At 71.5% G+C, this 57340-nt stretch carries 43 protein-coding genes and 5 pseudogenes (1 of these 48 cut by a window edge); 28 read left to right on the top strand and 20 right to left on the bottom strand.

What is annotated here, in order from left to right; translation table 11 throughout:
* Positions 1-532 (top strand): annotated as a pseudogene (locus tag AOQ53_RS03240) (fatty-acid--CoA ligase); the annotation flags it as partial.
* 107 nt (positions 533-639) lie between these two features.
* Positions 640-7242: a type I polyketide synthase gene (locus AOQ53_RS03245; protein WP_059414796.1), complete on the top strand. Its 6603-nt coding sequence runs from the start codon at positions 640-642 to the stop codon at positions 7240-7242.
* Between the two features lie 155 nt (positions 7243-7397).
* On the opposite strand, the gene ccrA is transcribed toward AOQ53_RS03245, so the two are convergent.
* Entirely contained in the window at positions 7398-8786 is a 1389-nt protein-coding gene (ccrA, locus tag AOQ53_RS03250; RefSeq protein WP_059414798.1) for a crotonyl-CoA carboxylase/reductase, read from the bottom strand.
* 767 nt (positions 8787-9553) lie between these two features.
* Between ccrA and AOQ53_RS03255 the strand changes: the two genes are divergently transcribed.
* The 4 genes from AOQ53_RS03255 (at position 9554) to AOQ53_RS03265 (ending at position 13187) form a co-directional block, all read left to right on the top strand.
* A complete protein-coding gene (locus AOQ53_RS03255; RefSeq protein ID WP_059414800.1) occupies positions 9554-10597 on the top strand; it encodes an alpha/beta hydrolase in 1044 nt (347 codons plus the stop codon).
* Positions 10582-11823, top strand: coding sequence for a glycosyltransferase (locus AOQ53_RS03260; protein WP_059414801.1), 1242 nt, complete (start codon positions 10582-10584; stop codon positions 11821-11823). Before AOQ53_RS03255 ends, AOQ53_RS03260 begins: the two co-directional genes overlap by 16 nt.
* A gap of 285 nt (positions 11824-12108) precedes the next feature.
* Positions 12109-12294, top strand: a complete 186-nt coding sequence (locus AOQ53_RS44410) for a hypothetical protein (RefSeq protein ID WP_167745672.1) — start codon at positions 12109-12111, stop codon at positions 12292-12294.
* Positions 12294-13187 (top strand): lectin, encoded by an 894-nt coding sequence (locus tag AOQ53_RS03265; protein WP_236711540.1) that lies wholly within the window; start codon positions 12294-12296, stop codon positions 13185-13187. Before AOQ53_RS44410 ends, AOQ53_RS03265 begins: the two co-directional genes overlap by 1 nt.
* Before the next feature lie 389 nt (positions 13188-13576).
* On the opposite strand, the gene AOQ53_RS03270 is transcribed toward AOQ53_RS03265, so the two are convergent.
* Positions 13577-14548 (bottom strand): aldo/keto reductase, encoded by a 972-nt coding sequence (locus AOQ53_RS03270; RefSeq protein ID WP_059414802.1) that lies wholly within the window; start codon positions 14546-14548, stop codon positions 13577-13579.
* A 247-nt stretch (positions 14549-14795) separates the two neighbouring features.
* Positions 14796-15565: pseudogene (locus tag AOQ53_RS42615) on the bottom strand (sensor histidine kinase); the annotation flags it as partial.
* Between AOQ53_RS42615 and AOQ53_RS45695 the strand changes: the two are divergent.
* Positions 15512-15829 (top strand): annotated as a pseudogene (locus tag AOQ53_RS45695) (S8 family serine peptidase); the annotation flags it as partial. The pseudogenes AOQ53_RS42615 and AOQ53_RS45695 overlap by 54 nt on opposite strands.
* 1553 nt (positions 15830-17382) lie before the next feature.
* Here the strand turns inward: AOQ53_RS45695 and AOQ53_RS45700 are convergent.
* On the bottom strand, positions 17383-18396 hold the full coding sequence (locus AOQ53_RS45700) for a hypothetical protein (RefSeq protein ID WP_236711541.1): 1014 nt from the start codon (positions 18394-18396) through the stop codon (positions 17383-17385).
* Between the two features lie 645 nt (positions 18397-19041).
* On the opposite strand from AOQ53_RS45700, the gene AOQ53_RS39965 reads away from it, so the two are divergent.
* The 3 genes and pseudogenes from AOQ53_RS39965 to AOQ53_RS03290 all read left to right on the top strand — a co-directional run bounded on the left by AOQ53_RS39965 (position 19042) and on the right by AOQ53_RS03290 (position 23090).
* Positions 19042-20499 carry a polysaccharide deacetylase family protein gene (locus AOQ53_RS39965; RefSeq protein WP_063888858.1) on the top strand — a complete coding sequence of 486 codons (1458 nt, stop codon included), beginning with the start codon at positions 19042-19044 and terminating at the stop codon, positions 20497-20499.
* Between the two features lie 170 nt (positions 20500-20669).
* A pseudogene (locus AOQ53_RS47950) lies at positions 20670-20867 on the top strand (ATP-binding protein); the annotation flags it as partial.
* A gap of 585 nt (positions 20868-21452) precedes the next feature.
* Entirely contained in the window at positions 21453-23090 is a 1638-nt protein-coding gene (locus tag AOQ53_RS03290; RefSeq protein WP_099054516.1) for a hypothetical protein, read from the top strand.
* Between the two features lie 249 nt (positions 23091-23339).
* On the opposite strand, the gene AOQ53_RS03295 is transcribed toward AOQ53_RS03290, so the two are convergent.
* A complete protein-coding gene (locus tag AOQ53_RS03295) occupies positions 23340-24305 on the bottom strand; it encodes a pirin family protein (protein WP_059414806.1) in 966 nt (321 codons plus the stop codon).
* Between the two features lie 225 nt (positions 24306-24530).
* On the opposite strand from AOQ53_RS03295, the gene AOQ53_RS03300 reads away from it, so the two are divergent.
* Positions 24531-24821, top strand: a complete 291-nt coding sequence (locus AOQ53_RS03300; RefSeq protein WP_059414885.1) for a tetratricopeptide repeat protein — start codon at positions 24531-24533, stop codon at positions 24819-24821.
* 64 nt (positions 24822-24885) lie between these two features.
* Here the strand turns inward: AOQ53_RS03300 and AOQ53_RS03305 are convergent, their stop codons facing one another.
* A complete protein-coding gene (locus AOQ53_RS03305; RefSeq protein WP_059414807.1) occupies positions 24886-26295 on the bottom strand; it encodes a PepSY-associated TM helix domain-containing protein in 1410 nt (469 codons plus the stop codon).
* 155 nt (positions 26296-26450) lie between these two features.
* Between AOQ53_RS03305 and AOQ53_RS03310 the strand changes: the two genes are divergently transcribed.
* A complete protein-coding gene (locus tag AOQ53_RS03310; protein ID WP_059414809.1) occupies positions 26451-27095 on the top strand; it encodes a peptide deformylase in 645 nt (214 codons plus the stop codon).
* A 141-nt stretch (positions 27096-27236) separates the two neighbouring features.
* On the top strand, positions 27237-28829 hold the full coding sequence (locus AOQ53_RS03315; protein WP_174523221.1) for an ABC-F family ATP-binding cassette domain-containing protein: 1593 nt from the start codon (positions 27237-27239) through the stop codon (positions 28827-28829).
* A gap of 112 nt (positions 28830-28941) precedes the next feature.
* Here the strand turns inward: AOQ53_RS03315 and AOQ53_RS03320 are convergent, their stop codons facing one another.
* Complete coding sequence (locus AOQ53_RS03320; protein ID WP_059414811.1) at positions 28942-30372, bottom strand: dihydrolipoyl dehydrogenase family protein; 1431 nt, start codon at positions 30370-30372, stop codon at positions 28942-28944.
* Positions 30373-30490: 118 nt separating this feature from the next.
* On the opposite strand from AOQ53_RS03320, the gene trxA reads away from it, so the two are divergent.
* Entirely contained in the window at positions 30491-30877 is a 387-nt protein-coding gene (trxA, locus tag AOQ53_RS03325) for a thioredoxin (RefSeq protein WP_059414813.1), read from the top strand.
* Here trxA and AOQ53_RS03330 read toward each other — a convergent pair.
* From AOQ53_RS03330 to AOQ53_RS03340, 3 genes are all read right to left on the bottom strand, one after another.
* Positions 30874-32310, bottom strand: a complete 1437-nt coding sequence (locus tag AOQ53_RS03330; RefSeq protein ID WP_059414815.1) for a benzaldehyde dehydrogenase — start codon at positions 32308-32310, stop codon at positions 30874-30876. The genes trxA and AOQ53_RS03330 overlap by 4 nt on opposite strands.
* A gap of 248 nt (positions 32311-32558) precedes the next feature.
* Positions 32559-33608, bottom strand: a complete 1050-nt coding sequence (locus AOQ53_RS03335) for a LacI family DNA-binding transcriptional regulator (RefSeq protein WP_059414817.1) — start codon at positions 33606-33608, stop codon at positions 32559-32561.
* Positions 33609-33689: 81 nt separating this feature from the next.
* Positions 33690-34358 carry a TetR/AcrR family transcriptional regulator gene (locus AOQ53_RS03340; protein WP_059414887.1) on the bottom strand — a complete coding sequence of 223 codons (669 nt, stop codon included), beginning with the start codon at positions 34356-34358 and terminating at the stop codon, positions 33690-33692.
* Positions 34359-34488: 130 nt separating this feature from the next.
* Here AOQ53_RS03340 and AOQ53_RS03345 point away from each other — a divergent pair, with 130 nt between their 5' ends.
* A complete protein-coding gene (locus tag AOQ53_RS03345) occupies positions 34489-35052 on the top strand; it encodes an NAD(P)H-dependent oxidoreductase (protein WP_059414819.1) in 564 nt (187 codons plus the stop codon).
* An 82-nt stretch (positions 35053-35134) separates the two neighbouring features.
* Here the strand turns inward: AOQ53_RS03345 and AOQ53_RS03350 are convergent, their stop codons facing one another.
* From AOQ53_RS03350 to AOQ53_RS03365, 4 genes are read right to left on the bottom strand one after another with little or no spacing between them, the layout of a single operon-like run.
* Positions 35135-36283, bottom strand: a complete 1149-nt coding sequence (locus tag AOQ53_RS03350; protein ID WP_059414822.1) for an XdhC family protein — start codon at positions 36281-36283, stop codon at positions 35135-35137.
* Positions 36276-38390, bottom strand: a complete 2115-nt coding sequence (locus AOQ53_RS03355; RefSeq protein ID WP_059414824.1) for a xanthine dehydrogenase family protein molybdopterin-binding subunit — start codon at positions 38388-38390, stop codon at positions 36276-36278. Before AOQ53_RS03355 ends, AOQ53_RS03350 begins: the two co-directional genes overlap by 8 nt.
* The gene (locus AOQ53_RS03360; protein ID WP_059414826.1) at positions 38387-39379 is read right to left on the bottom strand and encodes an FAD binding domain-containing protein; all 993 of its coding nucleotides are present in this window, start codon (positions 39377-39379) and stop codon (positions 38387-38389) included. Before AOQ53_RS03360 ends, AOQ53_RS03355 begins: the two co-directional genes overlap by 4 nt.
* Positions 39376-39918: a (2Fe-2S)-binding protein gene (locus AOQ53_RS03365; RefSeq protein ID WP_059414828.1), complete on the bottom strand. Its 543-nt coding sequence runs from the start codon at positions 39916-39918 to the stop codon at positions 39376-39378. Before AOQ53_RS03365 ends, AOQ53_RS03360 begins: the two co-directional genes overlap by 4 nt.
* A 251-nt stretch (positions 39919-40169) precedes the next feature.
* On the opposite strand from AOQ53_RS03365, the gene AOQ53_RS03370 reads away from it, so the two are divergent.
* Positions 40170-40742, top strand: a complete 573-nt coding sequence (locus AOQ53_RS03370; protein WP_059414889.1) for a TetR/AcrR family transcriptional regulator — start codon at positions 40170-40172, stop codon at positions 40740-40742.
* 230 nt (positions 40743-40972) lie between these two features.
* Here AOQ53_RS03370 and AOQ53_RS03375 read toward each other — a convergent pair whose 3' ends face one another.
* Positions 40973-41878 carry a LysR family transcriptional regulator gene (locus tag AOQ53_RS03375; protein ID WP_059414890.1) on the bottom strand — a complete coding sequence of 302 codons (906 nt, stop codon included), beginning with the start codon at positions 41876-41878 and terminating at the stop codon, positions 40973-40975.
* Between the two features lie 117 nt (positions 41879-41995).
* Here AOQ53_RS03375 and AOQ53_RS03380 point away from each other — a divergent pair, with 117 nt between their 5' ends.
* The 3 genes and pseudogenes from AOQ53_RS03380 (at position 41996) to AOQ53_RS03385 (ending at position 44237) form a co-directional block, all read left to right on the top strand.
* A complete protein-coding gene (locus tag AOQ53_RS03380) occupies positions 41996-42226 on the top strand; it encodes a hypothetical protein (RefSeq protein ID WP_059414830.1) in 231 nt (76 codons plus the stop codon).
* A gap of 529 nt (positions 42227-42755) precedes the next feature.
* Positions 42756-42878 (top strand): annotated as a pseudogene (locus AOQ53_RS42625) (alpha/beta hydrolase); the annotation flags it as partial.
* Positions 42879-43046: 168 nt separating this feature from the next.
* Entirely contained in the window at positions 43047-44237 is a 1191-nt protein-coding gene (locus AOQ53_RS03385) for a CaiB/BaiF CoA transferase family protein (RefSeq protein ID WP_059414831.1), read from the top strand.
* 35 nt (positions 44238-44272) lie between these two features.
* Here the strand turns inward: AOQ53_RS03385 and AOQ53_RS03390 are convergent, their stop codons facing one another.
* Positions 44273-45262 carry a TerC family protein gene (locus AOQ53_RS03390; RefSeq protein WP_059414832.1) on the bottom strand — a complete coding sequence of 330 codons (990 nt, stop codon included), beginning with the start codon at positions 45260-45262 and terminating at the stop codon, positions 44273-44275.
* An 84-nt stretch (positions 45263-45346) separates the two neighbouring features.
* Entirely contained in the window at positions 45347-45991 is a 645-nt protein-coding gene (locus tag AOQ53_RS03395) for a phosphoribosyltransferase (RefSeq protein ID WP_059414891.1), read from the bottom strand.
* Positions 45992-46262: 271 nt separating this feature from the next.
* On the opposite strand from AOQ53_RS03395, the gene AOQ53_RS03400 reads away from it, so the two are divergent.
* Both AOQ53_RS03400 and AOQ53_RS03405 read left to right on the top strand, forming a co-directional pair.
* Positions 46263-47507, top strand: coding sequence for a polysaccharide pyruvyl transferase family protein (locus AOQ53_RS03400; protein WP_059414833.1), 1245 nt, complete (start codon positions 46263-46265; stop codon positions 47505-47507).
* 36 nt (positions 47508-47543) lie between these two features.
* The gene (locus tag AOQ53_RS03405) at positions 47544-48983 is read left to right on the top strand and encodes an FAD-dependent oxidoreductase (protein WP_059414835.1); all 1440 of its coding nucleotides are present in this window, start codon (positions 47544-47546) and stop codon (positions 48981-48983) included.
* 12 nt (positions 48984-48995) lie between these two features.
* On the opposite strand, the gene AOQ53_RS03410 is transcribed toward AOQ53_RS03405, so the two are convergent.
* Positions 48996-49652, bottom strand: coding sequence for a dienelactone hydrolase family protein (locus AOQ53_RS03410; protein WP_059414837.1), 657 nt, complete (start codon positions 49650-49652; stop codon positions 48996-48998).
* A gap of 171 nt (positions 49653-49823) precedes the next feature.
* Here AOQ53_RS03410 and AOQ53_RS03415 point away from each other — a divergent pair, with 171 nt between their 5' ends.
* The 4 genes from AOQ53_RS03415 to AOQ53_RS03430 are packed head-to-tail and all read left to right on the top strand — an operon-like array spanning position 49824 to position 53116.
* A complete protein-coding gene (locus AOQ53_RS03415; RefSeq protein WP_059414839.1) occupies positions 49824-50804 on the top strand; it encodes a GlxA family transcriptional regulator in 981 nt (326 codons plus the stop codon).
* 57 nt (positions 50805-50861) lie between these two features.
* Complete coding sequence (locus AOQ53_RS03420; RefSeq protein ID WP_059414840.1) at positions 50862-51464, top strand: DJ-1/PfpI family protein; 603 nt, start codon at positions 50862-50864, stop codon at positions 51462-51464.
* A 56-nt stretch (positions 51465-51520) separates the two neighbouring features.
* Entirely contained in the window at positions 51521-51976 is a 456-nt protein-coding gene (locus AOQ53_RS03425) for an archease (protein WP_059414892.1), read from the top strand.
* A gap of 33 nt (positions 51977-52009) precedes the next feature.
* Complete coding sequence (locus AOQ53_RS03430; RefSeq protein WP_059414841.1) at positions 52010-53116, top strand: CapA family protein; 1107 nt, start codon at positions 52010-52012, stop codon at positions 53114-53116.
* Between the two features lie 81 nt (positions 53117-53197).
* Here AOQ53_RS03430 and AOQ53_RS03435 read toward each other — a convergent pair whose 3' ends face one another.
* Entirely contained in the window at positions 53198-54217 is a 1020-nt protein-coding gene (locus AOQ53_RS03435) for a sigma-70 family RNA polymerase sigma factor (RefSeq protein ID WP_059414842.1), read from the bottom strand.
* Positions 54218-54398: 181 nt separating this feature from the next.
* Here AOQ53_RS03435 and AOQ53_RS03440 point away from each other — a divergent pair, with 181 nt between their 5' ends.
* Positions 54399-54851: a YbhB/YbcL family Raf kinase inhibitor-like protein gene (locus tag AOQ53_RS03440; RefSeq protein ID WP_059414844.1), complete on the top strand. Its 453-nt coding sequence runs from the start codon at positions 54399-54401 to the stop codon at positions 54849-54851.
* 176 nt (positions 54852-55027) lie between these two features.
* Positions 55028-56290, top strand: coding sequence for an MFS transporter (locus AOQ53_RS03445; protein ID WP_059414845.1), 1263 nt, complete (start codon positions 55028-55030; stop codon positions 56288-56290).
* Between the two features lie 72 nt (positions 56291-56362).
* Here the strand turns inward: AOQ53_RS03445 and AOQ53_RS03450 are convergent, their stop codons facing one another.
* Positions 56363-56791, bottom strand: coding sequence for a VOC family protein (locus AOQ53_RS03450; protein ID WP_059414847.1), 429 nt, complete (start codon positions 56789-56791; stop codon positions 56363-56365).
* A 270-nt stretch (positions 56792-57061) separates the two neighbouring features.
* Here AOQ53_RS03450 and AOQ53_RS03455 point away from each other — a divergent pair, with 270 nt between their 5' ends.
* A protein-coding gene (locus tag AOQ53_RS03455) for an SH3 domain-containing protein (protein ID WP_059414848.1) crosses the window boundary here: on the top strand, positions 57062-57340 show its 5' portion. The gene runs 90 nt beyond the window's last position; 279 of the gene's 369 nt are visible here — the first part of the coding sequence; the start codon lies at positions 57062-57064; the stop codon falls past the right edge of the window.

The following is a 57340-nucleotide window of genomic DNA, read 5'->3' on the forward strand; positions in this document are numbered from 1 at the left end:
CGGTTACTGGGGTCGGCCGCTGGGCGGGGAGTCCTTCGGCGCCGTCATGGCGGGCGGAGACCCGGTCGACCCGGCACAGCGCTGGCTGCGCACGGGCGACCTGGGAATGTGGCACGACAAGCAGCTCTACGTCACCGGTCGCATCAAGGACCTGGTGATCGTCGACGGCACCAACCACTATCCGCACGACATCGAATTCACCGTGGAAAACGCACACCCCGCCATCCGACGTCACCACACGGCCGCGTTCGCCGTGTCCACCGACGAGGGCGAAAAGCTGGTCGTCGTCGCCGAGCACTCGCCTGCCGTCACCGACCCGCACACACGTCTCGACGAGGTGACCCGGGCCGTACGCGGGGCTGTCTCAGTCACCCACGGTGTCGCCGTTCACGACTTCGTCTATGCCCCACCCGGTGCCGTCCCCCGCACGACCAGCGGCAAAGTGGCCCGCAGCGCCTGCCGTGCGCAATACCTCGCCGGGACCCACAGGGTTACCCGGCACGCGGCAATGAAGGGATCCGGTACGGCATGACCACCGCACATGGAGGCGACGCGGGATCGCGGCCGACGAGTAGTGAGCACGCGCCTCCCCCGGGGACCGCGGGTACCGAAGCACCGACCGCCGCCGAGATTCGCTCCATGCTGCGTCATCTGGTCGCGGACCTGTGCGGCGTATCCGGCGACGAACTCGACGGCGAGCGTCCCCTGACCGAGTACGGACTGACCTCGCGCGACGCGGTCGGTCTCAGTGGACGGCTGGAACAGCTGCTCGACAGGACACTCCCCGCCACGTTGGTGTGGGAGAACCCGAGCATCGAGCAACTGGTCCGCAGCCTGGCATCAGGAGACCCGCGCGAACAGAGCACCCGCACGTCGACCGTGGCCAAGGGCATCGACCACACTGGCGCCGACGCGGTCGCGGTACTCGGTATCGGATGCCGTCTCCCCGGCGGCATCAACGGGCCTGACGCCTTCTGGGAGGCGTTGCTCGCAGGTACGGACGCTGTGGGGCAGGTCCCGGACCAACGCTGGAAGCTCTTCGACGACGGGGCGTCCGAGACCGCGGCAGCGCTGGCACGCACCACTCGCTGGGGCGCTTTCCTGGCTGACATCGAGGGCTTCGACGCGGACTTCTTCGGGATCATGCCCGGCGAAGCCGAAGTCATGGACCCTCAGCAAAGGCTCCTTCTCGAAGTGGGATGCGAGGCCCTCGATCACGCCGGTATTCCGCTCTCGGCTCTCCAGGGCAGCGTCACCGGCGTGTTCGTCGGTCTCAGCGCGCTCGAGTACGGACACCTCACCATGGCGAACCTGTCGGGCGTCACGCCGTGGACGAGCACCGGGGCGGCAGGCAGCATCGCCGCGAACCGCATGTCCTACCTGCTCGACCTCCGCGGCCCCAGCATGACGATCGATACCGCCTGTTCCTCGTCCCTGGTCGCCGTGCACCAGGCATGCCGCAGCCTCCGCGACGGCGAATGCGGCACCGCTCTGGCCGCGGGGGTCAACGTACTGCTCTCGCCGGCCGTCACCGCCAACTTCGACCAGGTCGGCGCATTGGCACCGGACGGCAGATGCAAGCCGTTCGACGCGAGGGCCGACGGCATCGTGCGCGGGGAGGGATGCGGCGTCGTCGTCCTCAAACGGCTCGCTGACGCCCAGCGCGACGGCGACAGGGTTCTGGCCGTCATCCGCGGAACAGCGGTCAACTCGGACGGCCGCTCGGCCGGGCTCATGGCACCCAACCCGGTCGCCCAGGAAGCACTGCTGCGCACTGCACTGCGCGACGCCGGCACCGAAGCAGCCGACATCGGCTACGTCGAGGCCCACGGCACCGGAACGCTGCTGGGCGACCCCATCGAGGCGGGAGCCCTGGGCGCCGTCCTGGGCCGTGGCCGCCCGGCCGGCCAACCGCTGCTGATCGGCTCGGTCAAGAGCAACCTCGGGCATCTGGAGGGCGCGGCAGGGATCGTCGGCGTGATCAAAACGGTGCTCTCGCTTCATCACGGAAAGCTGCCTGCCAGCCTCCACTTCCAGAGCCCCAACCCGCACATCGACTTCGCGGAGCTGGGCCTGCGCGTCGTCACTGAGCCGACTCGCTGGCCGGCCGAACGCGGGCGCCCCGCCCTGGCGGGTGTATCGGCCTTCGGCTTCGGGGGCACCAACGCTCATGCCGTCCTCGAGCAGGCGCCCCGACCGGCTTCTCCGCGCGCCGGGGAAACCGCCGAGGGCGTCCCGCACATCCTCGTGGTCACCGCACGCTCGCAGGACCGGCTCGGCGACGTTGCCACCGGTCTCGCCCATTGGCTGAACGCGCAGGGCCGCACTGTGCCGCTCGCCGATGTCTGTCACACACTGGCGCACCACCGCCGGGGACCGGCGAGCGCCGCTGCCGTCGGCCGGGGGCGGCAAGACCTCATCGCAGCACTCGCAGCGCTCGCCAAGGGCGAGACCCCGACGTGCGTCGTACCACCACGGACAGCGCAGGACCCGGAAGCGGACCGGAAGACTCCGCGCAGACCGGTCTTCGTCTTCTCCGGTTACGGCTCCCAGTGGAACGGAATGGGCCGCGGGCTGCTGCGCGACGACCCCGTCTTCGCCGCTGCCGTACGCGAACTGGACCCGGTCTTCGAGGCGGAGGCGGGCAGCTCCCTGACGGATCTCATCTGCCGCACGGACCAGGGCGCGAGCGTCGACCGCACGCAGCCGCTCCTCTTCGGCCTGCAGCTCGCCCTGGCGGCCACGTTGCGCGCCTACGGAGCCGAGCCGGCTGCTGTCATCGGCCACTCGATGGGAGAAGTGAGTGCGGCCGTGGTCGCCGGCGCTCTTGACACCCGCGACGGCCTACGAGTGATCCTCAACCGCTCCACCCGGCTCGCGGCCATCGACCAGGAGCAGGCCGGCGCGATGGCAGCCGTGGAACTGCCGGAGGAAACCCGCGCGAACGTCCTCGGCCGCTATCCGGATGTCGGCATCGCGGTGTACGCCTCGCCGCGGCGTTGTACCGTCACGGGTCCCAGCGAACCGATTGCGCGCATGGTCGAGGAAGTCGAGGCGCAGGGGCGACTCGCCCGGCTCCTCGCTGTCGGCGGCGCCGGACATTCACCGGCAGTCGATCCCGTCCTTCCGGCGCTCCGCGACGCCCTCGACGGCGTCAGCCCACGCACCGCGACCATCCCCTGGTACGGCACGGTCCTCGACGACGCGCGCTCCGACATCCATGCAGACGCGGACTACTGGTGCGCCAACGCCCGCCGCCCCGTTCGCTTCCAGCAGGCGGTGGCCGCCGCGGCGGCCGACGGCCACGACCTCTTCCTGGAGGTCTCACCCCACCCCATTGCCGTCGTCCCCGTCACCGAGACGCTCGACTCGGTGGCCCCGGGGCGCGGCCGCGCGCTGTCGACGATGCACCGGGACAGCGATGAAAGCATGCGCCTGCGCACGGCACTTGCGGAGCTCCACCTGACCGGAGTGCGAGGACTGGCCGGACAACTGTGGCCGGACGGCAAGCGGGTGGCCGTGCCCAGCCCTCCCTGGCGTCATATCCCCCACTGGTTCCGTAGCGGCAGCCCGTCGAGGCGGACGGCTTCCGTAGGCGGCCACTTGCTGCTGGGTGCGCGGGTGGAGGATCCTGGCACGGAGCGTGTGCTGTGGCATGGGGACATCGGCACCGACGGCTGGAACCAGCAGCCGCCCAAGCTGCACGGCAGGCCCGTTCTGTCGCTGTCCGTCTGCGCGGAACTCGTGATCGCCGCGGTGACTGCCGCGAGCGCCAGGGCCATCGAGACGGTACGCATCGAGAACCTGGCAGTGCACCATTGGCTGCCGGTCTCCGCCAGGACGCCTGTCACCACCGTCTGGGAGCCGGAGGGACGCGATCAGGCAACCGTCGGCATCCACTCACGGTCCCCCTCCGGCGCCTGGCTGTGCCTTGCTTCTGCCCGCGTCCTCACCAGACCCGAACCGCTGCGCCGTGAACCAGGAAGGGCCGCTCCCGTCGAGGGCGGCTTCCCCGCCCCCGGCGCTGAGGAACACGCACCGAGGCAACGACCGCACGCACTGCTCCTCCACGCCGCCCTGCAAGCACCGGCCGGTCGCGACCGCGCGGACGGTGAGGTACCCGGGGCGGAACAGCCACCGTCCACGACGGAAGACGTTCCAGTCTCCGTACGGTCTCTACAGGTACGGCTGCAGGCTCCTGCCCAGGGCGAATGCCGGATCCGGTGCCTGCCGCGCACCGGCGAGTCGAATTCCGGCGACACCCGGGGTCGACCACCCCACCGAGGCAGGTGGGACATCCACGCGGAGGACGTCGGGGGACGGGAGCTGATCGTGGCCCGCGACACCCAGCTCCGGGCCGTCGAACCGGGGGAGATTCCGCAGCCGCTCGAGGAAACCACCTATGAGATCGTGTGGGAGAAGGCACCTGTCTCCGTCCCCACCCCACCGGCCCACGTCCTGCTGCTGACGGATCAGTCCGGTGGCAGCGGCAACCCCGGTGCCGCTCCCCTCGCGTCGGCACTGCAGGAACAAGGCGTTGAGGTAGCGGTCGCCGAGTCCCAGGCCGATTCCCTCGGCAGCCTGTTGGACACCTGGCGGGAGGAAACACGCGACGGGCGGGCTGCCGTGGTCATGCTCCTTGCGGCCGGTCCCGAGCAGCCCGGGGCGTGCCGGGGACTTCACGCCGCCGCGGACGTCGCCCGCCGTCTGGCCTCGGACCAGCGGCAACTGCGGCTTCCCCGGCTGTGGCTGGTGACCGAACGGGCCCGGACAGTGGTACCGGGGGAAACGGGGAACCCCGACCTGGCCGCTCTTCGCGGTCTCGTACGCGTACTGGCCCTGGAGCATCCCGCTCTGCGTACCACCCTCGTGGACATCGACCCGCACCCCGGTCTCGTCGATGACCTGGCCCAGGAACTGCTCGCCGACGGCGAGGCCGACGAGGTCGCCTGGCGCGGAGGTACCCGCTTCATCGCCCGGCTGGCTGCCGTGGATTCCGATGACGCATGCGCCAGGGTGCCGTTCGCCCGTTCCGACGGTGCCTACATCGTGACGGGAGGACTGACCGGCCTCGGCCTGGCGACGGCGCGACGGCTGGCCCAGCAGGGCGCCGGCCGCATCGTCCTGAACGGCCGCAGCGCCCCCGGCCGCGCGACGCAGGCCGTCCTCACGGAACTCGGCGAGCTCGGTGCCTCCCTCGTCGTGGTTCAGGGGGACGTGGCTCAGCCCGGTGTGGCTACGCGTCTGGTCGAGGCGGCCCAGTCCAAAGGACATTCCCTGTGCGGAGTCGCACACGCCGCGGCTGTGCTCCACGACCGTGTCATCACCGACCTGCGATCGTCCGACATCAACGCTGTCTTCCGGCCGAAGGTCACTGGAGCCCTCCAGTTGGAGGCGGCCACTGCGGGGCACGATCTCGACTGGTGGCTGGTGTACAGCTCCGCTGCCGCCCTCTTCGGCTCTCCCGGACAGGCGGCCTATGCCGCCGCCAACGCCTGGCTGGACGCGCACGCCCACCACCGCCGGGCCGTCGGCCTGCCGGCAACCGCCATCGCATGGGGCCCCTGGGCCGACGTGGGTGCGGCGCCCCAGAACCCCGCCGTGGCTCTTGAGCCCATCACCTCGGCCGAAGGGCTGGAAGCCCTCCAGGCGCTCGTCACCCGGGGCAGGACATACACCGGCGTGGTACATATGGACGCCCGTCGGGCTCTGGAAGCCTTCCCCGGACTGGACGCGGTCGCGTTCTTCGCGGGGGTTCTGCGCGGCAGTGGTCTCCCCGACGACGACTGGGGCGGCCCGGGAAGCATCCCGGCGCTCGGCGAAGCGGCCCCCGCCAGAATTCACGAACGTCTTGCCAGGCGTACGGCCGCGGTCATGGGATGTGCCGTCCAGGACCTGGACGAGAACATTCCGCTGACCGACCTCGGCCTCGACTCCCTCATGGCTGTGCGGATCAGGAACGCCGTCCATCAGGACTTCGCCGTGGCGTTGCCGGCACCTCTCCTCCTGCGGGGTGCCAGTCTTCGTGCCGTCGGTGACGCGGTACTGCGGGAGCTGGGGCTGGCAGGGGCTGACACCGGTGACACGACAGCAGCCGCTCAGCCGAGGGGCGTCGAGCAGGAGCGCGTCGGCAGCGGGGCGATCCCGGCGCTGCCGGCCACGCTGGATCCCCGAGACGCCGCCGAACGCCTGGTGGCCGGCGTCTGGCGCGAGGTCCTCGGACGGCGGCCGGAAGGCGTCAACCAGGACTTCCACGCCGCAGGTGGTGACCAGCACACCGCTCATGACCTGGTGGAGGGCATCCGCCGGCGCCTGGGCGACACCGCCCCGGCCCTTACCGAGGAGCACGTGCTCGACCACTCCACCGTCGCCACCCTCGCCGAGCTGATCCGGCCCGCGGTGAACGAAACGGGCGGATCGGTCCTGCGCGTCCTCCGCGACGTCCGGGTCGGCACCCACCGCCCCGCCCTGTTCACCTTTCATCCCGCCGGCGGTCCGACATCGGTCTACCGACCCCTCGTCCAGCTGCTTCCGGCCACACAGCCGGTGTACGGATTCGAGCGCGTGGACCGCCTCCACACGATGGAGGAGAAGGCCGCCCACTACCTGGGGCTCATCCGGGAGCTCCAGCCACGGGGGCCGTACCACCTGCTGGGCTGGTCCTTCGGCGGCTGTCTCGCCTATGAGGTCGCCCGCCAGCTCCGCGAGACGGACCAGGCCGTGGGCTTCCTCGGACTCATCGATACCATCCTGCCTGCGGCTCTTCCCGGACTGGACTCCAAGGAACTGCTCCTCGAACGATTCGGCCGCTTCGCCGAATACATCGAGAAAACGTACGGCCGCCGTCTTGACCTGCCCTACGAGGAACTGGCTGCCACGCCTGACGAGCAGCAGATCGACGTGGTCATGCGACTCGTCGCCGAAGCCGGTCTCGACATGAGTCCCGGCATCCTGGAGCACCAGCGGACGTCCTATATCGACGCGCGCGTCGGAGAGCGGTACCGGCCTCAGCCCTGTCCGGACCCCGTCGTGCTCTATCGGGCCCAGGAGGCACAGCGGCTGACCACGTCGCTCGACCCCCGCTATGTGCGCGGTGAGCCAGACCTCGGTTGGGCGTCGTTGTGCCCGTCGCTGGAGGTCGTACCCGTCCAGGGCGACCACTTGTCGCTCATCGACCCGCCTCACGTCGAGGTCATCGCACAGCACCTCACCCAAGCCCTTCAGGGGCAACTGGACGGGTAGCCGGCGGTTGCGACGCCGTCGAGCGTGGGGGCGGGCCGAGAACGGGAGTTCACGCCCGCCCTGCCCGAACCGAGCGATCGCACGGGCGAGTCGGCCGTGCCGGACCGGCTCGTCCGTGCGTCTCGGCCGGGCCCGATGTACGCCAAGGTTGGTCTTCACACACGAGCAACCGGGCGCTCTTCGCCATGGCCAGGGCCGGAGGAATCGTCGAACTCACTCATCCAGTTCTGGAAGGTGCGCAGACGGTTCTCGCCCACTCGTGCCCTGGCCCGCGGGTCCGTCACCCCCAGCCCGGGACGTGGGGCCAGACACAGAACGCCCACCTTGCCGATGTGCTGGTTGGTCTGGACGCTCCGGGCAGCCGTTGCGACCTCATTCAACGGGTATGTCTTCGACAGGGCCGGCAGCAGACGGCCCATGCTGATCAGCCTGTTGACCTCCCACTGCTCATGCAGGTTGGCCCCGTGGCTTCCGATGATCCTCTTGAGTCGCATCCACAAATAGCGGTTGTCGTAGGTGTGCTGGTATCCGGTACTGGAACCGCACGTGACCACTGTCCCTCCGCGTCTGGCGAGAAAGACCGAGGCCCCGAACGTCTTCTCGCCGACGTGCTCGAAGACGATGTGCGGGTCTTCGCCCACCGCGTCGCGGACGGCGGCGCCGATCTTCTTCCAGCCCTCGGGCCGCTGCAGCAGGGTGACGTCTCCGCCGTCGATTTCCGAGCGGTTGATGACGACCTCGCATCCGAGGGACCGCAGCAGGTCGGCCTTCCGGCGGGAGTTCACCACGCCCACCGCGATACCGCCACCGTTACGGACGAGCTGCACCGCGTAGGAACCGAGCCCCCCGGTCGCACCCCAGATCAGCACCACATCGCCCTGCTTCATGCGCGCTCCGCGATCGCTGACCAGCATGCGGTACGCGGTGCCGGCACACAGGGGATTGACGGCCGCCTCCTCCCAGGTGAGCAGTCCTGGTTTGGGCATCAGCTGGCTTGCCCGCACGATCGCGTAGTGAGCCAGTCCGCCGAAGTTCGTTTCGAAGCCCCACGCTTTCTGTCCCTCGCCGAGCATGCCGTCCCGATGCGTGTCATGGTCCTGTTCGTCGACGTACGCAGTGGCCACCACGACGTGGTCTCCGGCCTTCCACTTGCGCACGGACGACCCTGTCCGCACGATGACACCTGCGGCGTCCGACCCCACGACGTGGTACGGCAGGTCATGGCGCCGCTCCCATCCCCCGGCCTTCGCCATCTGTTTCAGGAACTGGAACGTCGGCAGCGGCTCGAACATCGCGGTCCACACGGTGTTGTAGTTGATGGAGCTCGCCATCACAGCGACCAGCGCCTCGTCCGGAGCCAGTTCGGGCATCGGGACCTCGTCGACGATGAGGGACTTCTGCACATCCTTGTCGTCGACGTCCTGGAAGATCTTGATGTCAGCCAGACGCACCATCGCCGCGGCGAACTGCTCGGGCAAAGGCAGTTTCTCCAGCGCATCCCCGCCGGCACCCGCGATGACGGCTTCGGACATGGTCGTGCTCATCGAGTCTCCCTCACTTCGGGCCGCGCGGAGCCCTGCCCTTCAGTTCACCGGCTGAACTGACCGCCGCTCGTACCTAGCAAGCTGTCTGCCTCGTCGCGTCGCAACCGCACAGCCCCCGCATGGCTTCCCCTTGGAGCAAAGACGCAGGTCAGTTGAGGTGGAGCGGCATACGTGCCGTTGCTCGAAGGGTGTAATGGCATGGCCGCCCGGTGGCCGGCGCGGATGGGCCGGACGCGTGCCCAGCCGTCCCGCTGATCTTTCAGGCGGTGCCGTCGGCCCTCGGGCTCCGGCCAGATTCATCCCCTCAGGTGAGGTGCGATCGGTTGATCGTATTCGCATCAAATCGGTGTGTCGGCTGGCGTTCGATCGCCTGTCTCGACATGGTCTGCACGTATATGTCCACACGATGTCCACACGATCCGTTGGAACCCGGGACGGCCACCCCTGCCCGGTCCATGCCCGCAGCACGGACCGAAGCACCCCAGCGTGTGGAGCCGGCGCTGAGGCTGGTTACCGGCATCGGCGGCAGGACAGGGCCGTCGAGCACCTGAGGAGGTATCGCAACCCGCGATCCCGGTTTGTCGCGCACGCCGCTCGCCGTCCTGTGAGGGCCGTGGCCCCCAGTTGCGAGACCGCCGCGAGACGTGGGCAACTCAGCACGGGCTGGGCCGTGCAGCGTGTCAGGCCGCCGGACTCTGGGCTCCTCTCCGCTTCCACCTGTGTCCCGTGATTCCGGGCTTCACCCGCCCCAAGGAGTTCCGCAGCCCATGCGATCCGCCCACACACTGTTCACCGGCCGGGCACGACTCACTGGCCTCTCACTCCTTGCCTGTCTTCTGCTCCTCACACCGCTGTACGGCACCGGTACAGCCGCGGCCACCAGCGGCCCCGACCACCCATCACGGTCGGCCGACACCGGCGCCTGGATCACGGGCATCAGCACCCTCGACGAGCGCACGCTGGATCTGACCGTCCGGTCACGGGCCATGGGAAGCTCCGTGCCGGTCCGTGTCATCCTCCCCAGAGGCTGGTACAGCGAGAGGAGACGCACGTTCCCCGTGGTGTACATGCTGCACGGCGGGGAGGACGACTACACCTCCTGGACGCGCGAGACGGACGTCGAGGCACTGGCGGAGAACTCAGGCGCACTCGTCGTGATGCCCGACGGCGGGAAAAACGGCTACTACTCCGACTGGTACGTCGGCACGCCCCGCTGGGAGACGTTCCACACCAGCGAACTGGTCCGGCTCATGGAGAGAAGCTTCCGCGCCAACTCCTCCCGGGCGGTCATCGGCCTGTCCATGGGGGGGTTCGGCGCGCTCAACTACACGGCGCGTCACCCGGGGATGTTCCGGTACGTGGCCTCCATGAGCTCGTACGTCGACCTCAACGACCCCTTGGTGCGTTTCCTCCTCGACCTCAGCTCCCGTGTGGAGGGCACCGATCTCCATGACGTCTGGGGCGACCCGAAGGAACACGACGACATCTGGCAGTCCCACAACCCGTCCGCCAGGCCACGCGCCTTCCTCGGAACGAAGGTCCACCTGTCCTCGGGAAACGGGACACCCGGGCCCCTGGACGGCGGCAATCCGTTCGTTGTCACCCTTGTGGGCGCGCTCGCCGAAGTCGCACTGCCGGCATCGTTGAGCAAATTCGCCGAATCGCTCCGCTCGGTGGGCGTCGACGTCACGACGGACCTCTACGAACCCGGGACGCATTCCTGGCCCTACTGGGAGCGGGAACTGCACCGCATCTGGCCCACGGTGATGGAGGAACTCAACGGATCGAGGGGGGCATGGGCCGAACAGTAGTGATCTTTGCCGCGGGGTCGCGTGGCGACGTCCAGCCCTGCCTGGCGCTGGGTAGGGCACTGACCCGCCAGGGCGATGCCGTCCGCCTGCTCGCCAGCGCCCGCTATCAGCGACTGATCACCGCAGCGGGGCTGCAGTTCCACTCGCTCCCGGCGGACCCCACCGAGATCATCGAGTCGCCAGAAGGCCAGGAACTCCTGGCCGGCAGGCGCAATCCGGTGGCCTTCATCCGCGGCATCAACCGGATCGTGCGTCCCCTGTTCTCCCGCTTGCTCGCCGAGACCCAGGCCGGTGCGCAGGGAGCCGATTTCGTTGTCGCGCCCTCGTTCGGCTTTCTCGGCGCCCATCTGAGCCAGCATCTGCGCGTCCCGCACGCGATCATCCATTTCCAGCCCAGCCACCCCACGGGCGCGTTCCCCCACCCGTTCATGCCGGCCGCACGCTTCCTCGGGTCCGTCGGGAACCGCCTCAGTTTCGACGCGGTCAACCTGGGATCGTGGCTGGTGACCCGTCAGTTCATCAACGCCTGGCGCAGGGAGGGCCTCGGTCTTCCCGCCCTCTCCCCGCTCGGCCCTTTCCGCCGTGTCCGCCAGGCGCCCGTGCTGTGCGCCTTCAGCCCCACCGTCGTGCCCCGGCCGACCGACTGGGGACCCAACGTCCACCTGACCGGCTTCTGGCACCACGACCAGCCACTGTGGAAACCGCCACGGCGCCTGCTCGACTTCCTGGACGACGGACCTCCGCCCGTGTACGTGGGCTTCGGCAGCATGAAAACCAGCGACCCCGGGGCCACCGACCGCGTCGTACGCGCCGCACTGCGGCGCGCGGGACTGCGGGGAGTCCTGGCCGGAGACCCGACCACGAGTGACGACGACATGCTCGTGGTCGGGGACACGCCTCACAGCTGGCTGTTCCCCCGTATGGCTGCGGTGGTCCATCACGGGGGTGCGGGCACCACCGCCTCGGCACTGCGTTCTGGAGTGCCGTCCCTGGTCTGCCCGTTCTTCGGCGACCAGCCCTACTGGGCCGACCGGGTCCACAGCCTCGGAGCAGGGCCGAAGCCCCTGCCGGCCCGGCAGCTCACCGTCTCAGCTCTCGCCGGCCGCCTGCGAGCCGTCACCAGGGACAGCGGCCACGCGGAGGCGGCCCGTCGGCTGGGCCGTGCGCTGACGGCCGAGGACGGGGTCGGGCGTGCATGCCACGTCCTGAACCAACTCGTCCGGTGACCCAGCCGTCTGACCAGTGTCGGAGGGCCCCAGCGTCCGGCCCGTACGTCCGCGTGCAGCATGGGCCGGACGTGCAACGACGTGCCTCTCGGCGGCATCTGTGTCTCATCATTGACCTGCCGTTTGCCGCACCCCTACCTTCTGATCGATTCACCGATCTCAGTCCGGTATATCGGACAGAGCCGCGGTGGCCGCAGGCGTGTGCCGCAGAGCCTCACGACGGCCCCGGGCCAGCCTCCTGGAAAGATCACGTTCTGCTCCCCTTTCCTCCCCCTGGAGAGCCGCATGTCCCGCACTGCTGCACGAAGATGGACAAGACGCATCACCGCACGGGTCCTCGCCGTCGGGCTCGTCGTCGCCGGTCTGGCGAGCCTCGACCGGCAGGAGCCGTCGGCGCCCCTGGCCGTCGAATCGGCCGCTGTGAGCACCAATCAGGTCGGCGTCTCTCCGGCACCGGCAAGCACGCGGTGATGCTGTTCAACCGCACCGGCTCCGCCGCGAACATCACCGTCCGCTGGGCCGACCTCGGCCTGACCAGCGTCTCCGCCACCGTACGCAACGCCTGGACCCGTACCGACGCCGGATCGTTCGCCACCGGCTACACCACCTCCGTCCCGGCCAACGACGCGGTCCTGCTGACCGTCTCCGGCACCGAGGCATCCGGCACCACCGTCGAGGACACCACCACCGCCACCATCCCGACCTTCACCGGCGTCACCGCCACCTCGGCGGGCACCAAGCTGGTCGACATCACCTACGCCAACGGCGGCAGCACCACCCGCAAGGCCACCATCCAGGTGAACGGCCAGTTCAAGTACGTCGTGGCCTTCCCGCCGACCGGCTCGGCCACCACCTACCGCACCGTGTCCGTGCTCGCCCACCTGGCCAAGGGCGCGAACACCGTCAGGTTCGCCGCGGTCTCCGGCAGCACCGCACCCGACATCGACGCCCTCCGCGTCCAGGGCATCCCCGGCACCGACGGCGCAGCCCTGGTCGGCTCCGCCTCCAACCGCTGCCTGGACATCGACAAGAACACCTACGTCAACGCCACCCAGGCGCAGATCTGGGACTGCTCCGGCGGACGCAACCAGACCTTCACCCGGACCTCGCGCGGTGAACTCGTCGTCTACGGCAACAAGTGCCTCGACGCCGACAACAACGGCACCACCAACGGCACCAAGGTCATCATCTGGGACTGCACGGGCGGCACCAACCAGAAATGGACCACCAACTCCAACGGCACCATCACCAACAACCTCTCCGGCCTCTGCCTGGACGCCTCGAACGCGGCGACCGCCAACGGCACCAAGCTGATCCTGTGGACCTGCAACGGCCAGACCAACCAGAAGTGGACCCTCACCTGACCTGACTCCGGCACGGTGTGATGTCACCGTGCCGACCACGAACCCGATCCCGGCAACCGAACCTCCGGTTGCCGGGATCTGTCGTTCCGAAGCCGATGGCCGTGGGGAGACCGGCTCGAGCTCTCTGCGAGTCTGGAGCCGGAGCGGTCGGTTTCCTGACCGAGGCCGGTCCTCCCCCGCCAGCCCGCAGGTCAACGGGCGCTGAGCGAGGGCCTGGAGGTCTCAAAACTGGCACCGTCATACGCAGGTATGAGGCCAGAAGTCAGCACCTGGGTGTGACGTGCGTTGGCACTTCGCTCTCTGGAACATCACCGTCGCCCGCGTCACCGTCTACGCTGCGACGACGTCCCGTGCCCCGGCCAGGAGAGCGGAGGAACGGATCAAACGGATCAGCTGTAGAAGTTCTTCTGCCAGCGGTACTTGGCCAGCAGCGCGAGCTCCTCGGCGGTCAGCGGTGGTGCCTTCGCGACCGCGGCATTGCGTTCCACGTTGGTCAGTGACCGCATCCCGACGATGACCGTGGAGACCGCCTGTCCGGCGAGCGCGAACCGCAGCGCGGTGGAGGGGAGTTGATCGACGCCGATGCCCACGTCCGCGAGGAGCGCGTCCACCCGCTTCTCGACCTGGGCGGGCCGGTCGTCCCTGAAGTACCAGTTGCGCCAGTCGCCTTCGGGGAACGTGACCCCCGTGCGGATCAAGCCCGTCAGGGCCCCCTCGTCGAGGGCGACCCGCCCGATCACACCCACGCCGTGCTCCGCGCAGGCCGGCAGCAGGGCGTCGGACGGGGACTGCTCGAAGACGTTGTAGATGACCTGGACCGCGTCCAGCACCCCGGTACGCAGCACCGTGAGCACGTTCTCGGGCTGGTGGTCCTTGACGGAGATCCCGAAGAACCTGATCTTTCCCTCCTGTTTGAGGGCGTCCACCGTCTCCAGCCAGTCACCGCGCCCGGTCCACTCGTCCTCCCAGGTGTGCAGCTGAAGGAGGTCGACGTGGTCACGGCCGAGCTCGCGGAGGCTGGTCTCCAGGCTCTCGCGCAGGTGCGAGCCGGGGAACGCCTCCATGGGGTCGAGCCCGCTGGGCGCCAGCGAGACCGGGACCTTCGGCCCGGCCTTCGTCGCCACGTACACGCCGTCACCGCGACCCGGGAGTTCCCTCAGCGCACGACCGACGACGCGCTCGCTGCGGTCGTACGCCCTGGCGGTGTCGATGAAGTTGACGCCCAGGTCGAGGGCACGGTGCAGGGCACGGACGCCGGAGTCGTCGTCGGCGCCGACCCAGGCCCCCTGGCCGAGCCCCCAGGCGCCGTAGCCGATCTCCGACACGGTCAGTCCGGTGCGGCCGAGTTCCCGATAACGCATGTGCTGTTCAGGCCCCTTGCTGACGGTCCACGGCGCGGGCCGCTCTGCGCGTGCCCGTGCCCGTGCCACGACTTGCCTGCACGACCGTACAGACGGTGGCATCCAGTCACCACCTGGGGAGGATCACTGAAACTTTCGCTCGTACCGAGTGCGATGTCCGATGCCTCACGCCCGGCACCGCTCTCACCCGGCTTCCCGCAGTGGCCGCCGGCCGCCTCCAGGGCGACAGCGGCCGCGCTCCTGCTCTCTACGGCGTGGGGCCAAGCGCACCGAGGCGTTCACGACGGCCCCTCTCCGTAGGCAAGATGGCCGTGACTTCCCAGCCTTGGCGGTCGGAGCGGGGTCCCGTACGCAGCTTGCCGCCCAGCGCGGTGACCCTTCCTTGAGGCCGACCAGGCCGAAGCCGCCGCCACGCGCGGCCTTGGGCAACCGGGTACCGCCACGGCCGTCGTCGCGTACCGTCACCTCCAGCACGCGGCCGTCGTAGGTCAGGCCGACCGTCACCTCGGTGGCGTCCGCGGCGTGCCGCCGTACATTCGTGAGGGCCTCCTGGACGACCCGGTAGGCAGCGGCCTGGACCTCATGGGGCAGGTCGTCGGGCACTGAGGGATCGCGGCGCAGCGCGGTCTTGGGGCCGACGGGCCCGCGGAAGTTCTCCACCAGCTCGGGCAGCGCGGCCAGATCGCCCCTCGGACTGCGGTCGTCGGTCCCGGCCTCGGCGGACTCGGGGACCTCGCGCAAGAGACCGACGGTGCGGCGCATGGAGGCGAGGGCCTCCACGGCGGCGCGTTCGACGTCCTTCAGGATGCCGCCCAGACGCTCGGGTTCCGTGGTGGCGATGAGTTGGGCCAGCTGCGTCTGCACCAGGATTCCGGTGACATGGTGGGCCACGAAGTCGTGTAGGTCGGCGGCCATGGCGAGGCGTTCGGCCCGCTGTGTCTCAGTGACCGCGACGCGGCGGCGGTGGTCCAGGGTGCGCAGGTACCCGCCGAGTCCGGCGACCGCGCCCGTTGGCAGCCAGAGCTGGAACGGGTTGACCGACGTGGCATCGGGCACTTCTCCAGCCGCGGCCCGACCGCCGACGGCCGCCTGAAGCCGGACATCGCCGCGCCCGGCGTCGACATCGTCGCCGCGCGGGCCGCCCACGGCAGCGAGGGCGAGGAAGTGGCGCCCGGCTATGTGTCGATGTCGGGCACCTCCATGGCCACCCCGCACACCGCGGGCGCCGCCGCGATCCTCGCCCAGGAGCACCCCGGCTGGACCGGCGAGCGGATCAAGGCCGCGCTGACGGCCTCGGCCAAGCCGCTGACCGGCACCACCGCGTACGAGGTCGGGGCGGGCCGGGTCGACCTGACCCGGGCGACCGGCGCCGAGGTCACCGCCGAGCCGTCCTCCGTCGACTTCGGCGCCGCCGCCTGGCCGCACAACGACGATCAGCCGACGACCCGGACGCTGACGTACCGCAACCCGGGCACGAAGCCCGTCACCCTGGACCTGACCTCCGACGCCACCGGCCCCGACGGCGGCAGCGCACCCACCGGCATGTTCACGGTCTCCCCGGCCCGGCTGACCGTCCCGGCCGGCGGCACTACGCAGGCCAAGGTCACCGCCGACACCCGGCTCGGCGGCGCCGACGGCGTCTACTCCGGTGCGGTGACCGCGAGCGGCGGCGGACAGAGCGTGCGCACCGCCTTGGCCGTCACCCGTGAGGTGGAGTCGTACAAGCTGACCCTGATCGTCACCCGCCGCGACGGCAAGCGCGACGACGGGCCCGGCGTCACCGTGGCGGGCCTGGACACCGGCAAGCAGTACACGCCCTTCGACGACGACAAGAACCACCCCGACGGCAAGGTCACCCTGCGGCTGCCCAAGGGCCGTTATGTGGTCGACGTCCAGAGCATCGATCCCCGGGGAAGGAGCGCCCTGATGGTGGCGCCCCACCTCGTGCTCGGCCACGACACCACCCTCGCCTTCGACGGGCGGAAGGCCAAGCCGGTGAAGGTCACCGCCCCCGACCGCCGGGCCACCCAGCGCGACGCGCAGGTCCTCTTCGCGGCCCGCGGCACCAAGTCGGCCTACGACTACGCCGGCGGAAACACCGTGGACGCCGACACCTTCCTCGGCCAGGTCGGCCCTGGCACCTCGGCCGGCTCCTTCGTCACCCAGCTCGGCGGGATCTGGCAGCGCACCGCCACCTTGCCGACGTACAGCCTGGTCACCCAGCGCACCGGCTCCTTCTTCACCGGCCTGAACCGCACCTTCTTCTCCACCCGGGGCATGGCCCGGGTGAACACCTCCGTCGCCACCACCCTGACCGGCGCCGAAACCGCCCCCCAGGTGGACTGGTCAACCCCCGGCTGGCCGCAGTTCGGCCGGGCGTCCCTCGGTGTGACGGGTGCCCTGCGCAAGGCGCCGACCGCGTCGCTCGTGCAGTACCTGAGCACCGACCACGGCCTGCGCTGGAATCTCGGCGCCCGGGTCGCCAACGGCATGCACAACGAGGACGCGGTCTCCTTCCTCACCGCCCGCCGTTTCGAGCCGGGCCGCACCTACCGGGTCGCCTTCAACGGCGGCGTCCACGGCCCGGCCGTAGCGCCGGCGTCCGGAACCGGCGCCAAACGGTTCGGCGGGTACTACTACGTGTGCCTGCCGATGTTCTCCGACAGCCCGGGCGGCTTCGCCTACGTGCCCCAGGCCACCCTCACCACCCGGCTCGGCTCCGGCTCCCGGGTCTTCCGATCCACCACGGACGACACCTGCCTCAACGTCTACGGCGGCCTGCCCGCCGGGCCGACGCGCTACCGGCTGTCCATCAACGCCGACCGCACCAAGGACTACAAGGTCGGTGACCGCGTGGAGGCGGTGTGGACCTTCACCTCCCGCGACAACGGCGAGACCAAGTGGGTCCCCCTTCCTCTCTCCGTCGTCCGCTTCCACCCGAAGCTGAGCCTGACCGACACCGCCAAGGCGGGCGCCCGCCTCACGGTGCCGCTGTCGCTGGCGGGCGTGCCGTCACTATTGACGACGTCCGCGTAGGTGTCGACGTAGTAGCCGTAGGACCAGATGCGGTCGTAGCCGCGTCCGCGCCAACTGTGGACCACAGTGCCGGCCTCGGACTGGCCGTCGCTCCACGTGTAGAACTGAACGGGGAACACCGGGTTGCTCCGGACGGTCCGCTTCAGCGGGTGGGCGTCCATATAGCCCTGCCGGCCGTACGGGGGATTGACGGTGACCGTGCGACCCAACGTGTGGGTCTTGGACCAGGACCAGGAGTAGCTGGCGCTGAAACCGATCTCGGCGGAGAGCTTCTCCGTGAGCTTGTAGGAGAGCTTCGTGTTGACGCCGATCGACACGGAGGCGCCGCGGGTGGTCGCGTAGGACTCATTGACCGCCAGACCGCCCCCGCCGTGCCCGCAGTTGGTCACCGAGTCGTTGGAGATCTTGCGCTCCTTGTCGTACCAGGTCCAGGTGGACGACTGCGGGAACTCGCAGTTGCCGCTCACGGTCTCCCAGCCGTTCGTGAGCGCCCAGTGGGAGCCGTGCGGCGCGGTGCTGGTCACATAGCGGGACTCGCCGGGGGCGAGATGGCAGTACGGCGCCTTCCCGTACGCCGCCTTGCCGTCCACGACCTGACCGGTGTGGATGTTGAAGACGAAGGACTTGTCGGCGCCGCTCATGTCTCCGCACAGCTTGGACATGAGGGTGTCGGTGTTGAAGGGCTCCTTGCCGCGGATGTTGACACCGGACGACGGATTGGCCACCGCCGCGGGGGCGGTGGCGACCACGCCGGCGATCGCGGTGACGACGGCCGCACAGGCCGTCGCGCAGCGCTTGATTGTGTTGGTCACTCGTCTCTCGCTTCTGTGCCCTGGGGGTCGTGGACGGCGATGTCCCGACGAAGGGGAGCGCGGGTCGGGCCTCGCCTGTGCACCAGGGAACAGAGCGTGGATCAGAGCGACATCACAACCGGATCAGAGCCTGTTCAGAAACGCGGCGCGCTTGTTGTCGCGTCGGTCCCGAGAAGTTCCCATGTGGCAGCTGCGCCCCCTTTGTTGACGATGATGCGGCCGGACGGTGACAGCCTGGGTGCTGCGGCGGGGCTGCTGCCGCTGGCGGTGCTGCTTCGCCGACGTGTCCCTGATGGCGACCGTGCCCGGTCGAGGTTTGCGGACGCCCATGGTCGTCCCCGGGGCGGGGCCGGTCGCTACGCCGAGATGCTCCGTCTCCTCCGCGTGAACGTGGACGTCCTCGACGGGCCGGCCGGTCTGGCTGCCCGGGGCCGCCGACTTGGCCGGAGAGAGAGTGGTCACATCTGGGCCGGCGGGGCGGCCAACAGGATTGCGGGAGATCGGCCGAAAACATACCTTGACCCGGCGAAAAGAAAGCCCTTGCCCACGCAAGGCACACCCAGCGGGACGCCGCGGCGCAACGACAGCTCGCGCGCCGCACGCTCCGCACTCATGCCCCGGCACCTCACGCACCCAGGTTGACGCATGCCTCGATACGCCCTCGCTCCCACGCTCCTCCTGCTCGGCTCACTCGCCCTGACAGCCGCCTGCGCCACCGGCTCACCACCGGCGGACTCGGCGCCCTCCGTGGACGGCCCGTCCCGGACCGGAGGGAACGACACCGGCACCCAGGTCGACCTGAGCAAGCTCAAGGGCGTCAACATCGTCAGTGACAGCAGCACCGACCGCTCCTGCCCCTGGGCCACGAGCTACCCGGACGTCCCCGGCGCCGACGCGATGACCGCCGCGATGAAGAAGGACGTGGAGGGACGCCTCGCGGCCTTCCTCGGCGAGGACACCGGCGGGCAGGCCACGGGCTGCGGCGGCATGGACGGCTTGGAGGGACCCGAGCTGAACGTCAGCTTCTCGTTCCTCGTGGCCTCCGGCGACGTGCTGGGCGTCCGGCTGGGAACGGTCGACCGTACGTCGAACGCGGACGGCCTGGCCACCAAGGCGTACTGGTACGACGGTGCCGCCAAGGAGTACCGGCCGTCCCCGGGTCTCATCGCGGACGGTTCCCGGGACGCCTTCGTCTCGGCCGTGAAGAAGCGCCTGGAGAAGCGGGAGGGGGTCACCCCCGACACCGTCGCGGCCCTCGACGACCAGGAGAACCGCGACGTCTACCTGGACGACATGGCCTTCACCGCCGACGGCGATCTGAAGGTGGACTTCGACCGGGGCACGGTGGGCGTCCCGCCGGCCGGCCGCATCTCCGTCACCCTCCCCAAGGCGACCGTCACCCCCTGGTTGTCCGACTTCGGCAGCCGCGCCCAGCGGCAGACCACCGACCCGGACGACAAGCTCGACCTCGGTGCCGCCCACACCCCCGCCCCGACCGTCGCCGCCCAGCCGGACCCGGGCGAGGACACCACGGACTGCTCCCAGGTCAAGTGCATCGCCCTGACCTTCGACGACGGCCCCGCCGCCCCCGAGACGGGAACACTGCTCAAGTACCTGGCCCAGTACAAGGCGCGCGCCACCTTCTTCGTCGTCGGCCAGAACGTCGCAACCCACCCGGACATCGTCCGCGCCGAGATGAAGTCCGGCCACGAGATCGCCAACCACTCCTGGAACCACCCCGTCCTCACCAACCTCACCCCCACCCAGATCCGCTCCCAGCTGGAGCGCACCAACGCGTCGATCAAGGCCGCCACGGGCAAGGAACCGACGCTCTTCCGCCCGCCGTACGGCGCGATCGACGGCAACGTCCGGGCGGCCACCAGCCTCTCCCCCGTCCTGTGGGACATGGACACCCTGGACTGGAAGTCCCACGACCCGGCCAAGGTCGCCCAGACCGTCATCTCCCAGGCCCAGCCCAACGACGTCGTCCTGATCCACGACATCCACCCCACCTCGGTCGCCGCCATCCCCGAGATCCTGCGCACCCTCACCGCCCGCGACTACCACTTCGTCACCGTCAGCCACCTGCGCGCCACGATGTGACTGCGATGGGGGAGGGACTGCCCGGCTAGTGGGGACCTGCTGGTCGGCCGTGCACAGGACGGCGGCCGTGGCGCGCGCGGTTCTCCGGTGACGGTTGGTGTGGCGGAGGGAGGCGCCGCTGAGGCTCTGGACACGGATCCGGTTCCGAAAACAGACAGCGGCCGTCGCCCCTCGATCGCGATCCCGCCGTTCCGGACGACCTCCCCCACGAGGTGCAGGCCGCCGCCTTCCGCGTCGTCCAGGAAGCCCTGACGAACATACGGCGGCAAGCCGCCGACGCCCGCGAGATCGCGGTCGCCCTGCACGGGGACGACCGGCGCCTCCAGGTGTCCGTCACGGACGACGGACGCGGCACCTCAAACGGTCCCTGGCCCTGGGCCACCCCGTCCGGGACAGCCGCGACAACCCGACGATCTTCTTCACGCTGGGGTGACACCTGCACACCGGCCCCCTACCAGGGTGCTAAGCGCACGTTGGCTCCCCGGTGTGACGCCGGGTGGCAAGCCCGCTCCCTACCTTCCGCCCACCAGGTCGCCACGGATGGCGGCCGGACCAGGCAACGGAAGCAGGGAGACACACCATGGCGCGCTGCAAGCGCACTCTGGCCACCTGCGCGCTCGTGCTGACGATGGCCGCGGGAACTGTGGGCTGGGCAGCGTGTGACGTGCAGACCGCCGTCACCGGCCCACGTGACGGTCGTCCTGTGACCTGCGGCCGTTCCACGGCCTCCGACCGGGCGTCGGCTCGTCACCAGACGTTGCGCCGACGAGGATCCAGGCGGCGGTGCCCTGGAGGGCAGTGCGCCCAGGAATCGGCCGAAGGGCCGACGGGCAGCCGGGACAACCAGCGAAGCCGTGGCCGTTCAGCCGAGGCGCGTGGTGAGGCAGCCGCACGACGCCTGCAAGCGCAACTCCTCGTCCAGCTCACGTCGTTCAGCCCCACGCCCGATCAGGATGCTCGTGATACACGCAGCCGAATCCATCCGCCCTGCCCCCTACCGATCGCTCCCCGCCGAACACGGGCCGTCCGCCCGAGAATTCCGGCACCGTCACTTGGTCCCGCTGCTAGCCACCCTCGCGGCGCTCCCGCTGTACGCGGTGTGGTGGGCCTTCCTCGCCACCGGCGGCGGTGATCTCGCTGCCCAGGAGACGTGGGCGCACTTCGCCGCCCACTACGGCGGATCGCCGTACATGCTGTCCTGGTTCGGCGGTTCGCACGTCGCCAACTACAGCGTGCTCTCCCCGTATCTGATGGCCGCGTTCGGCGTACGCACGGTGACCGTCGTCTCCGGGCTCGCGGCCACCTGGCTGACGGCCGCGCTGATCGTGCGGACGGCGATCCGCAGGCCCCTGGGCCCGGCGCTGCTCGCCGCGCTGATGCTGTGGTGCAACGTCCACGCGGGCCGTTCGACCTTCGCCCTCGGGGTCGCCTTCGCCCTCGCCGCCTGCCTGTTTCTGACCGGAACACGCCGGGTGGGGCTCGTGGCGGCGTACGCGGCACTGGCCACGCTGGCGTCTCCGGTGGCCGGGCTGTTCCTTGCCTTGGTGGGAGCCGCCTTCCTCGCCGTGCGGGACTGGGGCAGGGCGCTGTCCCTGTCGGTGCCGCCCGCCGCCGTCGCCGCGGCGACCACGCTGCTGTTCCCGTTCTCCGGGCAGCAGCCGATGCCGTTCCCGCGGCTGCTGCCACCGTTGCTGCTCGGGCTCGCCGTCACCGCCCTGGTCCCGCGCACCTGGCGCGTGGCCCGCTGGGCCGGGGCCGTCTACGCGGCGGTCTGCGTCCTCGTCTACCTCATCCCCTCGCCCATCGGCACGAACGTCGAGCGGTTCGCCTGGCTGTTCGCGCCGCCCGTCCTCCTCGCGGCGCTGATGTCCGCGCCGGGACGGGCGCGTCGGCGACGAGTGGTCCTGATCACGGCGATCGTGTGCTCCACCGCCTGGATCGTGCCGAAGTCCGTTCTCGACATCCGGCTGACCGCGCCGGTGCCCGCCTGGGCCGCCGATACGCACGGGGTCGTACGAGCCCTACAGGGACTCGGCGCCGACCGCACCCGTGTGGAGGCGATCCCGACCGGCAGCATGCGCGAGGCCGCCCTCCTCTCCTCTCACGTCAACCTGGCCCGCGGCTGGAACCAGCAGATCGACATGAAGCGCCACCGCCTCTTCTACGACGGCACCTTCTCCGCCTCGACGTACCGGGCGTGGCTGGACCGCTGGGCCGTCGGCTTCGTCGTCCTGCCTTCGGCCGAGCCGTGGCATTACGCCGAGGCCGAGGCCGCCCTGGTCCGCGACCACCGTCCCGACTGGCTGCGCCCCGTCTGGCACGACGCTCACTGGCAGGTATACCGGGTCCAGGACGCCGTACCCCTGGTCTCCTCACCCGGGACGGTGACCCGGACGACCCCCGCCGAGATGGACATCCGCATGCCGCGGCCCGGAACGGTGACCGTCCGCATCGCCTACTCGCCCTGGCTGCACAGCGACGGCGGCTGCCTCGCCAGGGACGGGGAGTTCACCCGGCTGACAGTGTCCGCGCCGGGCGAGTACCACGTCGGTTCGCAGTACAGTCCTTCGCCTTTGGCGGGCAGTTGCTGACACCAATGCAGCATGTCCACGGGCTGCGGCGTTACCCATTTCACCTGACTGAGCGTCAGCAAAGTCAGCATCAGGTCAGCAAGAGTCCTGCCCCAGCCGCCCACAGACAGCCACACCGTGGAATCACCGACCCCGCCGACCCGAGCAAGCGACACGCTCGGCCGCCGACCGGCGAGCGGTCGAAAAGCGGCCAACAACGCCCAGCCGCCGCCCACTCAGCAGCCACCGACCCGCGAGCATTCCAGCAGGTCAGCGCTCTCTTCCCCGCGGCTTCAACGGCACCGGCGGCAGATCCGGAGCAGCTAGCGGATCACCGTCGTACCCCTTCACCTCGCCGAAACGTGTCCCTTCCATCCAGTCCCTACGCGCCTGTACGATCTCCTCCTGCGACCGTCCGATCCAGTTCCAGAACATGATCAGTTCCTCCTCGAACGGCTCGCCGCCCAGGAGCATCAGGCCCGCGTCCGACTCGGCCCTCAGTGGCAGTTCACTGCGGCCGCAGCCGAGGTAGAGCATCGAGCCGGGCAGGACCGGGACGCCGTCCACGTGCGCCTCTCCGGACATGGACAGGACGGCGTACTCGAAGTCCGGTTCCAGGGGGAGGCGTACGTCCGCGCCGCGGTTGAGGGCCAGGTCGGCGCCGACGATCGGGGTGTACGCCGTGCCGGGCGAGGTCGCGCCGTCGAGGTCGCCGAGGATCAGTGTCGCCTTGATGCCGGGTGCCGTGACGACCGGCAGGGCGGCGTGGTGTTCGAAGCGCGGGTCGGTGTGGCGGTGGCCGTCCGGGAGGGCGACCCACAGCTGCGCGCCGTGCAGGAAACGGGCGTGCGAGCGAGGGCTCTCCTCGGAGTGGCTGATCGCGCGGCCGGAGGTCATCAAGCCCAGTTCGCGCGGCCGGATCGTCTGGAGGCTGCCGGTGGAGTCGCGGTGCAGCACCTCACCCTCATGCAGCCAGCTCACCGTCTGGAGGCCCATGTGGGGATGCGGCGGCACCTGCATGCCGGGCTCGTCGGCGATGTCGTCGGGGCCGTAGTGGTCGACGAAACACCAGGCCCCGACCATACGGCGGCCGAGGTTGGGCAGCAGCCGGCGGACCTCGCTGGACTCGCCCAGTTTGACGTGGCGAGGACTGAGGAGTTCGCGAACCGGCTCGGCCACGACGAAACCGCGGCCGCCGCACAGGGAGGGAGCCGCCTCGCGCTCAAGATTGCTCATGGCTCACAACCTAGTCCGGTGGAATGCCCGCGTCGCGCGTCATTCGGGCCGCGCCCGGGCGCCCGCGTCGACCGGCCGCCCTTGCCGAGTAGCGGTCTGCTCCGTAGTGGAATATTGAACCAACGCGTTCGGTTGTCGGCCTCGAAGGAGGCACGAGTGAACACGACCTACGACACCACGTACTACGCCCACGGGACACCGGCGGAGCGCTGGGAGCGCGCGCAGATGTTCTTCGACGCCAAGGACTACACCGCCGCCGCGCGGGTCCTGGTTGGGCTGGTCGAGGAAGTGCCCGAGCAGACCGGGCCGCGGCTGCTGCTGGCGCGCTCCTACTACCACTCGGCCCAACTTCGGCGTGCGGAGGCCGAGTTGCGGACCATCGTCGAGCGGGACCCCGTCGAGCACTACGCCCGGCTGATGCTCGGCCGCACGCTCCAGCGGCAGAACCGGCACGAGGAGGCGGAGGCACACCTGCGGATCGCCTCCGCGCTCGCGGGTGACTTCGAGCAGCGCTGACCGGTACGTACCTGACGGTGCCCGGCTCCACATGGAGCCGGGCACCTGCGCGTGGGAGGGTCCGCTACTGCGCCGGCGTCCCCGCTCCGTACGTCCGCCGTCCCCGCCGGTACGCGATCTCGCCCAGCAGGATGTCGACGGCCAGGAAGGCCGCCAGCGGGATGCCGAACAGGGGCAGGAAGTAGCCGAGTACGGCGATCCCCGCCAGCAGCGGTACCAGGATCTGTGGCGGCACCTGCTGCCAGGCGCCGCGTGGGGTCGGGCGGCCGAAGGCGGTGCCGCGGCCGCGCTGCCACCACATGCGGTAGCCCCACACGATCAGCAGGATCAGACAGAGCGCGAGCAGCATCAGGGCGATCTGGTTGGCCAGGCCGAACAGGGTGCCGGTGTGCAGGTCGATGCCCCACCGGGTGAGCTTCGCGAGCACCGGGTAGTCGGCGAACCGCACCACGTCCATGACCGCGCCGCCGGCCGGGTCGATCGCGACGGAGTCCTGCTTCTCGGGCCAGCTGCGCTGCACCTGCTTGACGACGTACGCCGACTTCGCGTCCGCCGGGGGCACGATCTCGACCGGGTCACCCAGGCCCTCGGACCGGGCCGCGGCCAGGACCTTGTCCAGGCCCACTCCGTGCGCGGCGTCTGCGGTCTGCCCGGCGGCGGAGCCGTGGCCGGCGTGTTCACCGCCCGCCGACGCCGACACCGACGGGGTGGCCTGACCCAGCGAGGTCCGCAACTCGTCGATGTTGGCCCCGGCGTAGGCCGACCAGGTCAGACCGGTCGCCGAGAGGAAGAAGAACCCGGCCGCCGCCCACACGCCGATGCCGCCGTGCAGTCCGAGGGTGCGGCGCCGCCCGTCCGTCCCCCGCACCTTGCGCAGGGCACGGCGGCGGGAGAACCACAGCACGAGTCCGCCGGCCGAGATCACCCACAGCCAGCTGGCCGCCAGTTCGCTGTACAGCCGGCCTGATTCACCGAGGTGCAGGTCCCGGTGGAACTCGTCGATCCAGGTGCGCAGCGGCAGCGCGCCGGTCGAGCCGTACTGTTCGAGTGAGCCGCGCACCTGCGCGGTGTACGGGTCGACGAACACGGCGAGCGTGTGTCCATCGTCGACGCCCGGGACACCGGACAGCAGCACCCTGGTCGTGGCGTCCGCCTCGGGTGAGGGGCGTACGGCCGAGATCGTGCCCTCGGGGTGGGCCTTGCGGGCGGCGGCCACCTGCTCGCTGACCGGCAGCTTCCGCTCGCCCGCGGGGACGGTCAGTTCGTGGTCGTACACGATCTTCTCGGCCTGGAAGGAGGCGGCGTACAGCAGGCCGGTGACGGCGGCGACGAGGAGGAACGGCGCCACCAGCACCCCGGCGTAGAAGTGCAGGCGGAGGATCAGCGGACGCAGCGGGGCCCAGCTGTTCTTCGACGGCGCCGGGGTGGCGGGTTGCGGGGCCTCGTCCGTGGTGGTCGAGGGAGCGGTGGTCATCGGCGGGCTTCTCCGGGGGGACGTCATCTTGGCCGTCGCAGTGCGGTCGTCGGCCGTTGCGGTGCAGTAGTCGGGGCGGCGGGGCGTCCAGTTCCCGAAGGAGGAGTGTGACGTGTGTCACGTGATGGGACTGGGTGCCGTGTCATCCTGACGCGATGGGAACTCCGAGCGATCGCGCACCCCTGGCCGAGCGGGTCGAGGAACTCCTGGCCGGCGGCGGCCCGTTGACCATCGTGGCGGCCGGCGATCCGGTGCTGCGGCGCGGCACCGAGCCGTACGACGGTCAGCTGGGGCCCGCGCTGCTGGCCCGGTTCGTCGAGGCCCTGCGGATCACCATGCGCGCGGCGCCGGGGGTGGGCCTGGCGGCGCCGCAGGTCGGTGTGGAGCTGAGGATCGCGGTGGTCGAGGACCCGGCGCCGGTGCCGGAGGGGGTGCGGCTGGCGCGCGGGCGGGTGCCGCAGCCGTTCCGGGTGCTGGTCAATCCCGCCTACGAGCCCGTCGGCGGCGCGCGGGCCGCGTTCTTCGAGGGCTGTCTGAGCGTGCCGGGCTGGCAGGCGGTGGTGGCGCGGCCCGCCGAGGTGCGGCTGACCGGGCAGGACGAGCACGGGCACGCGCTGGACGAGGTGTTCACGGGCTGGCCCGCGCGGATCGTGCAGCACGAGACGGACCATCTCGACGGGGTCCTGTATCTGGACCGGGCCGAGTCGCGGTCGCTGTCGTCCAACCGGGCCGTGACGGAGCGCTGGGCGCAGCCGACGCCGGAGGAGGCGGCGCGGGCGCTCGGCTTCGAGCTGCCGTAACACCGGCCGCCGCAGAAATTCGGAGGCGCCCGGCAGGGGCCTCCGTTACCGTGGCGGCCATGTCTGCGCCCCGAATTTCCTAGCCGAGGACCCACTCCCACGCCACCCGTGTGTCCTCTTGCTCGTTCGGAGCGTTTTCTCATGATCACCGTTCGTGACATCGACGTGCGCGCAGGCGCGCGTCTGCTGCTGTCCGGCGTCTCCTTCCACGTCTCCCCCGGCGACCGCATCGGCCTGGTCGGCCGCAACGGCGCGGGAAAGACGACCCTGTTGCACACCCTGGCGGGCACCCTGCGGCCCGCCGCCGGGACCGTCGCCCGCACCGGTGACGTCGGCCATCTCCCGCAGGACTCGCGCGCGGCCGACCAGTCGGTCACCGTCATCGACCGGATCCTGTCCGCACGCGGCCTGGACCTCGCCGTACGGGCGCTGCGTCGCGCCGAGGCCGCGATGGCCGCCGGGACGGATCGGTCGATGAACGCCTATGTGCGGGCCGAGGCCGAGTTCCAGGCGCGCGGCGGATACGCGGCCGAGGCGGAGGCCGCCCGGGTCGCCGCCGGGGTCGGACTGTCCGCCGGGCTGATGGACCGGTCGCTGAGCGCCCTGTCGGGCGGTCAGCGACGGCGCGTCGAGCTGGCCCGCATCCTGTTCGCCGGACACGGCACGCTGCTGCTGGACGAACCGACGAACCATCTGGACGCGGACTCGGTCGCCTGGCTGCGCGGGTTCCTCACGAGCCACCAGGGCGGGCTCGTGATGATCAGCCACGACACGTCCCTGCTGGCCGGCACCGTGAACCGGGTCTTCCACCTGGACCCGGGGCGTGCCGCGCTCGACGTGCACAACACCGGCTGGGACGAGTATCTGGCCCAGCGGGACGCCGACGAGCGGCGACGGGCCCGCGAGCGGGCGAACGCCGAGCGCAAGGCGGCGGCGTTGCACGCCCAGGCCGACAAGATGCGCGCCCGGGTGGCGACCGCGGTGGCCGCGCGGAACATGGCCCGCCGCGCCGACCGGATGCTCGCGGACCTCGAACCGGCCCGGCGCGCCGAGAAGACGGCCAGGATCCGGCTGCCCGAGCCGGCGCCCTGTGGCCGGATCCCGCTCGGCGCCGTCAGTCTGGCCAGGTCGTACGGCGGTCAGCACGTCCTGCGGGGCGTCGATCTCGCAGTCGACCGGGGCAGCCGCCTGGTGGTGCTCGGGCCCAACGGCGCCGGAAAGACGACCCTGTTGCGGACCTTGGCCGGGCAGGACACGCCGGACGGCGGCCGGGTGGTCCACGGGTACGGGCTGCGGCTCGGCTACTTCGCCCAGGAACACGACACGCTGGACCCGGAACTGACGGTGCGTGAGCATCTGGCAGGTGCCGCCCCGCGCCTCGCCGACGGCGAAGTCCGCCAGGTCCTGGGCTCGTTCCTGTTCTCCGGCGACGACGCCGGCAAGCGCGTCGGTGTCCTCTCCGGCGGCGAGAAGACCCGGCTCGCCCTGGCGGGCCTGGTGCACTCGGGCGCGAACGTGCTGCTCCTCGACGAGCCCACCAACAACCTCGACCCGGCCTCCCGTGCCGAGATCCTGGCCGCGGTGGGCACGTACCCGGGCGCGATCGTCATGGTCACGCACGACGAGGGCGCCGTCGACGCGCTGCGGCCGGACCGGGTGCTGCTGCTGCCGGAGGCGGAGGAGGACCTGTGGAGCGAGGAGTACCTGGAGCTGGTGGTGCCCGCGCACGCGTGATCTCGTCGTGGTGCCCGCGCACGCGTAACCTCGCCGATCCCGGTCGGTCACCGGCTGCCCGAGCCGGTCCCGCGCCCGGCGGGACCGCCCCGGGGGCCGCACGATCCGGAGGTCAGGCGTCCCGGTACGCCTCCAGCAGCCGCAGCCACACCTCGCTGATCGTCGGGTACGAGGGAACCGCGTGCCACAGGCGGCCGACCGGGACCTGGCCGGCGACGGCGATCGTGGCGGAGTGGATGAGCTCGCCGACGCCGGGGCCGACGAGGGTCACGCCGCGCAGGATCTCGTCCTCCAGGTCGACGACCATGCGGGCGCGGCCCTTGTAGCCGTCGGCGTACAGGCCCGCGCCCGCGACGGTGGACAGGTCCACGTCGACTGCCTTCACGCGATGTCCTGCCTGCTCGGCCTCGGCGAGTGACAGGCCGACGGCCGCCGCCTCCGGGTCGGTGAAGACGACCTGGGGGACGGCGGCGTGGTCAGCGGTCGCGGCGTGCGCGCCCCACGGCTGCGCGAGGAGGGTCTCTCCGGTGGCCCGCGCCGCGATGGCGGCGCCCGCGATGCGGGCCTGGTACTTGCCCTGGTGGGTGAGGAGGGCGCGCTGGTTGACGTCGCCGACCGCGTACAGCCAGTCGTGGCCGTTGACGCGGAGGCTGTCGTCGACGTCGAGCCAGGAGCCGGGGGCCAGGCCGATCGTCTCCAGGCCGAGGTCGTCGGTGCGCGGCGCGCGGCCGGTCGCGAAGAGGATCTCGTCGGCCTCGATGCGGTCGCCGCTGTCCGTGACGGCCACGACGCTGCCGTTCTCGCGGGTCACGGATTCCACCGACGTGCCGGTGCGGACGTCCGCGCCGGCCTCGGTGAGCGCCTCGGCGACGAGTTCTCCGGCGAAGGGCTCCATCCGGGCGAGCAGGCCCTTGCCGCGGACCAGCATGGTGACCTTCGAGCCGAGGGCCTGCCAGACGGTGGCCATCTCGGTGGCGACGACGCCGCCCCCGACCACGATCAGGCGGCCGGGCACTTTCTTGGCGCTGGTGGCCTCCCGGCTGGTCCACGGCCGGACCTCGTCCAGTCCGGGCAGCCCGGGAAGGGCGGCGCGGCTGCCGGTGCAGACGGCGACGGCGTGCCGGGCGGTCAGGACGCGTTCACCGCCGTCCGGGCCGGTGACCGTCACCGCGCGCGGGCCGGTGAGGCGGCCGTGGCCGCGGTACAGGTCGGCGCCGATGCTGTCGAGCCATCCGACCTGTCCGTCGTCCTTCCAGTCGGAGGTGTAGTAGTCCCGGTGGGCGAGGACCGCGGAGGCGTCGAGGGGGCCCTGCACCGACTGGCTCAGGCCCGGCACGCGGCGGGCGTCCGCGCGGGCGATGACCGGCCGCAGCAGGGCCTTGCTGGGCATGCACGCCCAGTACGAGCATTCGCCGCCGACCAGTTCGCTCTCCACGACCGCAGTGGTCAGGCCGGCCGCGCGGGTACGGTCGGCGACGTTCTCCCCCACGGGCCCGGCCCCGAGCACCACGACGTCGTACGCGTTGGTTTCCGTTTCCGTCATGGGGTCAGTCTGGTGGGTGGTGTGCGCGCTGGCCACACGGGTAGGGGCGCGGAATACGTGCCAGGTCGGCCGTGTTGTGCCGACGGCTTGACCCACACCAGGAAGAGGGATTTACGCCATGAGCAGCACCGTGGAGCTCACCAAAGAGAACTTCGACCAGACGGTCACGGACAACGAGTTCGTCCTGATCGACTTCTGGGCGTCCTGGTGCGGGCCGTGCAAGCAGTTCGCCCCGGTGTACGAGAAGGCGGCGGAGGAGAACCCGGACCTCGTGTTCGGCAAGGTGGACACCGAGGCGCAGCCGGAGCTGGCCGCGGCCTTCGGTATCCAGTCGATTCCCACGCTGATGATCGTCCGTGACCAGGTCGCCGTCTTCGCCCAGCCGGGCGCCCTGCCCGAGGCTGCCCTGACGGACGTCATCGGGCAGGCCCGGAACCTCGACATGGACGAGGTCCGCGAGGCGATCGCCGAGCAGCAGGCCCAGGAGGGCCAGCAGGCGGGCTAGAACGGATACGGAGCCACGTCTCCGCGCACCGTCGTCCAGCGCAGTTCGGTGAAGGCTTCCAGGTTGGCCTCGCCGCCGAAGCGGGCGCCGGTGCCGGAGGCGGCCACTCCGCCGAAGGGCGCCACGGCCTCGTCGTTGACGGTCTGGTCGTTGATGTGGACGATGCCCGTCGGTATGCGCTCGGCGAGGTCCAGGCCTCGGGCCGTGTCGCGGGTGACGATGCCCAGGGAGAGTCCGTAGGGACTCTGCGCGGCCAGGGCCGCCGCCTCGTCGGCGGTGCTGAAGGAGCGTACGGGCGCGACGGGGCCGAAGACCTCCTCCGCGTACGCGGGGGTGTGGTCGTCGACGTGGGCGAGGACCGTGGGCCGGTAGAAGAGCCGGTCGTGGGTGCCGCCCGCGGCGAGCTTGGCGCCCGCGGCCTTGCTGGACTCGACCAGGCCGCTGATCTTGGCCAGTTGGCCCGAGTCGATGATCGGGCCGAGGTGGACCTGTTCGCGGTACGGGTCGCCGACGGCGAGTGAGTCCGCCTTGGCGGCGAGCCGCTCGACGTACTCGTCGTACAGGGACGCGTGCACGAGGTGGCGTCCGGTCGTCATGCAGATCTGGCCCTGGTGGAAGAACGAGCCCCAGGCGGCGGTGGAGATCACCGCGTCGAGGTCGGCGTCGGGCAGCACGATCATGGCCGAGTTGCCGCCCAGTTCCAGGTGGGCCCGCTTGAGGTGGCGGCCGGCGGCCTCGCCCACGGCCCGCCCGGCGGGGGTGGAGCCGGTGAAGGAGATGACCGGCACGCGCGGGTCGGCGACCAGGGCCTGTCCGGCGTCCGGGCCGCCGGGAAGCACGTGCAGCAGGTCCTGCGGCAGGCCCGCGGCGGCGAAGACCGCGGCGAGGGACAACCCTCCGCACACGGCGGTGCGCGGATCGGGCTTCAGGACGACCGCGTTGCCGAGGGCCAGGGCCGGTGCGACGGAGCGGATGGACAGGATCAGCGGGGCGTTGAACGGGGAGATCACGCCCACCACACCGGCCGGGACGCGGCGCGTGTACGACAGGCGCGGCGCCTCGCTGGGCAGGACCTGGCCGGCCGGGCGTGAGGCGAGCGCGGCGGCCTCGTAGCATTCCTGGGCGGCGACGTGCAGTTCGAAGTCGGCCTTGCCGGGGACGGAGCCGGATTCGCGGACGAGCCACTCGCGCAGTTCGGCGGCGTGTGCCGTGAACAGGTCGCCGGCCCTGCGGAGCACGGCGGCCCGGGCGAAGTGCGGGGTGCGGGCCCACTCGAGTTGGGCGGCGGCGGCCCTGCCGGCTGCGGCCCCGACGTCCTCGGGGCTGGCGAGGGCCAGGGCGCCGAGGGCTTGGCCGGTGGCGGGTTCGGTGACGGTGTACCCGGGCCCGGTCAGGGTCTGGGGCTGCCAGGTCCTGGTGTCGAGCAACGGCATGACGGCTCTCCGATCGATCGGTCACCGGCTGCCGGGGTGGTCGGAACTCCCGTGGATGCGCGGCCGGTTCGGCGGTCACATGACGGGACGCGCCGACCGGGCCGCAAGCCGTTCCTGCCGCGGCCCGCGTTCGTACGCGTCCCCATTTGGTTGAGCGTGCAACATCTTAGTCATGTCGCAGGACGACGATCGCGGCCGACCGCCCTCCGCATCGGCCACGCCATCCGGACAACCGCCACGGAGGCGGGTCAGCTCGACTCGCGGTGCAGCACCGTGGCACCCAGCACCTTGTGCGTCTCGGGTTCGGTCCCGGGCTTGCGCACGGCGCGGTCGACCAGTTCAGCGAGGTCACGGCCGGAAGGCAGTTCCAGGCGGACGGTGCTGAGCCGCGGCCGCAGCAGCCGCCCGAGCGTCAGATCGTCTGCGCCGATCACGGCCGTCTCCTCGGGTATGCGGATGCCCTCGTCCTGGAGGGCCCGCAGCAGCAGCATCGCGTACTCGTCGTTGTAGGTGAACACGGCGTCCAGGCCGAGGCTCCGCCAGCGGGCGGCGAGGCGCGCGGCGGCCTCCTCCTCGTACGGGAGGGGCAGTTCGGTCACGGTGGCGTCGGTGCCCCGCAGGGACTGACGCACCCCGTCGAGCCGGGGCGCGGAGAACGCCTCCAGGCCAGGTTCCCGCGGAACGACGACGCCGATGCGGCGCCTGCCGCGGTCGTAGAGGTGAGAGCCCGCGCTGTGGCCGACCACGTCGTGATCCATGAGCAGGGCGTGTGCGCCCTCGATGATCTCGGGGCCGAGGGTGACCACGGCCCGCGCCCCCGAACGCTTGAGCACCGCCACTCCGCGCGGGCCGAGCCCGGAACCGGGCACGAGCACGGCCACGGGCCGCAACTCGGCCCAGGCGCGGGCTGCTTCGTCGCCGTGCGGACCGCCGGTGCCGTACTGCACGACCGTGTAGTCCAGGCTGCCGAGCGCACCCTGGAGGTCACTGAGGAACCGGCTGTAGAGCGGGCCGACGGGGAAGGTCGGCGCGGGGATCAGGACCATACGGCTGTGCCCGGCGCGCAGGCTGCGGGCCGCCGCATGCGGGACGTACCCGAGTTCCTTCGCGGCCTCGTGGACCCGGCGGCGCGTGGGCTCGCTGATCCGTACGGCGCTGGTGTTGTTGAGGACGTAGGAGACGGTCGCGCGCGAGACGCCGGCCAGGCGGGCCACGTCGGCGCTCGTGGGCACGGAGCGCGACGGCACGGGGGACGGGGGCGCGGGCGTTTCAGGTATCTGCACCATGACGTACGGCATCTTGGCAGAAGCCCCAATGCGCCTTTCAGGCGGGGGAGTTGTGAGGAAGCCGTGAGCGGTCACGGAGATCCGCAGGGGGCCTCAGGGGGCGGGGGCCGTGCCCGTCACCCGGTTCACGAGGTCGACCCAGGCGCCCTCCAGTCGGGCCAGGGGTATCCCGCACTGCCTGGTCAGATGGTGGATCAGGGCCGGGTCGAGCTGACCCATCAGGGTGTGGGAGATCAGTTCGCAGTCCGCTTCCGGGACGACCTGCCGCAGCAGCATGGCCACGTGGTGGTGGCGCACCCGGCGGGGCGGGACGGTGAAGCGACGGCCGGCGTCCGGCTCGGCTGCCAGTTGCAGTTCCAGTTCGTCGGTGGAGCGGCGCAGCATCGCACAGCCGAACGCCCGCAGCCGCTCCACGGGGGGCGCTCCCGGTCCGAGCGGCGGCGGCCCGGCGAGGAACGCGGCCTGGAACTTCTTCTCGGAGTGATCGAGCAGCGCCGTCAGCAGACCGGTGCGGTCGCCGAACCTGCGGAAGACCGTGCCCTTGCCCACACAGGCCTCGGCGGCCACCGCCTCCATCGTGACGGCGTCCGCACCCCGCTCCGCAACCAGCCGCGCGGCGGCTTCCAGCAGCCGGGCCCGGTTGCGCGCGGCGTCGGCCCGCAGGCACGGCTCGTCGGGCTCCAGTGCGGTCCCGAGCTGAAGCAGCTCGGGGTGGTCGACGGACTCCTGGGGCGTCGGGAAGGGCGGCGGGACAGCGGACATGAAGCCAGCGTAAAGCATCGGGAACGAAAGTGGACCGCAGTCCGCTTAGGATGGTAGAACATTAAGCGGACCCCGGTCCGGATCGTGACGACAGTGTTTCGGAGTCGTTCCTCACTACGTGGGAGTCAGCATGTCTGTTCGTATCCTCGCGCTCGTCGGCAGCCTTCGCGCCGGTTCGCACAACCGCCAGCTCGCCGAGGCCGCCGTCAAGCTCGCCCCCGAGGGTGCCGAGGTGGAGCTGTTCGAGGGGCTGGCCGAGATCCCCTTCTACAACGAGGACATCGACGTGGAGGGCAGCGTTCCGGCCGCCGCCGCGCGGCTGCGTGAAGCCGCCTCCGCCGCCGACGGTCTGATCCTGTTCACGCCCGAGTACAACGGCACCATCCCGGCCGTCCTGAAGAACGCCATCGACTGGCTGTCCCGCCCGTTCGGCGCCGGCGCCATCGGCGGCAAGCCGGTCGCCGTGGTCGGCACCGCGTTCGGCCAGTACGGCGGTGTCTGGGCGCACGACGAGACCCGCAAGTCCGTGGGCGTGGCCGGCGGCAAGGTGCTGGAGGACGTCAAGCTGTCCATCCCCGGCTCGATGACCCGCTTCGCCGAGACGCACCCGGCCGACGACGCCGAGGTCGCCGCGCAGCTGGCCGAGGTCATCGCCCGTCTGCACGGCCACGCCACGGAGCCGTCCGCTGCCTGACCCGCTCGCGCGCGGTGCCGCGGAGGGGCCGAGGCCGTCGCCGGCCGCGGCCCCTCCGGCATGTCGTCGGGGAAGCCCCCGCTCAGACCGGCTGCGGCAGCTGCCCGGCCACCCGCTCGTCCCGGTGGATCGGGGTGTCCGATCCAGTGAGCGGCCGACCCGTGCCGCCGTGCCTCGCGGCGATGATCTCCGCCGCGATGGACAGGGCGGTCTCCTCGGGCGTACGGGCGCCCAGGTCGAGGCCGATGGGCGACCTGAGCCGGGCCAGCTCGCGCTCGCTCACGCCGGCTTCCCGCAGTCGCCGGTTGCGGTCCTCGTGCGTGCGTCGGGAGCCCATGGCGCCGACATAGGCGACCGGCAGTCGCAGGGCTTCGGTCAGCAGGGGGATGTCGAACTTGGCATCGTGGGTGAGCACGCACAGCACCGTGCGCCCGTCGGTGTCCGTGCTCGCGAGGTAGCGGTGGGGCCAGTCGACGACGATCTCGTCGGCCTCGGGGAAGCGGACCCGGGTGGCGAAGACGGGGCGGGCGTCGCACACCGTGACGTGGTAGCCGAGGAACTTGCCCGCCCGCACGAGGGCGGCGGCGAAGTCGATGGCGCCGAAGACGATCATGCGGGGCAGCGGGACGGCCGACTCGACGAGCACGGTGAGCCCGCCCGGGCAGTGCGAGCCGTCCTCGGAGACCTCGACCGTGCCGGTGCGGCCGCCGGCGAGCAGGGCGCTGGCCTGGGCGATCGCCGTGCGGTCCAGGTCGGGGTGGCCGCCGAGGCCGCCCTCGTGCGTGCCGTCGGGGCGTACGAGCACCGCCCGGCCGAGGAGGCCGGGCGGACCGTGGACCACCCGGGCGAGCGCCACCGGCTCGCCGTGGGCGGCGGCTGACAGAGCGGCCGACAGCGCGGCGGCCTGAGCAGTCCGGTCGGCACCGCACCGGGTGATCATGATGTCGATGGTTCCACCGCAGGTCAGGCCGACCGCGAAGGCGTCCTCGTCGCTGTAGCCGAACCGCTCGACACGCGCCTCGCCGTCCTGGAGCGCCTGGAGGCACAGGTCGTACACCGCGCCCTCCACGCACCCGCCGGAGACCGAGCCGATGGCCGTGCCGTCGGCGGAGACGGCCAGGGCGGCGCCGGGAGGGCGCGGGGCGCTGCCGCCGACGGCGACAACCGTGGCGACGGCGAAGTCCCGGCCCTCCTCGATCCACTCGTGCAGGTGCCCGGCGAGGTCAAGCATCGCCGCCCGCCATCAGGACACGGTCGGGCCGGATGGGCAGGTGGCGGTGGCGGACGCCGGTGGCGTGCCAGACGGCGTTGGCGACCGCTGCGGCGGCGCCCACGATGCCGATCTCGCCGATGCCCTTGAGACCGACCGGGTCGTCCGGGTCGGGGTCGTCGACCCAGTCGGCCTCGATGTGCGGGATGTCGGCGTGCGCGGCGACGTGGTAGCCCGCGAGGTCGGCGCCGTAGAGACCGCCCGTGGCCCGGTCCCGGACGGCTTCCTCGTGCAAGGCCATCGAGATGCCCCAGATCATGCCGCCGACGAGCTGGTTGCGGGCGGTGAGCGGGTTGACGATCCGGCCGGCCGCGAAGATGCCCAGCATGCGCCGCACCCGGACCTCGCCGGTGGCCGGGTCGACGGCGACCTCGGCGAACTGCGCGCCGAAGGAGTGCCGTTCCTTCTGGGCGAGGGCACCGATGGCCTCGGCCGTGTTCGACCGTACGGTGATGCCCTCCGGCGGAATGTCGGCGCCCGGCGCGAGGCTCTGCCGCAGCTCCTCGGCGGCGGCCGTGACGGCCCAGGCCCAGGAGCGGGTGCCCGTCGAGCCGCCGGCGATCATCGCCGGACCCAGGTCGCTGTCCCCGATGCGCACCCGAACGCTATCCGTCGGCACGCCCAGCGCGTCGGCGGCGACCAGGGTGAGCGCGGTCCGGGCGCCGGTGCCGATGTCCGCGGCGTTGATCCCCACCGTGAAGGTGCCGTCCGCCTCCGCGGTGACGGCCGCCGTGGAAGGCATGGCTCCCGCGGGGAAGGAGGCGGCGGCGGTGCCGGTGCCGAGCAGCCAGCGGCCGTCGCGGCGCACGCCGGGCCGCGGGTCCCTGTCGGCCCAGCCGAACCTGCGGGCGCCTTCCCGGAAGCAGGCGATCAGGTTGCGGCTGCTGAACGGCAGCCCGGACACCGGGCCGACCGCTGGCTCGTTGCGCAGGCGCAGTTCGATCGGGTCGATGCCGCACCGCTCGGCGAGCTCGTCGAGCGCCGACTCCAGCGCGAACGAGCCGGGCGCCTCCCCGGGGGCACGCATCCAGGTCGGGGTCGGCACGTCGAGCCGCACCACCCGGCTGGCCGTGTGATGCGCGTCGGCGTCGTACATGGCCCGGCTCGCGGCGGCGCTCGGCTCCACGAACTCGTGCACGGACGAGGTCATGTTCAGGGACTGGTGCTCCAGTGCACGCAGCCGCCCGTCCGCGTCGGCGCCGAGCCTGACCCGCTGGGCCGTGGGGCTGCGGTAGCCGGCGAGCGAGAACATCTGCCGGCGGGTCATGACGACCCTGACCGGGCGTTGCAGGACGGTGGCGGCCATCACGGCGGCCACCTGGTGCGCACGGGTGGCCTTGCTGCCGAAGCCGCCGCCGACGTGCTCGGAGCGCACCCGCACGGAGGCCGGGTCGAGGGAGAACAGGTTGGCGAGCTCGCCGGCGACCCAGGTGGTGCCCTGGTTGGAGTCGACGACCTCGAGCCGGCCGCCTTCCCACAGGGCCGTCGCGGCGTGCGGCTCCATCGGGTTGTGGTGTTCCTCCGGAGTGGTGTACTCCGCGTCCACCACCACGACGGAGGAGGCGAGTTGGGCCTCCAGGTCGCCCTTCTCCATCACGCCCGGCGCATGGCCGTCGACCGGATACGCCTCGGTCTGCCGCTCGGCGGAGAACGCGACGTCGTGCGGTTCCTGGTCGTACGTCACGACGAGGGCCTCGGCGGCCTCCCTGGCCTGCTCGGACGTCTCGGCGACGACCAGCGCCACCGGCCAGCCCATGTGGATCACCCGGTCGTGCTGGAAGAGGGCGACGCTCGGGTCCGGCGGGACGCCCAGCAGGCCGATGTAGTCGCTGTCGACGCGCGGCGCGTTGTGATGGTGGAGCACGGTGAGCACGCCGGGCATCCGGAGCACGGCCTCGGTGTCGAGGGCGCGGATGCGTCCGCGGGCGACGGTGGACAGGACCAGCCAGCCGTGGGCGAGTTCGGCGAAGGGGATCTCGGCGGCGTAGCGGGCCGCTCCGGTGACCTTGTCGCGGCCTTCCACGCGGGTGTGCGCGGTGCCGACGGAGCCCTTGGCGGCGGTGGTCATCGGGTGGCCTCCTCGGCGAGTTCACTCAGCACGGCCACGACGAGGTTGCGCATAAGGGTCACCTTGTATCCGTTGTGGGGCAGCGGTTTCGCGTGGGCCAGTTCGGCGTCCGCGCCGGCCGCGAAGTTCCCGGCGTCGGCCGGTGCGCCGAGCAGGGCGCGTTCGGCCGCGCGGGCCCGCCAGGGGCGGGAGGCGACTGCTCCGAGGGCGAGGCGGACATCCCGTACGACACCGTCCTCGACGTCGAGCGCAGCGGCTATCGAACCGATGGCGAAGGCGTACGAGGCGCGTTCGCGCACCTTGCGGTAGCGGGAGTTGGCGGCGACCGGGGTGGGCGGCAGGGTGACGCCGGTGATCAGCGCGCCCGGCGGCAGTGCCGTCTCCAGGTGCGGGGTCTCCCCCACCGGCAGGTAGAAGTCGGCGAGCGGCAACTCCCCCGGCCCGTCCGCCGTTTCGTAGGACACGACGGCGTCGAACGCGGCAAGCGCCACGCCCATGTCGGAGGGGTGCGTGGCCACGCAGTGGTCGGAGGCACCCAGGATGGCGTGATTGTGGTGCTCACCGGTGATGGCGGGACAACCGCTGCCGGGGTTGCGTTTGTTGCAGGCGGAGGTGATGTCGGCGAAGTAGCCGCAGCGGGTGCGCTGGAGCAGGTTGCCGCCGACGGTGGCCATGTTGCGCAGCTGCCCGGAGGCGCCGGCCAGCACCGCCTGGGCCAACGCCGGGTAGCGACGCCGGACTTCGGGGTGCGCGGCGAGGTCGCTGTTGGTGACGGTCGCACCGATGCGCAGGCCGCCGTCGCCGGTCGGCTCGATGCGGTCCAGGGGCAGTTCACGGACGTCGACCAGCAGGGCGGGCCGCTCGACGCCGGTCTTCATCAGGTCGACGAGGTTGGTGCCGCCGCCCAGGAAACGGGCTTCGCCGTCGCCGTCGAGCAGCGCCACGGCGCCGGCGACGTCGTAGGCCCGCTGGTAGCCGAACTCCCTCATGCCGCCGCCCCCTTCGCCTCTGCGGCCCGGGCCACGGCCTGGACGATCGACACGTACGCGCCGCAGCGGCACAGGTTGCCGCTCATCCGCTCCCGGATCTCCTCCGGGGTCAGCGGTGGCGGTCCCGCCTCGGGCCGCATGTCGTCGGTGGCGGCGCTGGGCCAGCCCGCCGCGTGCTCCTCGATCAGGGCGATGGCCGAGCAGATCTGCCCCGGCGTGCAGTAACCGCACTGGAATCCGTCGAGGTCGAGGAACGCCTGCTGCACCGGGTGCAGTTGATCGCCTTCGGCCACGCCCTCGATGGTGGTGATCTCGCGTCCCTCGGCCGCCACCGCGAGCTGGAGACAGGACACGGCCCGGCGGCCGTCGACCAGGACCGTGCAGGCACCGCACTGGCCCTGGTCGCAGCCCTTCTTCGTGCCCGTCAGGTCGAGGCGCTCGCGCAGGGCGTCGAGCAGGGTGGTGCGGTGGTCGACGGTCAGCGTGTACTTCTCGCCGTTGACGGACAGGGTGAGGTCGCTGGACGTCGATGGTGGCATGGAAGCCTTCTTTCTCACGTCGCAAGGTCAGCAGGCAGGGGTCGTGGGTGGCGGGGCCGGTTCGTGGCGGTGCAGGATGCGGGGCAGGTCTGCCGCGGCGCGGCCGTCTCGGGCTGTCCGCACGGGCGTCCCGCCGATACGATGGAGCAAGCGGACAGTTGTCCGTTACCCGGAAACGTAACGGACAACTGTCCGCTTAACAAGGGCCGGGTTTCGGCCAAGGACCGCGAGGAGGGCGAGTGCCGGAGAAGGTGCCGCAGAAGAAGGACGCTCCTCTGCGCTCGGACGCGCAACGCAACCGCGAGCGCATCCTGGAAGTCGCGCTGGTGGAACTGACGCGTGCGGCGGACGCTCCGCTGAGTGCGATCGCCAAGAAGGCGGGCGTCGGGCAGGGGACCTTCTACCGCCACTTCCCCAGCCGTGAGGCGCTCGTCATGGAGATCTACCGGCACGAGATGCAGCAGGTTGCCGAGACCGCGGCACCGCTGCTGGAGAGCCGGGAACCCGACCAGGCCCTGCGCGAGTGGATGGACCGTTGCGCGCGGTTCGCCATGACGAAGGCCGGCCTGGCCGACGCGCTCCGCCAGGCCACCAGCGCGTGTGGGCCGAAGCCGGCCCACACCCCGCTGACCGAGGCGGCCGAACTCCTCCTCCGCGCCAACGAGAAGGCCGGCACCATCCGCCCGGGAATCACCGCGGACGACCTCTTCCTCAGCATCGGCGGCCTCTGGACGATCGACCCCCACACCGACTGGCAACCACGCGCCAACCGCCTGCTGGACCTCGTCATGGACGCGCTGCGGGTGGGGGCGCCCGGGCGGTGAAGGGGCGGGGGCCCGGGGGGGCGGCCGGTGGACGCGCTGGTAGGAGCGGCGTCCCGGCTGTGAACGGCCGGCGCTTCACGGGGCGGACTGGCGCACCTGGCCGGACCGTTGCCGTCTGCGGCTGCGTGGGAGCTGTTCGCGCAGCCCCTGCGCCCCTGTGGTACTCAGCTCACCCGGCGGATGCGGCCCGGGTCGGGGGCGACGGGACGAGGCAGTGGGCGGCCGGGGCTTCAGGCGACGGCCGTGAGGGCCAGTGCCCGTAGTTCCCGGAGGGCCGCCGCTACCGCCGGGCGGGCATGGCCGCCGCCGCGGGTGCAGGTCAGGAGCTTGCGGTGGGGGTTGCCTTCGCAGCGGATGCGGGCGATCGGGAGATGCGGGGTCAGATGGGCGAGGCGCGGGATGAGGGCGACGCCGAGCCGGTGGGCGACGAGGTGGGCGGCGACGTTCCAGTCGAGGGCGTGATGGACGACGTCGGGGGTGAAACCGGCCGCTCCGCAGGCGGACAGGACGTGCGGGCGGCAGGCGCTCTCCTCCACCGGCGCGATCCACGGCTCGTGTGCCGCCTCCGCGAGATCGACCCGGGCCCGTCCGGCCAGCCGGTGCCCGTCGGGGACGACCAGGTCGAACGGGTCGTCGAGCAACGGCTGCTGGTCGAACCGCGCGTCGCTCAGCGGCGGGTTGTGCGGGGTGGACTCGACGATCGCCAGGTCGATGTCACCCTCGAAGAGGAGGTCGAAGCTCTCCGGGACGCCCGCCTCGGTGATCCGTACGGACAGCCGCGGGTGCCGCTCCCCCAGCCGGGCCGCCATCGGCGCCAGCAGCACCGAGATGGCCACGGGGAAGCCCGTCACACGCAGCACCCCGGACGGCGCCCCGTGGTCCGCCCGCAGATCGAGTTCCGCCTGGTCCCAGCGGGCCTGGATGGCGTCGGCGTGGGCGAGCAGACTCTCGGCGGCCGGAGTGAGGCGGACCCCGCGTCCCTGCGGCTCCAGCAGGTCGACGCCCAGGTCACGGGCGAGCTGCCGGATCTGCTGGGAGGCGGCGGACGGGGTGAAGTGCAGGGCTCGGGCGGCCGCGGTGACCGTGCCGTAGTGGGCGACCGCCCTCAGGACGTGCAGCCTGCGCAGGTCAATCATGTAGTTCACACTTCACAATGACGTACAGAAAGTCAACCTGGACGTGTACGGAGACTTCGACGCACCCTGGCTGTGTCGCGACGGTCAACCAGCCACGAGGTACGAGGAGTCAGAGACATGATCAGCACCACCGGCACCGTCTGCCCGCACTGCGGCTGGCCGGACGGAGGCGAGCCGTTCCAGGTGCTGTCCCGGCACGCCACCGCGACGGGCCGCACAGAGTGGACGCGCTGCGGATGCGGCTCGCTCCAGGTCCGGGTCGTCGACAGCGGCGGCATGCGCGTCGTCTCGCGCAGCAGGCCGGCATCCGGGTCCGCTCCGGCTCGGTCGGGCAGGGCGAGCCGCTGAGTGCTCTGGCCCTGCCGTGCTGTGCCAGCTGCTCCCCGCCTCGGGCTGTTCACGGCGAGCGCCGCGCCGGGGCTGATGCCGCTGGTCGTCGCCAGTGCCCTGGTGGGGGGACGACGTTGGTGGTACCGCTCGCCGGGCCGCTGGCGGCCTGGCCTGGTGCCGCAGTGGCGGCGCGGTGCCACCTGCGGCATCCTGCTGAGCGGCTCCCTCGCGGGCATGCTGCTGTCACGCACCGTCGGCGGCGCGCTCGGCGACTGGCTGCGCCGGCGGGCACCGTACGTCCTGGCCGCCGTGCTGTCCCTGGCGGTGGCCGCCCTGTCGGCGCGCCTGCTTCCGCTGACGTCCCCTCCCTCCTCCCAGGGCCACGTCGCGCTCCTGGCCGAGCCGCTGCGGCTGCTGCGCACGGAACCCATCGGGACGCCACCCGCCATACGGCGGGCAGGTTCCGCCGCTCGGCGGCGTCCACGGCCCGGGCGGCGGGACCGACGATGGCCGCACGAGCCGCCGCGACCTCGCATGAGGAGACGTCATGACACATGTTCCGCCCCCGTTCGACCCGGAACTCGCCGGAGCCCTGGAGCTGATCAAGGACATGATCAGCCCAGGGCTCACCCTGGACGAGATCGCCGAGGTGCGCCAGGGCCCGGACATCAACTGGCGCTGGTGATGCGGCACCTGGCCCGGCCGTAACCGTCGCACGTCCGTCACGTCCGCCCGTGGGCCGCGTGATCCGGATCGTGTCCGGGGGCCCGTGCCGCCGCCGTCCGGCTGGGAGAGACTGTCCGGGCGCCGTCCGGTACGAGGTTCAGGAGCATGAGGCATGAGCGTGCAGCGGTATCCCCTGGCCGGGGTCACGGTGGTCAGCCTGGAGCAGGCCGTGGCCGCGCCCTACGCCACCCGGCAGCTCGCCGACCTCGGCGCCCGCGTGATCAAGGTGGAGCGGCCGGGCGGCGGTGACTTCGCCCGCCGGTACGACACGACCGTGCACGGCCACTCCAGCTATTTCGTGTGGCTCAACCGGTCCAAGGAGTCCCTCACGCTGGACCTCAAGGATCCACGGGGCCGCGAGATCCTGCACGAACTCCTCGACAGAGCCGACGTGTTCGTACAGAACCTCGCACCGGGCGCCGCCGGCCGGCTCGGCCTGGACGCCGCCACCGTCACCAGCCGCCGCCCCGGTCTGATCCCGTGCACGATATCCGGCTGGGGCACGACCGGCCCCTGGGCCGACCGCAAGGCGTACGACCTGCTCGTGCAGTGCCAGACCGGGCTGGTCTCCCTCACGGGAACCCCCGAGGGGACCGCCCGGACCGGGATCTCCGTCGCCGACATCGCCGCCGGGATGTACGCCTACAGCGGCGTCCTCACGGCCCTGTACACCCGCGCCGTCACCGGCGAGGCCCACCCGGTGGAGGTGTCCCTGTTCGAGGCGCTGGCGGAGTGGATGGGCCAGCCCGCCTACTACACCCGGCACGGCGGCACCCAGCCCCCGCGCCTCGGCACCCAGCACGCCACCATCGCGCCGTACGGGACGTACGAGGCCGCCGACGGCAAGGAGGTGCTGTTCTCCATTCAGAACGAGCGGGAGTGGGCGGCCCTGTGCACCGGGTTCCTCGGCCGGCCGGAGTTGGTCGGCGATCCGCGCTTCGCCACCGCCTCCGACCGCGTCGCACACCGCGAGGAGCTCAACACGATCGTCGCAGCCCGCTTCGCCGGCTCCGGTTCGGAGGAGATCCTCAAGGACCTGGAGGCCATCGGCATCGCCTGCGCCGGGGTCAACGACGTCGCCGCGTTCCTGGACCACCCGGTGCTGGCCGCCCGCGGCCGCTGGACCGAGGTCGCGGTGCCGGGCGCCACGGTGGAAGCCCTGCTCCCGCCGGCCGACCTCGCGGGCCTGCCCGCCCGTATGGACCCCGTACCGGCGGTCGGTGAGCACACCGGGTCGATCCTCGCCGAGCTGGGCCGCACCGACGAGCAGGTGGCGGCCCTGCGCGCGGACGGCGTCGTCTGACGCCCCAAACCATCTGACGCCCCAACCTGGAGAACCTACCGGGACCCGGCCGCGCGCCGCCCCTTCTCCTCGGCCTCCTCGGCCTCCTGCTTCTTCGAAGCCCGCAGGCTCGTGATCGTGGTGACGGCCAGGACCAGCACGATGAAGGTCAGCGAGAAGGGGATGCTGATCTCGGGCACGTGGACGCCCGACTCGTGCAGGGCGTGCAGCACCAGCTTCACGCCGATGAAGCCCAGGATGATCGACAGGCCGTAGGAGAGGTGGACCAGCTTCTTCAGCAGGCCGCCGATGAGGAAGTACAGCTGGCGCAGGCCCATCAGGGCGAAGGCGTTCGCGGTGAACACGATGTACGGGTCCTGCGTCAGCCCGTAGATCGCCGGGATGGAGTCGAGGGCGAACAGCACGTCCGTGGAGCCGATCGCGAGCATCACGACCAGCATCGGGGTCATGATCCGCTTGCCGTTCTCGGTGATGAACAGCTTGGTGCCGTGGTAGCGGTCGGCCACGCCGAAGCGCTGCTCCGCCATCTTCAGCAGCTTGTTCTCCTGGTACTCCTCCTCGTGGTCCTCCTTGCGGGCGTCCTGGATCAGCTTCCAGGCGGTCCAGATGAGGAAGGCGCCGAAGATGTAGAACACCCAGGAGAAGGCGGTGATGATCGCCGCGCCGGCCGCGATGAAGCCGGCCCGCAGCACCAGGGCCATCAGGACGCCGACCATCAGCACCCGCTGCTGGTACTGCGAGGGCACCGCGAACTTCCCCATGATCAGGACGAACACGAAGAGGTTGTCGACGCTCAGCGACTTCTCTGTGATGTACCCGGCGAAGAACTCGCCCGTGGGCCCGCTCCCACCGAAGTACCACAGCCCCAGCCCGAACAGCACGGCCAGGACGATCCACACCACCGTCCACGTCCCGGCTTCCTTGACGGACACGTCGTGAGGCTTGCGGCCGACGAAGAAGTCGACGGCGACGAGCAGACACAGAGCTGCCACGGTCAGCAGCCACACGGATAGCGAGACGTTCACTGGTGCTCCTGTTACAGGTGTGGGGATGGCACATCGTTGTCCGTCGTGGCTGATTTCCGCCACACCTGGCAGGTGAACAATTGGTCACAGCTGCGCGTGCAGGGCCTCCAGGACGTCCTGGTCCGTCAGCTGGTCGAAGTTCTCGTACCAGAGGCCCACGGCCATGAACGCGGCCGGCTGGTACAAGCAGATCACCTCGTCGGCCTCGGCGCGCATCAGCTCGGCCGCCTCCGGGGAGCACACCGGCGCGGCCAGCACCACCCGTTCGGGCGCCTGACGGCGGACGAATCGCAGCGCGGCCCGGGCCGTGGAACCGGTCGCCAGGCCGTCGTCGACCACGATCACGGTGCGTCCGCGCAGGTCGGGTGCGGGGCGGCCCTGCCGGTACAGCGCCTCGCGGCGACGCAGTTCCGCGCGCTCGCGCTCGATGACGGGCGCGAGCGCGGCCTCACGGAGGCCCAGGTGGCGCATGGCGTCCTCATCGAGGAGCGGCACCTCGTCCCCGGCCATCGCGCCGACGCCGAGCTCCTCCTGGAAGGGCGCCCCGATCTTCCGTACGACGAGCACGTCGAGCGGGGCGTCCAGCGCCTCGGCGACCTCCCGCGCCACGGCGACCCCGCCGCGGGGCAGGGCGAGGACGAGGGGATCGGGCAGCGCCCCCTCGCGCTGCCGGGTACGCAATATTTCGGCCAGTTCCCCGCCGGCCTGCCGACGATCACGGAACCGCATGACGGTCACCTCTGCTTCCCGCACGGAGAGGGCCCTCGGCCGTTCCGGCTCCCGCGTACCCAGCGCCCACCGGACAATGCACACCTCGACTACCGGACAATGCGCACCTTCCGGACCTCCGTCACACTCGGAACGCGGGGTGTTTCCGGCCCTGCGGCACAGGCAACCCGGGACCGTGCGCACGGCACGAACCGTACGTACGGCACGGTCCTTTCCGCACGACCGGCACACCAGGCCTCTGAGCAGACTCCGACGCGACGGGAGCACCCGGATGACCACTGCCCCTTCTCATCCGCAGCCCGCCCGGTCGGGCCCGCGCATCGGCGTGCTGGGTTCGTACGGCGGCTTCAACATCGGCGACGAGTCGATCCTGACCTGTGTCCTGCGCTGTCTGCGCAGCCAGCGGCCGGAGGCCCGGCTGGTCGTCTTCAGCCGGAACGCCGAGCACACCCGGGTCCATCACCCGTCCGCCGACGAGGTGGTGGACTGGGAGGGCGTCAGCCGCAGCCACGTCCTGGACGCGCTGGCCTCGCTGGACGTGCTGGTCCTGGGCGGCGGCGGGCTCCTCTTCGACGGTGAGGCGCGCCGCTATCTGCGCCTGGTCCGGGCCGCCCAGGAGCGCGGCATCCGCACCTTCGCCTACGCCATCGGTGCCGGCCCGCTGCGCGAGCCCGACGACCGGGAGGCCGTGCGCACGGTGCTGGCGGACATGGACGACGTCGTGGTGCGGGACGAGGAGTCCAAGCTGGTGCTGGAGGAGGTCGGTGTCGAACGCGACGTCGTCGTCACCGCCGATCCGGCGCTGCTGCTGGAGCCTGAGCCGTTCACCGACGAGATGATGCGCCACGAGGGCGTGCCTACCGACTCGCGTCTGGTGGGGATGTCGGTGCGGGAACCGGGCCGGGCGGCCGAGAAGCTGGACGAGGGCGACTACCACGCACTGCTCGCCGACGTCGCCGACTTCCTCGTCCGCCGGCTGGACGCGCACGTGGTGTTCCTGCCGATGGAGCGGCACGACGTGCGGCACGCGCACGCCGTGCTGTCCCACATGACCGCTCCCGACAAGGGGCGGATCCTGCACGGCTCGTACAGCCCGGGGCAGGTCCTCGGCTTCATGCGCCATCTGGACCTGGCGGTCGGCATGCGCCTGCACTTCGTGATCTTCGCGGCGCTCTCCGGGCTGCCGGTGCTGCCACTGCCCTACTCCGGCAAGGTCTTCGACTTCGCTCGCCGGATGGGGGCTCCGGCCCTGGTGGGTGTGGCGCGGGAGCAGGCCGGGCTGCTGCTGGCGGAGGTGGACCGCCTCTGGGACGAGTACCCGGAGCGCCGGGAGGAGCTGCACTCCCGCGTCCGGGAACTGTCCACGCAGGCCCTGGAGACCTGCGCCCGCTGCGGAGTGCTGCTGGACGAGGTCGACGGCGGCACCAAGGCGGCCATCGACACCGCTCCCCTCATGGACACCCAGGCAGAACCACCGCATCCGCCCACTGCCGAACCCCGTCCGCTGGGCGTGTGACGCCGACGCCGAGGCCCCGCCCGCGGGAGGACACCGATGCCGATCCTGCAAGAACCGCGCGAGCCGCGCACGGTCACCCTGCCCGAACGGCCCGCCCAGCACGGCGGCCGTACGCAGGTCCTGGTGGTCGGCGGCGGCCCGGCCGGGTTCGCCGCCGCGATCGCGGCGGCCGACGCCGGGGCCGAGGTCGTCCTGGTGGAGCGCTACGGATTCCTCGGCGGCAACGCGACCGCGGCCCTGGTCATGCCGCTGATGTCGTTCCACAACGAGCACAAGCAGGCCACGTTCACCGAGTCCGGGGACGAAGCCCGGCTGCTGCCCACCGACCACGGCGAGGGCGAGCCGGTCGTCCAGGGCGTGCTGTGGCAGCTGCTGGACCGGCTCATGGGACGCGGCGGCTGCCTGAAGCCCTCTCCCAGGACCGGATACACGGTTCCCTTCGATCCGGAGCTCTTCAAGCTGGTCCTGCTCGAGATGATGGACGAGGCGGGTGTGCGGATGCTGTTCCACGCCTTCGCCTCCACCGCGCTGCGCCTCGACGACGGCTGGCGTGTGGTGTTCGAGACCAAGTCGGGGCCGGTGGTGATCGACGCCGACGTGGTCGTGGACGGCACGGGCGACGGCGACGTCGCGGCGGCCTGCGGGGCGCCGTACGAGATCGGCCGGCCGGAGGACGGGCTGGTGCAGCCGATGACGCTGATGTTCCGGGTCGCGGACTTCGCGCGGCCGGACTTCGCGGAGTACGTGCGGGAGCACCCCGACCAGTGGCGCGGGGTGCACGGTCTGTGGGACCTGGTCGAGGAGGCCCGGGCCGACGGTGATCTGCGGCTGCCGCGCGAGGACATCCTGTTCTTCGCGACGCCGCACCCGCGCGAGGTCAGCGTCAACAGCACCCGCGTGAACAGGGTGCTCGGCACCAGCGTGTGGGACCTGACCCGGGCCGAGTACACCGCCCGGCACCAGCTCGCGCAGATCGACCGCTTCCTGCGCACCCGCGTGCCCGGCTTCGAGGAGTCGTACGTGGTGCAGAGCGGCATCCACATCGGCGTCCGGGAGACCCGGCGCGTCGTCGGCGACTACCACCTCACCGGCCACGACATCCTGGCCGCCCGCCGCTTCCCGGATGTCGTCGCGCACGGCGCCTACCCGGTCGACATCCACAACCCGCGCGGCTCCGGAACGGTCCTGAAGCGGGTGCCCACGGGCAGCTTCTACGACATCCCGCTGCGCTGCCTCGTGCCGAAGGGCACGGAGCGGCTGCTGGTGGCGGGCCGCTGCATCTCGGGGACGCACGTGGCGCACTCGTCGTACCGGGTCATGCCGATCGCGATGGCGACCGGGCAGGCGGCCGGTGTGTGCGCCGCGCTGACCGTGCGTCACGGGCACGGGCCGCGGGGTGTGCCGTACCGGCTCGTGCAGCGGGAACTGCTGCGGCAGGGCGCCCGGTTGCGTATCGATCTGCCGGTGGCCGGCTGACACGGACCGCCGTCAGCCCGCCGCGGTCCTCAGCTGATCGTGGCACCACTGCCGGGCCACCTCGGTGACCTGGTCGAGCGCACCCGCCTCCTCGAACAGATGCGTGGCTCCGGGCACCACATGGATGGTGTGCGGGACGTGCAGCCGTCGGGCCGCTTCCTCGTTGAGCCGCAGCACCTGCTGGTCCCTGGCGCCCACGATCAGCAGTACCGGAGCCCGGACGGCGTCCAGGGCGTCGCCCGCGAGGTCGGGCCGCCCGCCGCGCGAGACGACCGCCGACACCCGGTCGGGGCGTTCGGCGGCGGCGGCCAGGGCGGCGCCCGCGCCGGTGCTGGCGCCGAACAGTACGACGGGCAGGCGCTGAGTGCCGGGCGACTGCGCCAGCCAGTCGATGGCGGCCACCAGCCGGCGGCCCAGCAGGGGGATGTCGAAGCGGAGTTCGGCGGTGCGGACGTCCTGCCGTTCCTCTTCCTCGGTGAGCAGGTCGATCAGCAGGGTGCCGAGTCCGGCGGTGCGCAGGCCGGCGGCCACCTCGCGGTTGCGGGGGCTGTGCCGGGAGCTGCCGCTGCCGTGCGCGAACAGCACGACCGCGCGGGCGGCCGACGGCACGGTCAGATCGCCGGTGAGCGCGGCGCCTTCGGCGGGCACGGTGACCGTCTGGGAGATCATCGGAGGCCTCCTCTCCCCCAGTTCCCGGATTTCCAGGGCCGTTCGCACCCCGGTTGCCGGCTCCTTCCGCCCGCCTACCCACACTGCGGCAGCTGTCCCGCCTCCGGCATGGCGCGATCTGTGGGATGCGTGTCGTTGACGCCATACGGGGGGTCGTAGGAGCGTGGAGACGTGACCGATCGCCGTATCGTCTTCGTCGTCTTCGACGGCTTCCAGCCGCTCGACCTCACCGGCCCGCACGAGGTGTTCCACAGCGCGGGCGATGACTACGCCTGCGAGGTCGTGGCGCCCCGGGCGGGACCGGTCAGATCGGGCAGCGGGCTGCTCGTGCATGCCGGGCACGGCGTGGCGGACCTCGGCCCGGCCGGGATCGACACGCTCGTGGTGGTCGGCGGCCGGGGCGTCGACCGGGCCCGGCAGGACGAGGCGCTGGTCTCCTGGATCGCCGCCGCGGCGACCGGTGCCCGGCGCGTGGCCTCCGTGTGCAGCGGGGTGTTCCTGCTGGCGGCGGCGGGGCTGCTGGACGGGCGCCGGGTCACAACGCACTGGGCCCGCGAGGAGCAGCTGGCCCGGGAGCACCCCGAGGTTCTCGTGGACTGCGAGCCGATCTTCGTCCGGGACGGGCGGGTGTGGACGTCGGCCGGTGTGACGGCCGGCATGGATCTGGCGCTCGCCCTGGTGGAGGACGATCTGGGCCGGGAGGTCGCGCACGCGGTGGCCCGTCGGCTGGTGCTGTTCCTGCGCCGGCCGGGCGGCCAGTCGCAGTTCAGCGTGGCGCTGTGGTCGCGGCAGCCGGCGACGGACCCGGTACGGGCCGCCGTCACCGCGATCCACGCCGATCCGGGCGCCCGGCACGACATCGCCGGGCTCGCCGCGCACGCCGGGCTGAGCCCACGGCACCTCCAGCGCCGATTCACCGCCGAACTGGGCGTGCCGCCGGCCGCGTACGTGGAGCGGGTGCGTGTCGAGGCGGCCCAGCGCGCCCTCACCGAGGGCGACGAACCGGTCGAGGCCATCGCCCGCCGCTACGGCTTCGCCACCGCCGAGACCCTGCGCCGCACGTTCCACCGCCGGCTCGGTGTCGCGCCGTCGGAGTACCGCGCCCGCTTCCGCTCCACCGCGGAACCCGCCGGTGCGCACCACGTCTCGTAGAAACGCGCACCACGTCTCATAAAACGCTCACCCCGTCTCCTGGAAAGGGGAACCCGCATGACTACATACGGCCTGCTGGTCTTCGAGGACGCCGAGGAGCTCGACTTCGTGGGGCCCTGGGAGGTCTTCAACGTCTCCGCCCGACTCCGTGACGGCGCCGACACGGCCGTGCTCGTCGCCGAGCACCCCGGCCCGGTGCGCTGCAACAAGGGCCTGCGCGTCCTGCCCGACCACACCTTGGACAACCATCCGCCCCTGGACGTGCTGCACGTGCCGGGCGGCCTGGGCGCGCGCGAGGTCCAGCTGCACAACCCGGTGGTCACCGACTGGATCGGGAAGACTGCGGAGCGGGCCGCGTGGGTGCACGGCGTGTGCACCGGCACATTCCTGCTGCACGCCGCGGGTCCCGCACGCGGGCGGCGGGTGGCCACGCACTGGAGCCAGGAGGACACCCTGGAGGCCCGCGGTGACGTGACGGTCGTCCGGGATGTCCGCTACGTCGTGGACGGCAACCTGGTCACCAGCCAGGGCGTCTCGGCCGGCATCGACAGCGCGCTGTGGCTGGTCGGGCGACTGCACGGCCGTGACCACGCCAGGGCCGTGCGCCGCCACATCCAGTACGACCCGGCGCCGCCTTACCTCGCGGACGAGCCCGTCTGATCCATGAGCCGGGCCGGTCGCTGCATGGGGGCGCGAGCCTCGGGCAGTCGATGTTCATGGGCGGTGACAGGGGCGACGACGGGCAGGGACGGCAGACGGGCGAGTGCGGGCACCGGGCTGTGCCGCATCCGGAGCACATCCGGATCGAGGCGTGGGCAACGTGCCGGGAGCACTGTCTGGCTGAGGCCGTCCTGGCGATGGTGGAGTGCTTCGCGGACGTCTCCGGAGTGCGTCCGACCGCCATGGACCGGGTGCGGCTGGCCGAGGCCAGCGACGACGACCTGCTCGCCTCGCTGCTGGACGAGATCATCTTCCGGCTGGAGGAGTACGGCCAGGTACCCGTGGACGTGGAGGCGGACGAGGCCGACGGCGGCCTGGACGTGCGGCTGGCGGTCACCGGCCTAGCGGACGTGGAGATCACCGGGGCGGTTCCGACGGCCGTCGTGTGGAACGAGATGCGGATCGGGCCGGATCCGTACGGATGGTCGTGCGCGGTGACGGTCGCCGCGTGACCCCGCCGGCCGAGGTGTGCCTACCGTGGAGGTGTGGGCGGCGGCGTCGTGACGCTGTTCCTGTGCGGTGACGTGATGCTCGGGCGCGGCGTCGACCAGATTCTGGCGCACCCCGGTGATCCGGCACTGCGGGAGGCGTACGTCGAGGACGCTCGGTCCTACGTCCGGCTGGCGGAGTCGGCGCACGGCCCGGTGCCGGCGCCCGTCGATCCGTCCTGGCCGTGGGGCGAGGCGCTGCGGGTACTGGACGAGGCCGGCCCGGATGCCCGGATCGTGAACCTGGAGACGTCGGTGACGTGCGGCGACACGTTCACCCCGGACAAGGAGATCCACTACCGGATGCACCCGGCCAACCTGCCCGCCCTGGCCGTGGCCCGGCCCGACGTGACCGTCCTCGCCAACAACCACGTCCTGGACTTCGGCCGCCCGGGACTGCTGGAGACCCTGGACGTGCTGGCCCGGGCGGGCCTGCGGACAGCGGGTGCGGGACGTGACGCCGAGCAGGCGTACGCACCCGCCACGGTCCCCCTCCCCGGCGGCCGCCGACTGCTGGTCCTCGCCCTCGGGGCGCGCTCCAGCGGCGTCCCGCCCGGCTGGGCGGCGACGGCGGACCTGCCCGGTGTGGCTTACGTGCCCGAACTCTCGCCCACCGCGGCCGACTCCGTGCTGCGGCACGTGAGGCGAGTCCGACGGGCCGGTGACGTGATCGTCGTATCCGTGCACTGGGGCACGAACTGGGGGTTCCGTGTGCCCCGGGAGCAGGTCCGTTTCGCGCACGCCCTGGTGGACGGCGGGGTCGACGTCGTACACGGCCACTCCTCACACCACCCCCGCCCGGTGGAGGTGTACCGGGACCGGCTGATCCTGTACGGCTGCGGCGACTTCGTCGACGACTACGAGGGCATCACCGGCTACGAGGAGTACCGCGACGACCTGCGGCTGGCGTTCCTCGCCTCGGTCGAGGCGGACAGCGGCCGGCTGGCGGGACTGCGCATCGTGCCGCTGCGGGCGCGCCGGATGCGACTGGAGCCCGCGTCCCGGGCGGACCGCGCATGGCTGCGGACGACGCTCGACCGGATCAGCGGCGGGGTGGGGGTGACGCTGGAGCCGGACGGCTCGCTGGCGCTGACGCGCGCATGAACCGGTGACGGCTCGGTCGGCGGTCAGGCAGCGCCACATGAGCCGGGAGACCAGTCAGGCAGCGCCACATGAGCCGGGAATTCAGCCCGCCCAGGACACCAGCCGTGCCCTGTTGTCAGGCGCCCGCAGCCGGGCGAGGGACTCCTTCTCCAGTTGGCGTACCCGCTCCCGGGTCAGGCCGACGCGACGGGCGACCTCGTCGCGGGTGCGGGTGTGGCCGTCGTGCAGGCCGTAGCGGAGGCTGAGGATCATGGCCTCGCGGGGCGCGAGCGTGCCGACGGCCTCGCGCAGTTCCTCGGCGAGGGCCTGGTACTCGGCCACCTCCGGGGCCTGGAGCACCTCGGTGTCGGGTATGAGGTCGCCGACCACGGTCTCGCCGGTCTCGTCCACGGGCGTGTCGAGGCTGACGGCCTGCCGGCCGACGCGGCGCAGCCAGCCGATCCTGTCGGCGGCGAGGCCGCTCTCCCGGGCCACCTCCTCGACGCTCGGTTCGCGTTCCAGGTCGAGTTGCAGACGCCGTTCGATCTTGGCCACCTTCTGGAGCTGCTCGACGACGTGCATCGGCAGCCGCACGGTGCGCGCGTGCGCGGCCAGGCCCCGCTCGATCGCCTGGCGTATCCACCAGGTCGCGTATGTGGAGAACTTGAAGCCCTTGGTGTGGTCGAACTTCTCCACGGCCCGGATCAGCCCCAGATTGCCCTCCTGGATGACGTCCAGCAGGGGCAGCCCGCGGTGGGCGTGCCGTTTGGCCATCGACACGACGAGCCGGAGGTTGGCCCGGACCATGTGATCCTTGGCGGCCTGCCCGTCCCGGGCGGCTTCCTCCAGCTGCCCGCGCCGCTCCGGCGCGAGATCGAGTTCACCGGCGTCGGCCCGTTCCAGTTCCTCCAGCGCCCGCACGCCGGCCTGCATCCGCCGCGCCAGCCGGACCTCGTCCTCCGCCGTGAGCAGCGGTGTCGCCGCGATCTGCGTGAGGTACTGGCCCAGGAGGTCGGGTTCCTCGTCGGGCTCGGGGATGCGGTTGCGCAGCCGTGCGGTGCGAGCGGGGGCGCGGCGGTCCTCCCGGGGCTGTGCCGCGGAGTCCTCTGCCAGGGGAGACATCCTCGTGATCCTCCGTCCCCTACCTCTTTCTCCGGCTCGCTACCTCTTTCCGGCTCGTTCCGGAGCGCCTTCCGGTTCATTCCGGAGCGCCTTTCCCGGCTCGTTCCGGACGGCTCACGGGTACCCGACGCGATCGGTCCCGAACCGCATGCCCGGGTCCCGCGGGGGTACTCCGGGGCACATGACCGGCATCGAACTGCGCAGCGACGCGTTCAACGACCACTCCTTCATCACGCGCCGGTACGCGTACGAGGGACCGAACGTCTCTCCGCCGCTGACCTGGAGCGGCGTACCGGACGACGCGGCCGAACTGGTCCTGCTCTGCGAGGATCCCGACGCCCCGTCGGGCACCTTCGCGCACTGGGTCGTGGTCGGCATCGACCCGCACAGCGACGGCGTCGAGGCCGGGCACTGCCCGCCGGGCGGCACGGAACTCGTGAACGGCTACGGGCAGCACGGCTGGGGCGGTCCGCATCCCCCGCCCGGGGACGACGCACACCACTACTTCTTCCGGCTCTACGCCCTGTCCGAACCGTGCGTCCTGCCCGACGCGCCCCGCGCGGACCAGGTGCACGAGGAGGTCGAGAAGCGCCGCATCGCGGACGGCACGCTGGTGGGGCTCTACCAGCGCTGAGCGCGCTTACCGAGATGAGACGGCTCAGGGGTGGGACCGCCCGTGCCTCCGTGTGTCACAACGGTTTGTTGTGGCTCGGGTGACGGACGGTTGTTTGCCCGGGCGTCCCGGTTCCCGCTTGGATGGCTGCCGGTCAACACCGGGTTGTCCGCGGGAGCTGGGAGTGTGCGCCGGGTATGGCGGGCAGGCGGTCGCTGGGGCGGCAGTTCGGGTGGCTGTGGGGCGCGTACGCGGTCAGCACGGCCGGCACCTGGCTCGCGTTCGACGCCTTCGCGCTGATCGCGGTCCTGGTGCTGGACGCCGGACCGACGCAGGTGTCGCTGCTGGCGGCGGTGGGACCGGCGGTCGGCGCGGCCGTGTCGGTGCCGCTCGGGCCGTGGGTGGAGGTCCGCCGCAAACGGCCGGTGATGATCGTGACGGACCTGGTCCGGTGCGCGGTACTGCTGAGCATCCCCGTGGCGTTCGCCCTGGGCCGGCTGAGCTTCGGCCAGCTGCTGCTGGTGTCGGTGGCCGTCGCGGCGTCCGACATCACCTTCAACGCGGCGGCCGGGGCGTTCCTGAAGGGGCTGGTGCCACGGCGGGACCTGCTCGTCGCGAACGGGCGGTTCGAGGCGACGACCTGGACGGCCAGCATGGTCGGGCCGCCGCTGGGCGGGGCCGCGATCGGGCTGTTCGGTCCGGTGACGACCGTGGTGGCCGACGCGGTGAGCTATCTGCTCTCGGCGTTCGGCCTCCGGGCGATCGGCGGTGAGGAGAAACGCCCGGTGCGGCCCGCGTCCGGCACAGCCCGACCCCGGGCGGGCGACCTGCTCGACGGCTGGCGCTACATCCTGGCCGACCCGGCGCTGCGCCCGCTCTTCTTCCACACGGTCCTCGCCAACTCCCTGATCTTGGCGGCCTCTCCACCGCTCATGGTCCTGATGGTCGACGATCTGCGCTTCGCTCCCTGGCAGTACGCGCTCGCCTTCGCGGTGCCCTGCACGGGGGGTCTGCTCGGCTCGCGCCTGGCACCACGGCTCGTCGCGCGGTTGGGTCGGCACCGGGTCATGCTCACGGCGGGGGTGCTGCGGGCGTGCTGGTCGCTCGGGCTGGCCTTCGTCGGCCCCGGTGCGGCCGGGCTGGCGCTGGTCATGGTGGTCGAGTTCGGGCTGATCACCTGCTGCGCCGTGTTCAACCCGGTGTTCGCCACGTACCGCCTCGAACGGACCCCCGCGGACCGGGTCGTCCGCACCCTGTCCGCCTGGTCGGCCACCGGCAAGGCCACCACAGCGGCCGTGACCGCCCTGTGGGGCCTGCTGGCCCACCTGACCAGCCCCCGTACGGCCATCGCGCTCGCCGGCGTCTTCCTCCTCTTCACCCCTGTCCTGCTCCCTCGCCGCGACCACACGCCGGACACCGGCCCCGAGCCGGCTCCCGTGGCGCTGAAGGACGACGCCTGAACGGCCCACTCGCGCGGGAGAGGTGGGCCGGGGACGGGAACGGCGTCGCCCCCGTCCCCGGCCCGGGCCGGCTCAGACGGCCCCGGGCACGTCCTCCGTGACGCCGTTCAGCGGCGAGGACGGGTCCGTACCGTACGGACGGGTGATGATCTCCAGGCCGTGGCCCGCCGGGTCGAGGAAGTACACGCCCCGGCCGCCGTCGTTGCGGTTGATCTTGCGCGGGTGGTTGCCGTGCGGGTCGGCCTGGATGGGGATCCGGGCCGCGACGAGCCGGGCGAGAGCCTCGTCGAACTCGTCCTCGGAGACGAGGAACGCGTAGTGCTGCATGGGGATGTCGGCGTCGATGGTGAGGAAGTCCAGCGTGACGCCGTTGGCGGTCGTCACCGGCAGAAACACCCCGGCCGGTGCCCCGACCTCCAGACCCAGGATCTCCGCGAGGAAACGGGCGGACTTCTCGCGGTCACGGGACAGGACGATGGTGTGATTGAACTCGACTGACACTGTTGAATGCCTCCACGGGCATCTCCGCGGCACCTCCATGCCTCACCCGGCCGGTGACCGACACGCGATGCCGCGCGGTGGATGCTAGGCAGAGGTGGTTGTGGTCGTCGAGCGGTTTTCGGCCGTATCGCGCCGCCCACGCCCAGCGGGGCCAAGTACCCTCGCCCGTAACCCCGTTGTTCCGGACGTCCCTGACAATTGTCAGGGACCGCGTCGCCCCTGCTCTCCCTACAGTTCTGAGCGCCGGCCACACCTCAGGGCGAGCTCGACATGTCCACTCGCATCATCGCCAGGGCCGCGCTCGTCGGCACCCGGGCGCTCGCACTGCTCGGCCCGCTCACCGCGAGGACCGCAGCCGCCGCCGGCGAGGCGGGCACCGCCCGCATCATGGCCGCGCCGTACGCGGTCGTACCGTACGAGACCGTCAACCTTCGCTACAGGCCGGGCACTTCCTACGGAATCCTCGCCACCGTTCCGGCGGGCCAGCCGCTCGACGCCTACTGCTGGACCCGCGGCGAGCGCATCACCGACAACGGCTACTCCAACGAC

The organism is Streptomyces azureus (genome assembly GCF_001270025.1).
Classification (GTDB): domain Bacteria; phylum Actinomycetota; class Actinomycetes; order Streptomycetales; family Streptomycetaceae; genus Streptomyces; species Streptomyces azureus.

Bases quoted from the DNA above. Each gene is read 5' to 3' on its own strand.
- AOQ53_RS03270 (WP_059414802.1), bottom strand. From the start codon at position 14,548: ATGCGTTATCGGGAACTCGGCCGCACCGGACTGACCGTGTCGGAGATC.
- AOQ53_RS03260 (WP_059414801.1), top strand. From the start codon at position 10,582: ATGGGCCGAACAGTAGTGATCTTTGCCGCGGGGTCGCGTGGCGACGTC.
- AOQ53_RS03425 (WP_059414892.1), top strand. From the start codon at position 51,521: ATGGGCGGTGACAGGGGCGACGACGGGCAGGGACGGCAGACGGGCGAG.
- AOQ53_RS03310 (WP_059414809.1), top strand. From the start codon at position 26,451: ATGGGAACTCCGAGCGATCGCGCACCCCTGGCCGAGCGGGTCGAGGAA.
- AOQ53_RS03305 (WP_059414807.1), bottom strand. From the start codon at position 26,295: ATGACCACCGCTCCCTCGACCACCACGGACGAGGCCCCGCAACCCGCC.
- AOQ53_RS03315 (WP_174523221.1), top strand. From the start codon at position 27,237: ATGATCACCGTTCGTGACATCGACGTGCGCGCAGGCGCGCGTCTGCTG.
- AOQ53_RS03435 (WP_059414842.1), bottom strand. From the start codon at position 54,217: ATGTCTCCCCTGGCAGAGGACTCCGCGGCACAGCCCCGGGAGGACCGC.
- ccrA (WP_059414798.1), bottom strand. From the start codon at position 8,786: ATGAGCACGACCATGTCCGAAGCCGTCATCGCGGGTGCCGGCGGGGAT.
- AOQ53_RS03360 (WP_059414826.1), bottom strand. From the start codon at position 39,379: ATGAGGGAGTTCGGCTACCAGCGGGCCTACGACGTCGCCGGCGCCGTG.
- AOQ53_RS03255 (WP_059414800.1), top strand. From the start codon at position 9,554: ATGCGATCCGCCCACACACTGTTCACCGGCCGGGCACGACTCACTGGC.
- AOQ53_RS03440 (WP_059414844.1), top strand. From the start codon at position 54,399: ATGACCGGCATCGAACTGCGCAGCGACGCGTTCAACGACCACTCCTTC.
- trxA (WP_059414813.1), top strand. From the start codon at position 30,491: ATGAGCAGCACCGTGGAGCTCACCAAAGAGAACTTCGACCAGACGGTC.
- AOQ53_RS03350 (WP_059414822.1), bottom strand. From the start codon at position 36,283: ATGCTTGACCTCGCCGGGCACCTGCACGAGTGGATCGAGGAGGGCCGG.
- AOQ53_RS44410 (WP_167745672.1), top strand. From the start codon at position 12,109: ATGTCCCGCACTGCTGCACGAAGATGGACAAGACGCATCACCGCACGG.
- AOQ53_RS03345 (WP_059414819.1), top strand. From the start codon at position 34,489: ATGTCTGTTCGTATCCTCGCGCTCGTCGGCAGCCTTCGCGCCGGTTCG.
- AOQ53_RS03380 (WP_059414830.1), top strand. From the start codon at position 41,996: ATGATCAGCACCACCGGCACCGTCTGCCCGCACTGCGGCTGGCCGGAC.
- AOQ53_RS03410 (WP_059414837.1), bottom strand. From the start codon at position 49,652: ATGATCTCCCAGACGGTCACCGTGCCCGCCGAAGGCGCCGCGCTCACC.
- AOQ53_RS03295 (WP_059414806.1), bottom strand. From the start codon at position 24,305: ATGAGCAATCTTGAGCGCGAGGCGGCTCCCTCCCTGTGCGGCGGCCGC.
- AOQ53_RS03300 (WP_059414885.1), top strand. From the start codon at position 24,531: ATGTTCTTCGACGCCAAGGACTACACCGCCGCCGCGCGGGTCCTGGTT.
- AOQ53_RS03375 (WP_059414890.1), bottom strand. From the start codon at position 41,878: ATGATTGACCTGCGCAGGCTGCACGTCCTGAGGGCGGTCGCCCACTAC.
- AOQ53_RS03405 (WP_059414835.1), top strand. From the start codon at position 47,544: ATGCCGATCCTGCAAGAACCGCGCGAGCCGCGCACGGTCACCCTGCCC.
- AOQ53_RS03400 (WP_059414833.1), top strand. From the start codon at position 46,263: ATGACCACTGCCCCTTCTCATCCGCAGCCCGCCCGGTCGGGCCCGCGC.
- AOQ53_RS03445 (WP_059414845.1), top strand. From the start codon at position 55,028: ATGGCGGGCAGGCGGTCGCTGGGGCGGCAGTTCGGGTGGCTGTGGGGC.
- AOQ53_RS03395 (WP_059414891.1), bottom strand. From the start codon at position 45,991: ATGCGGTTCCGTGATCGTCGGCAGGCCGGCGGGGAACTGGCCGAAATA.
- AOQ53_RS03320 (WP_059414811.1), bottom strand. From the start codon at position 30,372: ATGACGGAAACGGAAACCAACGCGTACGACGTCGTGGTGCTCGGGGCC.
- AOQ53_RS03330 (WP_059414815.1), bottom strand. From the start codon at position 32,310: ATGCCGTTGCTCGACACCAGGACCTGGCAGCCCCAGACCCTGACCGGG.
- AOQ53_RS03385 (WP_059414831.1), top strand. From the start codon at position 43,047: ATGAGCGTGCAGCGGTATCCCCTGGCCGGGGTCACGGTGGTCAGCCTG.
- AOQ53_RS03265 (WP_236711540.1), top strand. From the start codon at position 12,294: ATGCTGTTCAACCGCACCGGCTCCGCCGCGAACATCACCGTCCGCTGG.
- AOQ53_RS03340 (WP_059414887.1), bottom strand. From the start codon at position 34,358: ATGTCCGCTGTCCCGCCGCCCTTCCCGACGCCCCAGGAGTCCGTCGAC.
- AOQ53_RS03335 (WP_059414817.1), bottom strand. From the start codon at position 33,608: ATGCCGTACGTCATGGTGCAGATACCTGAAACGCCCGCGCCCCCGTCC.
- AOQ53_RS03245 (WP_059414796.1), top strand. From the start codon at position 640: ATGCTGCGTCATCTGGTCGCGGACCTGTGCGGCGTATCCGGCGACGAA.
- AOQ53_RS03365 (WP_059414828.1), bottom strand. From the start codon at position 39,918: ATGCCACCATCGACGTCCAGCGACCTCACCCTGTCCGTCAACGGCGAG.
- AOQ53_RS39965 (WP_063888858.1), top strand. From the start codon at position 19,042: ATGCCTCGATACGCCCTCGCTCCCACGCTCCTCCTGCTCGGCTCACTC.
- AOQ53_RS03290 (WP_099054516.1), top strand. From the start codon at position 21,453: ATGCTCGTGATACACGCAGCCGAATCCATCCGCCCTGCCCCCTACCGA.
- AOQ53_RS03355 (WP_059414824.1), bottom strand. From the start codon at position 38,390: ATGACCACCGCCGCCAAGGGCTCCGTCGGCACCGCGCACACCCGCGTG.
- AOQ53_RS03420 (WP_059414840.1), top strand. From the start codon at position 50,862: ATGACTACATACGGCCTGCTGGTCTTCGAGGACGCCGAGGAGCTCGAC.